Source organism: Thioclava sp. PTB-PU3-1, assembly GCF_055666785.1.
Genome location: NZ_JBVNVL010000007.1, coordinates 112154 through 168028 on the forward strand (window position 1 = coordinate 112154; position 55875 = coordinate 168028).

Sequence of the window (55875 nt, forward strand, 5' to 3'; positions counted from 1 at the left end):
GGAGAAGGTCACTTTCGAGCAATCGGCGGCCTGTGCGGGCGCGGTGCCTGCCAGTCCGAGCGAGAGCGCAGCCCCCATTGCGAGGAGCGTGGAACGAAGTTTCATGCTTTTTTCTCCCTGTGCAGCGTTAAGAAAAACCGCGGGATGCGGTTGTTGATTGACGAGTCAATAAACATGTTCTAGCTCGACATGCAAGCAAGCCACCCGGAAGGAGGCCGAACATGCCGAAGCTTGGAGCAGAGCCTATACGGCGCGCTGCCTTGGTCAAAGCGACTATTGAGACAGTGGGCGAGGCGGGATCGCTCGATGTGACGGTCGCGCAGATCGCCCGGCGTGCGGGTATGTCCTCGGCGCTGGCGCACCATTATTTTGGGTCGAAAGACCGGATTTTCCTCGCCGCGATGCGGTCGATTCTGTCGATCTACGGCGCGGAAGTGCGCGGTGCGATGGCGATGGCACAGACCCCGCATGAGCGAGTTCGCGCAGTTGTGATGGGTTCTTTCGCGGCTGGCTCGTTCCGGCACGAGGCGATTGCCGCGTGGCTGAACTTCTACGTTCTCGCGCAGTCGAGCGCCGAAGCGCGGCGCCTGCTGCATATCTATCAGCGCCGTCTGCGCTCCAACCTCATGCACGGGCTGCGGCCGCTGGTCGGGGACCGTGCGGGCTCCGTGGCCGAGGGTTTGGGCGCGATGATCGACGGCGTCTACATCCGCGCGGCGCTTGTCGCGGGCGAACCCGACCGCGAGGCCGCCTGTGAACTGGTGCTGGCGCATCTGGAAAAGGAATTGGAGGTCCACCAATGAGGGCACAGCCGAAAGCAAGCCATTTCGTCAATGGCGACTGGATGGAAGACACGGACGGCGACGAGCTGATCGTCACCTATCCCGGCACCGGCGAGGTGATCGCCAAGCTGCACGCCGCGACGCCTGCGGTGATCGACGCCGCGATTTCCGGCGCGGTTAAAGCGCAGAAGGACTGGGCCGCACTGCGCCCAGTCGAGCGCGGCCGCATCCTGACCCGCGCCGTCGCGATCATCCGTGAGCGTGGTGAGGAGCTGGCGCTGCTGGAAACCCTCGACACCGGCAAGCCGATTCAGGAAACCCGCGAGGCAGACTGGCCCTCGGGCGCCGAGGCGCTGGAATATTTCGGAGGTCTCGCGCCGACGCTGACCGGCGAGACGATGCCGCTGGGCGGAGATTTCGCCTACACGATCCGCGAGCCGCTGGGCGTCTGCGCAGGGATCGGCGCGTGGAACTATCCCAGCCAGATTGCCTGCTGGAAATCGGCGCCCGCGCTGTCGACCGGCAATGCGATGGTGTTCAAACCCTCCGAGATGACGCCGCTGGGCGCGCTGAAGCTGGCCGAGATCTTCATCGAAGCCGGGATGCCTGCGGGTATCTTCAACGTGGTGCAGGGCTTCGGTCCGGTGGGGGCGGCGCTCTCGACCGATCCGCGTATCGCGAAGGTCTCGCTGACGGGTTCGGTGCCGACGGGTGCGAAGGTCTATCAGGCGGCCTCGGCAGGCATGAAACACGTCACGATGGAGTTGGGCGGCAAATCCCCGATGATCGTGTTCGACGATGCCGATATCGAAAGCGCGATCGGCGCGGCGATGCTGGGGAATTTCTATTCCTCTGGTCAGATCTGTTCCAACGGGACGCGGGTCTTCGTGCAGAAGGGCATCAAGGAAAAATTCCTCGCCCGCCTGAAAGAGCGCACGGAGACCATCGTCGCGGGCGATCCGCTGGATGAGGCGACGCAATTCGGTCCGCTGATCTCGCAGGCGCAGTTCGACAAGGTGATGTCCTATGTCGAGAGCGCGAAATCCGAGGGCGCGCGGCTGGTCTGCGGTGGGTCTGCGGGCAACGAGGGGCCGCTCTTCGTGCAGCCCACGGTCTTCGCCGATGTCACCGACGACATGACCATCGCGCGCGAGGAGATTTTCGGCCCGGTCATGTCGGTGCTGGATTTCGAAACCGAGGAAGAGGCGATCGCGCGGGCCAATGACACGCAGTTCGGCCTCGCCGCGGGTGTGTTCACCGGCGATCTGGCGCGCGGGCATCGTGTGGTCGGCCAGCTGCAGGCGGGCACGACCTGGATCAACGCCTATAACCTGACGCCGGTGGAGATGCCCTTCGGCGCGGTGAAGCAATCGGGCTTCGGGCGCGAGAATTCGCGCGCGGCGGTGGAGCATTATACGCAGCTCAAATCCGTCTATGTCGGCATGGGACCGGTCGATAGCCCTTACTGAGTTCGAATTTGACGAGGCTTGGGGGCGCTGCCCGTCGCCGTTTGGTCCTCGGGCCGATGGCGCACCAAACGGCGACACCCGGGATATTTCCGCCAAGGGGAAGATATGAGTGTTTCGGCAGAATTTGTGATCGTAGGCGCGGGCTCGGGTGGCTCGGCGCTGGCGTATCGGCTCGTGGAAGCGGGTCGCGACGTCGTGGTAATCGAGCATGGCGGCTCGGATGCGGGGCCGTTCATCCAGATGCCCGGCGCGCTGAGCTATCCGATGAATATGGGGATCTACGACTGGGGCTTTCAGTCGGAACCCGAAGAGCATCTGGGCGGGCGGCGTCTGGCGACCCCGCGCGGCAAGGTGCTGGGCGGCTCGTCGAGCATCAACGGCATGGTCTATGTCCGGGGCCACGCGCGCGATTTCGACCATTGGGAAGAGAGCGGCGCAACCGGCTGGGGCTATGCTGATGTGCTGCCCTACTACAAGCGGATGGAGCATTGGCATGGCGGTGAAGAGACAGAATGGCGCGGCCGTTCGGGGCCGCTGCATGTGACCCGCGGGCCGCGCGCCAACCCGCTGTTCGACGCGTTCGTCGCGGCGGGCAAGGCGGCGGGCTATCCGGTGACCGAAGATTACAACGGCCAGCAGCAGGAAGGCTTCGGGCCGATGGAGGCCACGATCTACAAGGGGCGTCGTTGGTCGGCAGCCAACGCCTATCTGCGCCCGGCGCTCAAGACCGGCAAGCTGCGGATCGTGCGCGGTCTGGCGCGGCGCGTGGTCTTCGAAGGCAAGAAGGCCGTCGGCGTCGAGATCAAGCGCAAGGGCCAGATCGAGGTGGTCCGCGCGAGCTCCGAGGTCGTGCTGGCGGCCAGCTCTATCAACACGCCGAAGCTGTTGATGCTGTCGGGCGTTGGCCCGGCTGAGCATCTGCGCGAGCATGGTGTCGAGGTGCTGGCGGATCGCCCGGGTGTGGGCGGCAATCTGCAGGATCACCTTGAGATTTATATGCAATTCGCGGCCAAGCAGCCGGTGACGCTGTTCAAATACTGGAACCTCTACGGCAAGGCCCGGGTGGGGGCGCAGTGGCTCTTCACCAAGGGCGGGCTCGGCGCGTCGAACCAGTTCGAGAGCTGCGCCTTCATCCGCTCGGATGCCGGGATCGACTACCCGGATATCCAGTATCACTTCCTGCCGATCGCGGTGCGCTATGACGGCAAGGCCGCCGCCGAGGGGCACGGTTTCCAGGCGCATGTCGGGCCGATGCGCTCGAAATCGCGCGGGCATGTGCGGCTCAGCTCAGGCGATCCCGAAGCCAAGCCGGAGATCAAGTTCAATTACATGAGCCACCCCGACGACTGGGCCGAGTTCCGCAAATGCGTTCGCCTAACGCGGGAGATCTTTGCACAAGGACCGATGGCCGCGCATGTGAAGCACGAAATCCAGCCGGGAGCTGCGGTCGAGACGGATGAGCAAATCGACGCGTTCATCCGCGAGCATGCCGAGAGCGCCTATCACCCCTGCGGCACCGCGAAGATGGGGGCGGCGGACGATCCGAGTGCGGTCGTCGATCCGGAAGGGCGCGTGATCGGGGTGGAGGGGCTGCGGGTCGCCGACAGCTCGGTCTTCCCGCGGATCACCAATGGCAACCTCAACGCGCCCTCGATCATGGTGGGCGAGAAGATGGCCGATCACCTGCTGGGCCGCACGCCGCTCGCGCGCGAGAATCTCGAGCCATGGGTGGCGCCGAACTGGCAAGTGGCGCAGCGCTGATCTAACCGTTCTTGCGGCGCGGGAGGTTGAGGGCATAGCGCCCCGGCCCTTGCGCCGCGAGGATCAAAAGTCCGCCCGCGATCGCCCAGTTTTTCACGAAGATCGTCACCTGCCACGGGTCGGCGCGCAGCTGCCAGTGAAACCAGCTCGTGAAGATGCAATACGCGGCGAGGATGAGGGCCCAAGCCCGCACCTTCGGGCCGAAGATCAGACCGAGCGCCGCGATTAGATTGAACAGCGCCACGGGCCAGACCAGCCAGCCGGGCAGGCCGAGCCAGCCGATCATCTCCTCCACCATCTGCGGATCGCTGACTTTCTGCACCGCGCCGCCGAAGAACAGCAGAGCGATCAGGATGCGGCCGATCAGGTTGAGCGCGTCGGACATGTGGGGCTCCCAAGTTTCGAGTTTACCATTCAGCTACGAAATCTGTTGCGTGCGAGATCAGTTCCGCCGATATCTGGGGCATGTTAAGGATTTGTTCACTCCTCGTTCTTCTGGCAGTGCCCGCCGCCTCGCAGCTCTCGGCGGCGACCGTGAGCGGCCTGCCGCGCGTCGTCGATGGCGATACGCTGGTGGTCGCGAATACTAGGGTGCGGCTTTTTGGGATCGACGCGCCGGAGGCGAAGCAGAGCTGCAAGACGGCGCAAGGCGTGCGCTGGGCCTGCGGTCGGGCGGCCACGGCGGAGCTGCAGCGGCTCGCGGGGCAGGGGGTGCGCTGCTCGGGCGATGAGGAAGATCGCTACGGGCGGCTGATCGCGGTCTGCCGGGCAGGCGGGCGCGACCTGAATGCCGAGATGGTCGCGCGCGGGGCGGCCTTCGCCTATCGGAAATATTCGCGCGATTACGTGTCGCAGGAGGAGCGGGCGCGGCGCGCGGGCCTCGGTGTCTGGCAGGGCGCGGCGCAGCGCCCCGCAGAGGTGCGGGCAGCGGCCAAAGTTCAGAATCCGCCGGGAAATTGCGCGATCAAAGGCAATATTTCCGGGCGCGGACGGCTCTATCATCTGCCGGGCACGCGCGCTTATGCCGCCACGCGGATCAACGAGGCCAAGGGCGAGCGGTGGTTCTGCTCGGAAGCCGATGCAAAATCGGCCGGATGGCGTCGCGCGGGCGGCTGATTTGATGCGCATCAAGGTGGGACGAGTCGCGCTGGCCTAATGTCGACCCGACAGCAAGGAAAGGGAGCGACATGGCCAATACGCCGCACACGCTGCAAGAAGAATTCCCGACGAAACTCGATCGGATTCACGAGTTGAAAATCTCCAACGCGCATTTTGCAAAATTGTTGGACGATTACGACGCGCTCAACGATCGCGTGCACCGGGCCGAGACGAATGTGGAGCCGATGGACAGCTTGGCCGAGACCGACCTGCGCAAGCAACGCGCCGCAGTGAAGGACGAGATCGCGCGGATGCTGGGCACCGCCGACGCCTGAGTTGTAGGGTAACGAGTGATTTTGGTGGGACGCCTCGAGGCTTCGGCCCCGGGGCGTTTTTCTATGCGATGTTTTTCTATGCGATGTCGTAGGGCAGAAGGCCGCGATGGTCGGGATCGACATGCAGCCGGCGTTCCAGCGGCGGAACCGAGCGCTGGTGGCAGTCCTTGCGCTCGCAGATTCGGCAGGAGATCCCGATCGGCTGGTAGGCCTTGGGATTGCCGAGCTCCATATCGTCGGCATAAACGAGCCCCTTCGCGTGGCTCACCTCACACCCAAGACAGATCGCGTAACGACGCACGGGCGCAGTGAAGCTGCCGCCCGATTTCGAGACGTCGCGCGCGAGGCAGAGATAGCGCACGCCATCGGGGGTCTCGGCGAGTTGCCGCAGGAATTTTGTCGGTGTTTCAAAGGCTTGGTGGACGTTCCAGAGCGGGCAGGCGCCGCCGAACCGGGCGAATTGCAGCCGGGTCGCGGAGTGGCGCTTGGTGATCGTGCCGGCCTGATCGACGCGGACGAAGAAGAAGGGGATGCCCTTCGCGCCGGGCCGTTGCAGGGTCGAGAGGCGGTGGGCGACCTGCTCGGTCGAGGCGGTGAAAATGTCGCAGAGCCGCTCCAGATCGTGGCGCGTGTCCTGCGCCGCCTCCAGAAAGGGGCGGTAGGGTAGAAGCGCGGCGCCCGCAAAGTAGTTGGCCAGACCGATCTTGGCGATCGCGCGGGCGGTGTCGGACTGGAAGCGCGCGAGGTCGAGCGTGGCCTCCAGCAGGTCGTTCTGGGTCATCAGCGCGACCTGATGGAGCAGTTGGAAGGCCTGCGTCGGGCGGCCCGCATGGGCGTTGATCAGAAGGCGATTGCCATCGCGCTCGCGCAGCTGCGAAATGTCGGAAAACTGCACGTCGATGCCCCGCTTCGCGAGGGTGTCGATCGCATGAGGAATGGGCTCCAACCTATTGCCATCGCGGCAGGAATAGCGCTCGGCCGCGCGGTCGACGGCATCGATGTAATTGTCGCAATAGTGGAAGAAGTCGCGGACCTCCTCCCAAGGGGAGACCACCGTTTGCGCGCCCTCGCGGCCCAGGGCTTCGTCGAGCGAGGCGAGGCGTTCATGGGTCTGGCGATAGGCGCGATGTAGCTCAAGGAAAGACCGCGCCAGCGCCGGGGCATTGGACGCCGCGAGCCGCAGATCTGCCAAGGGCGGCGCGCCATCGGAGAAGATCGGGTCGGCCAGCGCCTCGCGCATGTCCGAGACCAGCCGCTCCGCATCGCCTGCCGAGAGCTCGGTCACGTCGAGCCCGAATTCGCTAGCCAGCGCCAGCACGACCTGCGCCGAGACCGGGCGGTGGTTGTTCTCCATCTGGTTGAGATAGGGCAGCGACACGCCGAGCCGCTCGGCGAAGGCTTTCTGGGTCAGGCCGAGCCGCGTGCGGGTCTCGCGCAGTTTCACACCGGCATAGAGTTTCTGAGTCGCCATCTGCCCCTCCCTTTGCAAATGAATTTGTAGCTTTGCAAACATTCGGCGTCAAACTTTCCCGAGTCTGAGGCGGCGTCGCGGGATCAATCGGAGATACGCTGCGAGTGGCAACTGGCTTCGCAGTTATGCAATTCGCTATCCGTTGCTTGCCAATTATTTGCAAATTTTCTCGAATCCCCTTTGTAAGATTGTTGCGTTCGGAATAGTGTGCCGGGAAATTATGCGGAGGACCCTCATGAGAGACATCCTGAAGGAGCTGGAGCATCGGCGCGACGAAGCCCGCCTTGGTGGCGGCGAGAAACGCATCGAGGCGCAGCACAAGAAGGGCAAGCTGACCGCGCGCGAGCGGATCGAATTGCTGCTCGACGAGGGCTCTTTCGAAGAGTTCGACATGTTCAAAACCCATCGCTGCACCGATTTCGGGATGGAAGAGAGCAAGCCCTATGGCGACGGCGTCGTCACCGGTTGGGGCACCGTGAACGGGCGCATGGTCTATGTGTTCAGCCAGGACTTCACGGTCTTCGGCGGCTCGCTGTCGGAAACCCATGCCGAGAAAATCTGCAAGATCATGGATATGGCGGTCCAGAACGGCGCGCCGGTGATCGGCATCAACGATTCGGGCGGTGCGCGGATTCAGGAAGGCGTGGCCTCGCTTGCGGGCTACGCGGACGTGTTCCAGCGCAACATCATGGCCTCGGGCGTGGTGCCGCAGATCAGCCTCATCATGGGCCCCTGTGCCGGCGGTGCGGTCTATTCGCCCGCGATGACGGACTTTATCTTCATGGTGAAGGACACGTCTTACATGTTCGTCACCGGCCCCGACGTGGTGAAGACGGTCACGAACGAGCATGTGACGGCCGAGGAACTGGGCGGCGCGACCACGCACACCAAGAAAAGCTCGGTCGCCGATGGTGCCTATGAGAACGATGTCGAGGCGCTGTTCGAGACTCGCCGCCTGATCGACTTCCTGCCGCTGTCGAACCGCGAGAAGGCGCCCGTGCGGCCCTTCTTCGACGAGGTGGACCGGATCGAGGCCTCGCTCGACACGCTGGTGCCGTCGAACGCGAATACCCCCTACGATATGAAGGAACTGATCCTGAAGATCGCGGATGAGGGGGATTTCTTCGAGATCCAGAAGGATTTCGCAGGCAACATCATCACCGGGTTCATCCGTCTCGAAGGTCAGACGGTCGGCGTGGTCGCGAACCAGCCGATGGTGCTGGCGGGCTGTCTGGACATCGATTCCAGCCGCAAGGCCGCGCGCTTCGTGCGCTTCTGCGACGCGTTTGAAATTCCGATCCTGACGCTTGTCGACGTGCCGGGCTTCCTGCCGGGCACCAGCCAGGAATATAACGGCGTCATCAAGCACGGCGCGAAGCTGCTGTTCGCCTATGGCGAAGCGACCGTGCCGAAGGTCACCGTCATCACCCGCAAAGCCTATGGCGGGGCCTATGACGTTATGTCCTCCAAGCACCTGCGCGGCGATTTCAACTACGCCTGGCCGACTGCGGAAATCGCGGTGATGGGGGCCAAGGGCGCGGTCGAAATTCTCTATCGCTCGGAGCTGGGCGAGCCTGAGAAGATCGCCAAGCGCACCGCCGATTACGAGGACCGGTTCGCGAACCCGTTCGTGGCGGCCGAGAAGGGCTTCATCGACGAGGTGATCCAGCCGCGCTCGACGCGTCGCCGGGTGGCCCGTGCCTTTGCGGCGCTGCGCTCGAAGAAGCTGTCCAACCCGTGGAAGAAGCACGACAACATCCCGCTCTGAGGAGGCGCATGACGGGCAGGCCGAGGATCACGACGCTCTTGCCCGGCGCTCTCGCCGGGCTGGTGCTGGCATTGCCCGCATCGGCTCAGGAGCTGCGGGAGGTGACGCCGGTGCCCGATTACGGTGCGGTGATGCATCCGGGCAATCTGGGGGCGGATCTGGGGCCGGGCGATGGGCCGAAGGGGACCAAGGGCGATGCGATCCCGGTCCCGTCGGGACAGAAGGTCTGGTGGATCGACGTGATCCATAACGAGGCCGGGCCGGACGGGCTGACCTATCGCTTTCGCTTCCTTGCGCCGCAGATCGGAGGGCGCAGTCCGCTGTCCTCCGATATCGCGCTGAAGGATATCGAGGCGCTGTGCAACGGGTGGGTGGTGCCGCGCCTGCCGCAGCCCGGTCCGGAGCCCGCGCAGGTGATGGTGAGCCTGTCGGACCAGATCGTGCCGTTCGGCGATGCCGCCCCCGAGGTGGTGCAATATTTCGACAGCTTTTCCGTCGAGGACGGAAACTGCGTTTGGGAGTTTTTCTGATGGCTTTGGCCGGATCCGCAGATCACAGCTTGGAGGGCATGATGCCGGGGCGCGCATACGCGCAGCCGCTCACGGCGAAATCGCGCTTTCGTGAGCAGGATTTGCAGGCTAACCTGCCCTTGGGGAAAGCAATTTCGGTCCCCGTATTGAAACGGGTCGTGCCGAACCTCGCCGAGATCGGGGCGGGCGCCCCCTTGGACAGGAGAACGACATGTCGAAAGCTCTCATCGCGCTTGGCCTCGTGGCCTTCGTCGCAGCCTGCGCACCCAAGCCTGAGCCCGCGCCGGTTGCCGTCACCACCGAGCCGACCTACACCGGCAAGTACAAATAATCTGCGTGCGGGGCGGGGCGGCAGCCGTCGCCTTGCCCCCGCGATCCCTGCGGGGGCCGTGGCGTTGTGTGATACGCCATACGGTTACCTAGCGGCAATTATCCTTCCAGAGTACGCTCTTAGCCATTCCAACAATGAATGGGGGAGAGTGAGATGGTCCGAATTTCTCTGGGCGCGGTTGCCTGCGCGGCCCTGCTTGTGGGCTGTGCGCCCAAGCCGGAGCCTGCACCTGTCACCGTGGAGCCGGTCTATACCGGCAAATATGGCGGCCCCGTCGCCAGTGGCGGCTCCTGCCGACCGACTGGACGGCTCGTCGACTCGCAATACCCGGCGTCCGTGCCCGATTGTCCGCTCGAGTGCGGACCGCTCGAGACTGCCACGGCGGCAACAGCGCAGCGACCGGCCGAATGCGTGCCCGAGCCGCGTGGCGGATCGACGCGTCAGCCGACGGGAACGCCTCGCTCGACAACTCCGAACGACCCGACGCGCGGGTAACAGTGTTGCACCGCTAACGCTCAGCACGCGCCGTCCCAGCAACTTCAAAGGGGAGGGCGCGTCATGCTGAAGCATCGCGGTTTCCCGTCGCGGTTACCCTCGACGGATTATCAATTCACCATTCGCCGTGCCAACAAGAAGGGCGCGACGAAACTCATCCGGCGTGAACGCTACGCCGATCGCGGTCATGGCGATCGCAAGGCCGATGCGGGCTTCATGGCCGCGCTTTGGGCGCAGTTCGGCGAAGAGCCGTTCGAGCGCGGTAATCTCGATGCGGGCCGGTTGAGCTGGCTCTTCGGGCGCGAGGTGGTGGCCGCCGAGGATCCGTTCGATCCCGAAAGCTACGAGGCGCTTCTCAAAATCGACGTGAAACGCGCGGAAGCCTCCTTCCCGGAGGTCTTCGCCGATCCCGACGCCTTCACCTTCGATGATGACGAGGATGAGGATTGGGCATGATTTCGCTGATGTCCTGCGCGAAATGGCGGCATGCCGCCGAACCTCATGGTTGCAGGGATTTCGCCTTTGCAATCGCCGGTGCGCGCGGTCACATTGAGCGGGCAAGCCGTACTGTCCCCAACACCCGCGGCTTGTTTAATATCCCTACCCCTTCCCTATTCCTGCGGCCTGATCTTATGGTCGGGCCGCAGCTTTTTTCTTTCGGGGGGCAAGGGGGGCTCCGCCAAGATGTGAAGGGGAGCGGCGATAGCTCGCCGATGGGGCTTCAGCTCGCGTTTTCGCCGTTGGCTTTTCACGGCGCCGCGATAAACTCGCGTCCAATCATAACCGCTATTGGAGGCAGTTTCCCATGCGTAAAACCCCGATCCTTCTTGTCCTTGCCGGTCTCGCTCTCGCAGGCTGCATGCAAACCGACGGCCAGCGCGCCCTCGCCGGCGCGGCCGGCGGCGCGATCATCGCGGATGCGACCGACAACAACGCGCTCACCGGCGCGGCTCTCGGCGCGCTCGCGGGCACGTATTGCGACGACGCAGGCGTCTGCCAGCGCTCGTACTAAGCACATCTGCGCGGCTCTGACCGCGTCCGATCGCTATTCGACCGCCATCGGGGCTGCACGCCCCGGTGGCGGTTTTTCGTTTGTCTCACATCATGAACACGACACGCGGGGCGGGGGGATGCCCCTCCCGCGCCGGAAGGGAAGGGCCTGACATGTTCAAGAAAATCCTGATCGCCAACCGTGGCGAGATCGCTTGCCGCGTCATCAAGTCGGCGCAGAAGATGGGGATCAAGACGGTCGCCGTCTATTCCGATGCCGATGCGCAGGCGCTGCATGTCCAGATGGCCGACGAGGCGATCCATATCGGCCCGCCGCCCGCGAACCAGTCCTATATCGTGATCGACAAGATCATGGATGCGATCCGACAGTCGGGCGCCGAGGCGGTTCACCCGGGCTACGGCTTCCTGTCGGAAAACAAGAAATTCGCCGAGGCGCTCGAGAAAGAGGGCGTCGCCTTCATCGGTCCGCCCTCGGGTGCGATCGAGGCGATGGGCGACAAGATCACCTCGAAGAAGCTCGCGAAAGAGGCGGGCGTGTCGACCGTGCCCGGCTACATGGGGCTGATCGCGGATGCCGACGAGGCGGTGAAGATCTCCGACGAGATCGGCTACCCGGTGATGATCAAGGCTTCCGCAGGTGGTGGCGGCAAGGGGATGCGTATCGCGTGGAATGCCGAAGAGGCGCGCGAGGGCTTCCAGTCGTCGAAGAACGAGGCCGCGAACAGCTTCGGCGACGACCGTATCTTCATCGAGAAATTCGTGACGCAACCGCGCCACATAGAGATTCAGGTGCTCGCCGACAAACACGGCAACTGCGTCTATCTGAACGAGCGTGAATGCTCGATCCAGCGCCGCAACCAGAAGGTCATCGAAGAGGCGCCGTCGCCCTTCCTCGACCCCGAGACGCGCAAGGCGATGGGCGAGCAGGCCGTGGCCCTGTCGAAAGCGGTGGATTACTGCAGCGCGGGCACGGTGGAATTCATCGTCGATGGCGAGAAGAACTTCTACTTCCTCGAGATGAACACCCGCCTTCAGGTGGAGCACCCGGTCACCGAGCTGATCACCGGCATCGACCTCGTCGAGCAGATGATCCGCGTGGCCGATGGCGAGAAACTCCCGATGAAACAGGAAGATATCGGCATCAACGGCTGGGCCATCGAGAGCCGCCTCTATGCCGAAGATCCCTATCGCAACTTCCTGCCCTCAATCGGGCGTCTGACCCGCTACCGTCCGCCGGTGGAAGGTAAGACCGCTTCGGGCGGCATCGTGCGCAACGATACCGGCGTCTTCGAGGGCGGCGAGATTTCGATGTTCTACGACCCGATGATCGCCAAGCTCTGCACCTGGGCGCCGAGCCGTGGCGAGGCCATCGAAGAGATGCGTCTTGCGCTCGATATGTTCGAGGTCGAGGGCATCGGGCACAACCTGCCGTTCTGTGCGGCTGTGATGGATCACGAGCGTTTCGTGACCGGCAACATCACCACCGCCTTCATCGAAGAGGAATATCCTGAAGGGTTCAACGGCGTGACGCTGGACGAGGGGATGCTGCGCAAGGTCGCGGCGGCCACGGCGGCGATGGAGCGCGTGGCCGAGATCCGGCGCACGAAGATCTCCGGCACGCTCGGCAACCACGAGCGCAAGGTCGGCGTGGATTGGGCGGTCTCGCTGCAGGATGAGGATTTCAAGCTCAAGGTGAACGCGGATCGCCATGGTTCGACCATCATCTTCGAGGATGGCGAGGAGATGCGGGTCGAGAGCGACTGGACCCCGGGCGACCCGCTGGCCGAGCTGAGCGTGAACGGTGCGCCCCTGGTGCTGAAAGTCGGCAAGATCCCGATGGGCTTCCGCATCCGGGTGCGTGGCGCCGATCTGAAGGTGCATGTCCGCACGCCGCGCCAGTTCGAGCTCGCGCAGCTGATGCCGGTGAAACTGCCGCCGGACACCTCGAAATTCCTGCTCTGCCCGATGCCGGGTCTCGTCGTGAAGATCTCGGTCGAGGAAGGTGCGGAAGTGCAGGAGGGTCAGCCGCTGGCCACCGTCGAGGCGATGAAGATGGAGAACATCCTGCGCGCCGAGAAGAAGGGCACCGTGAAGAAGATCAATGCAGAGGCGGGCGCGAGCCTTGCCGTCGACGACATCATCATGGAGTTCGAATAAGTGACGCCCGCGCCGTGGCATAGGGAGGCCGGGCGACCGGCTCACCCCGCCACGGCGGGGCGCGATCTAGTGGCGCGCCGTGTTGTGCGGGGATGTGCTCAGAAGCCGCGCTCTTCGCGGATCTCGTCGCGCCGGATCGGCATCTTGTCGATCGAGCGGACGATCTCGCGCGCGTCCCACGGGGCGGGCTTGCGCAGGTTCACCGTGCCGTCCTTGGCGATGATGACGAGGGAGAACCCGCGCGGGCGCAGCGTGCGCCGCACGTCGCTGGCCGGATCGGGCGTGGTGTCGGTGATGACGACGACGTCGCGCCGGGCCAGTTCCGCCCAATGGTCCTTCAGATACCGGATCTGCTCCTTGAAGGCCGGGTCGAGCGGGCTGTCGGCGAAGACGACGATGGGTCGTTTCTGCCAGACGAACGCATCCAGATCCGCATCCGCCCCATCGACCGGTGCGAAGGGGGGCGTGACCTCGGGCTCTTCCACGGCGAGATCGACGGTGCTCTCTTGGGCTGCGGCCGCGAAGGGCGTCAGCGCAAGAAATGCAGCGAGTCCAAGGGATAATAGACGGGTCATGGGCTCCTCTCTCGTTCCTGATATATGCGCGCGAGCCCCCTCGCACCATGCCGGACCGTGCGAATTTTCGCCAAATGCGGCCTTTAAGCGCCCCGCAAGGACTCGCGGTGCAGACTGGCGCCGGGTTTTCGGGGCTGCGGCGGGGTGCCGCTTGGACCCGGGGCCGTGGGGGCCGGGCATGGATGTCATTCTGCATATCGGGGCGCATCGCACCGCGACGACGACGTTTCAGGCGTGGATGCTGCAAAACGCCGACGCGCTGGCCGCAGGCGGGATCGCCTATTGGGGGCCGGACCGGACACGGGCGGGGCTGTTCTCGGGGTTGGTGAAGCGCCCCGATCTGGTGACGCCGGAGGATGGGACGGCGCTGTCGCGGCTGCGAACCGCGCTGGCGTTCGAGCTGGATCGGCTCGCCGATCAGGGGATGCGCCATCTGGTGATCTCTGAGGAAAATCTGCTGGGCGCGATGCCGCAATGCGTGGACATGCTGACGCTCTACCCGGATGCGGCGGGGCGGCTGGAGCGTGTGCGGCAGGTGCTGGGCGGGCATCTGACGGGCGTGGCGCTGTCGATGCGGCGCTATGATATGTGGTGGTCCTCGGTGCTGTCGGTGATGGCGGGGCGGGGCGCTGGCCTGCCCGATGCGCGCGGACTTGCGCGGCTTGCCGATCATCCGCGCGGCTGGCCGGAGGTGATCGCGCAGGCGCAGACAGCGCTTGGCGCCCCCGTCACGGTGTGGAGCCATGAGGCGCTGGGGGCGGAGCCCCAGGCCCAGCTTCAGGCGCTTGTGCCGGGCGAAGGCCTGCCTGCCGGGCTGTTCGATGCCCGCAAACGGCGTAACGCGGCTCCGGGGCGCGCGGCGCTGCGCGAGGGGCTGATCCGCGCCGGGCACCGCGTCGCGGCGGGGCCGGGGCGCTGGATGCCTTTCGATCAGGCGCAGCGCGCGCAGATGACCGCCCGCTATCTGGAGGATCTGAACTGGTTGCGCCGCGCGCGGCCGGGACTGAATTTTGTGGAAATGACGGCCGAAGACGCGGGGAAGACACCCGCCGCGGCGACAGTGGAAGAAGGATTTGGCCATGACGGACAAGAAAGAGGACTGGCGTAACCTCGCCGAGAAGGAACTGCGTGGCAGGCCGTTCGAGGACCTGACCTGGAACACGCTCGAAGGGATCGCGGTCAAGCCGCTTTACACCGAAGAGGACGTGGAGGGGCTCGACCATCTGGGCACCATGCCGGGCCTGTCGCCCTTCACGCGCGGGCCGCGGGCTACGATGTATGCGGGCCGTCCGTGGACGATCCGGCAATATGCGGGTTTCTCGACCGCCGAGGAGTCGAACGCCTTCTACCGCAAGGCGCTCGCCGCCGGGCAGCAGGGCGTGTCGGTGGCCTTCGACCTCGCCACCCACCGCGGCTATGACAGTGACCATCCGCGCGTCGAGGGCGATGTCGGCAAGGCGGGTGTGGCGATCGATAGCGTCGAGGACATGAAAATCCTGTTCGACGGCATTCCGCTCGATCAGATTTCGGTCTCGATGACGATGAACGGCGCGGTGATCCCGATCCTCGCCAACTTCATCGTCACCGGCGAAGAGCAGGGCCATGACCGCAGCGTTCTGTCGGGCACGATCCAGAACGACATCCTCAAGGAGTTCATGGTCCGCAACACCTATATCTATCCGCCCGAGCCTTCGATGCGGATCATCGCGGATATCATCGAATACACCTCGAACGAGATGCCGCGCTTCAACTCGATCTCGATCTCGGGCTACCACATGCAGGAGGCCGGCGCGAACCTCGTGCAGGAGCTGGCCTACACGCTGGCGGACGGGCGCGAATACGTGCGCACCGCGATCAAGGCGGGGATGGATGTCGACAAGTTCGCGGGCCGTCTGAGCTTCTTCTTCGCGATCGGGATGAACTTCTTCATGGAGGCCGCCAAGCTGCGCGCGGCGCGCCTGCTGTGGAGCCGGATCATGGAAGAGTTCGAGCCGAAGAAGCCGCAAAGCTCGATGCTGCGCACCCACTGCCAGACCTCGGGCGTCTCGCTGGCCGAGCAGGACCCCTATAACAACGTGATCCGCACGGCGTACGAGGCGATGTCGGCGGCGCTTGGCGGTACGCAGTCGCTGCACACCAACGCGCTGGACGAGGCGATCGCGCTGCCCACCGAGTTCTCGGCCCGGATCGCGCGCAACACGCAGCTCATCCTGCAGGAAGAGACCGGGATCACCAACGTGGTCGATCCGCTCGCGGGCTCCTACTACGTCGAAAGCCTCACGGCGGAACTGGCCGAGAAGGCCTGGGAGCTGATCGAGGAAGTCGAGGAGATGGGCGGCATGACGAAGGCCGTGGCCTCGGGCATGCCCAAGCTGCGCATCGAGGAGACGGCCGCCCGGCGTCAGGCGCTGATCGACCGGGGCGAGGATGTCGTGGTCGGGGTGAACAAGTATCGCCGCGAGACCGAGGACGAGCTGGATATTCTCGATATCGACAATGCGAAGGTGCGCGACAACCAGATCGCGCGGCTCGAGAAGATGCGGGCCAGCCGCGACGAGGCGGCCTGCGAGGCGGCGCTGACGGAACTGACGCGCCGCGCCTCCGAGGGTGGCAACCTGCTCGAAGCGGCGGTGGAAGCTGCACGCGCCCGGGCCTCTGTGGGAGAGATTTCTATGGCGATGGAAAAGGTGTTCGGACGTCACCGCGCCGAGGTGAAGACTTTGGCTGGTGTTTATGGCGCGGCCTATGACGGCGATGAGGGCTTCGCGCAGATCCAGAAGGACGTCGAGACCTTCGCCGAGGAAGAGGGCCGCCGCCCGCGGATGCTGGTGGTGAAGATGGGGCAGGACGGCCATGACCGCGGCGCCAAGGTGATCGCGACCGCCTTTGCCGATATCGGCTTCGACGTCGATGTGGGCCCGCTGTTCCAGACGCCGGAAGAAGCCGCGCAGGACGCGATCGACAATGACGTGCATGTGGTCGGGATTTCGTCGCAGGCGGCGGGTCACAAGACGCTGGCACCCAAGCTGATCGAGGCGCTCAAGGAGAAGGGCGCCGAGGATATCATCGTGATCTGCGGCGGCGTGATCCCGCAGCAGGATTACGACTACCTCAAGAAGGCGGGCGTGAAGGCCATCTTCGGGCCGGGGACGAACATCCCGTTGGCCGCGCGCGAGATCCTCGACATCGTGCGTCAGGCGCGGGCCTGAGGGCGCTGAGGGGGCTCTGCCCCCGCGCTAACGCGCCCCCCGGGATATTTTGACCAAGGCGAAGTTCGGGCTTTGCTTTGAATTTGGGCGGCGCGCGGGGGAACTCTGCGCGCCGCCAGTCATTTCAAAACATTACAACGATTTAATCACAGGGCGGATTTGCGCGGGTGCATTTCCGCCGCAGCGCGGCTAGACTTGAACCATGGACAAGCCCATCTCCCTTTGGTCGCGTATCGCGCAGGCGCTCTCCGCTCTCGGGCGGGGTGAGGCGCTGTCGACCGTTTTCGACAATCTGCGCCAGCCGCCGGAACGCTCGGTTGCTTTCACCATCGCGGTGATTGCGCTCGGGGCGAAAATGGCGAAGGCCGACGGGCAGGTCACGCGCGACGAGGTGGCGGCGTTCCGGCGCATCTTCCAGATCCCGCCGGAAGAGGAAGCCAATGCCGCGCGCGTCTTCAACATGGCGCGCACCGATGTGGCGGGCTTCGACGCCTATGCCCGCAAGATCGCCAATATGTTCGGTCCCGGCGCGGACGTGCTGAAAGACGTCCTCGAAGGTCTGTTCTTCATCGCGCTGGCCGATGGCGATTACCACGAGGGCGAGGATGCCTTCCTGCTGGAGGTCGCGCGGATCTTCGGGCTCGAGGAATGCTGTTTCCGCGCGATGCGTTCGGCCTTCGTGGAGGATGCCGATCCCGATCCGTGGACCGTGCTGGAGGTCGAGCCCGGCACACCGCTTCCCGAGGTGCGCAAGGTCTGGCGCAACAAGGTGCGCGAGGCGCATCCCGACCGGGCGATTGCCCGTGGTCTGCCTGAGGAGGCTGTGCAGCTCTCCGAGGCGCGGGTGATCGCGCTCAACAAGGCCTGGGAGGAAATCCGCGCCAGCCATGCGGAGGCGTGATGCGGATCGCCACTTGGAATATCGAGTGGTTCAACAGCCTTTTCGCGCGTAACGGGACGCTTCTCGACGATAGTGAATGGTCGGCGCGCTACAACGTGACGCGCAGCCAGCAGACCGGGGCGATCGCGATCGTGATGAGCGCGCTGGAGGCCGATGTGCTTCTGGTTGTCGAGGCGCCCGACGACAATCATCGCCACAAGACGGTGGATATGCTCGAAGGCTTCGCGGAGCGGTTCGGGCTGCGCCAGCGTCGCGCGCTTCTGGGCTTTTCCAACGATACGCAGCAGGAACTGGCGCTGCTTTATGATCCCGATGTCGTGACGGCGCGGCATGATCCGCAAAGTTCGGAGGCGTGGCCGCGCTTCGATGGCAGCCTGCGGATCGACCTCGATATCGATGCGCGGATGGATACGGTCACCTTTTCCAAGCCGCCCCTCGAAGTCGCGCTGGGAACGCAGAGCGGGGAAGTGCTTCGGCTGATCGGCGTGCATGTGAAGTCGAAAGCCCCGCATGGCGCGACGAGCCTCGAGACAGCCACCCGCATGGCGATCGAGAACCGGCGCAAGCAATTGGCGCAGTCGATCTGGATCCGGGGCCGCGTGGAGGAGCATCTCGCGGCGGGAGACAGTCTGATCGTGCTGGGCGATTTCAACGACGGTCCGGGGCTTGATGAATACGAGAAGCTGTTCGGACGCTCGGGCGTGGAGATCGTCGCGGGCGAGGGTGGCCCGGAAGCGGAACGGCTGCACGATCCCCATGCGCGGCTGTCGAAAGCGCATCATACGGCCGCAGCCCCCAGTTCCGCGCGGTTCTACCTCGTCGATCAGAAGCAGTATTTCTCGGCCATGCTGGATTATGTGATGCTCTCGCCCGATCTGGCAGCCCGGGCGAGGAAGTGGCGTATCTGGCACCCGTTCGACGATCCGCATATCTACCGCGTGCCCGAATTGCGCGAGGCGCTTTTGCAGGCCTCGGATCATTTTCCCGTCTCGGTCGATATCGATTGATCGGGGGCGTGATTTTCGCGCCGCTTCAGCGTAGGATCGGAGCTATGAAACAGCCGCTTGTCCTCGCTTTGTCGCTCGCCCTTCTGGCAACGCCCGTCTCCGCGCAGGAGGAGGGCGGCGACGCTGGCGGCGATGTCGATCGCGGATTCTCCTTGCTGCAGGAGGGCGCGCAGTCGCTGTTTCGGGGGCTCATGGGCGAGATGAAGCCGCAACTCGACGAGATGCAGAAAGGCTTGGGGGAGGCCGCGGCCCAGTTGGGGCCGAAGCTGCGCCAATTCCTCGCGCTGGTCGACGACATGTCGAATTACGGCGCGCCCGAGCGGCTGCCCAATGGCGATATCATCATGCGGCGCAACGCGGACGCGCCGCCGCCGCCGCCCCTAATGACCGAGCCGCCCGAGGATGCGCCGCAGAAAGACGGCCCGAACCAAGGCGGGCCGATCGAGATCCCGGAGGGCGGGATCGAGCTTTAATCGGTGATGATCGGCTCGGCCTTCAGCGCATTCGCGAGCGAGCGGAAGCGCGACTCGGCGACCTCGCCCATCAGCGCCTTGCCGCGCTTGGTCAGCTTCAGTTCCAGCTCGCCCTTCTTGGCCGAATATTTCAGCTCGCCCGCATCGGCGGGGCTGTGGGTCGCGAACATCGAGCCGAAGCGCATCGCTTTGCCCAGAACCTCGGCCTCCTGAATCTGCTCTTCCGTCAGCAGCGGCAGGAACGGTTCCAGCCGCGAGCCGCCGCGCGAGTTCTTGTAGCGATGCAGCAGCGCCACGCCGAGCCAGATCCGCTCGGGGTGGGACATGGCGGAATAGTTCGCGCGGGTGACGTTCTCGAAACAGGCCTCGGCGCGGTAATCGGGATGGGTGCGCCATGTCGTGTCATGCAGCAGACAGGCCGCGCGCACGAGACGGAATTTCTCGGGCGGGAGCGGCCCGAAGATCGGCTCGATGAAGGCGTGGAGCTTCTTGCCGAAACCGGGCATCCGGCTCATCACGCGCTCGGTATGGCGCGCGGCTTCCACCAGCGGATCGCGGCGGCGCAGCCGTTCGGGCATCTGTTCGTAAAGCAGCCCTTCGCGGATCCCGTAGGCAGAGACGTCGATCTCCTTGGGCTCGAAGGTGGCGATCAACTCGCGCAGCACCTGGCTTGCCAGCGGGACGAGTTCCATCCGCGCCGAGGAGGTGCCGGTCTTCGCACGCAGCTTCTCCATGTCCGATTTGCCGATCCACTCGATCGTCTCGCCCAGCTCGTCGGGTTTCATCCGGTATTCGTGCTGCACGAGGAGGGGATAGTCGCGCCGCTCCATGTCGAGACGTGCGATGGCGCGCCACGAGCCGCCGACGAGGTAGATGCGTTCGTGCTCGGTGCCGACCTTCTCGGCCAGCTCCTGCATCGTCGCCTGAATATGGGCGGTGATCGCTTTCTTGCCGCCCGGGATCTGCTGCAGGCGGAAAGGGCCGAGCTGCGAGGTCGCGCGACGCCAGACCTTGCCGCCGCGAATCTCGGCCAATTCCATGGAGTTGCCGCCGATATCGCAGACGAGACCCTCGGCCTCGGGCCAGCCCAGAAGCACCCCTTGTGCCGAGAGGCGCGCCTCTTCAAGCCCGTCGACGATATGGACCTTGAGGCCGGTCTCTTTCTCGATCTTGCGGTGAAACTCGGGGCCGTCCTCGGCATCGCGCATCGCGGCGGTGGCGACGCAGGTGAGCGGGCCGATGTCCATCCCCTCGGCGAGCGCGGCGAAGCGTTTGAGCGCGGTCAGCCCGCGTTCGCGCCCCTCGGGATTGAGTCTGCCGGTTTCCGCCAGACCTTGGCCGAGACCCGCCATGACCTTCTCGTTGAAGAAATAGGCGGGACTGCGCGCCGCGCCGTCGAAGACGACCATCCGGATCGAGTTGGAGCCGATATCGACGACGCCGACGCGCGAGAGCGCGCGCACGGATGGGTCATCGAAGAGAGGCTGGCCGAACGGATCCCAATCGTCGCTGTCATCAACTGCCGGCGCCGCTTTGTCTTTGCTCATCTGCCCGTCCGTTCGAGTCGTTCGCACCAAAAGCTAGGGCTAGTCGAAGCTATGGGCAAGTTCGGGAACGTCGCTTGCCCCAGCGGAACCCCGGCCCGAGAGCGAGGGGTATTCCATGAAGAACCGGTGGCAGGAGAACAGGTCCTCGCGGTCGTCGGGCAGGTGACGGATGAACTTGCCGTCGGGCTGCAAAATCCAGCTCTGCGCCTCGTCGGCCATGTTCGCCGCCATGATCTGGCTGACGATCTGCGCCTTCACCGTGGGGTTCTTGGCCTCCACCAGCGTCTCGACCCGGCGGTTGAGGTTGCGCCCCATCCAGTCGGCGGAGGAGAAGAACACCCGCGCGTCGTTGGACGGCAGGGCGTGGCCATTGCCGAAGCACACGATGCGCGAATGCTCGAGGAACCGTCCGACGATGGATTTGACGCGGATATTCTCGGACAGGCCCTTGATGCCGGGGCGGATGCCGCAGATGCCGCGGATCACGAGCGAGATTTTCACCCCCGCCTGCGACGCGCGGTAGAGCGCGTCGATCACGTCGGATTCGATCAGCGAATTCATCTTCGCCCAGATCGCCGCGGGTTTGCCCGCCTTGGCGTGTTCGATCTCCCGGTCGATCAGGTCGAGCAGGCGCGGCTTCAGCGTGATCGGCGAGATGGCGAGGTTCTCCAGACCCTCGGGCTGCACATAGCCCGAGAGGTAGTTGAAGACCTTCGTCGCATCGCGCCCCAGTGCCGCGTCGCAGGTGAAGAAGCTCAGATCGGTATAAATCTTCGCGGTGATCGGGTGGTAATTGCCGGTGCCGTAATGGGTATAGGTCACGAGATGATCGCCCTCGCGGCGCACGACGGTCGAGATCTTGGCGTGGGTCTTGTAGTTGATGAACCCGTAGACGACATGGGCGCCCGCGCGCTCCAGACGGCGCGACTGGCGGATATTTGCGGCCTCGTCGAACCGCGCTTTCAGCTCGACCAGAGCGGTCACCGACTTGCCGTTCTCCGCCGCCTCACACAGCGAGGACACGACGGGGCTGTCTTTCGACGTCCGATAGAGCGTCTGCTTGATCGCCAGCACGTTGGGATCGTTCGCCGCCTGATCGATGAAGCGCACCACCAGATCGAAGGTCTCGTAGGGATGGTGCAGCAGAATGTCCTTCTGCTTGATCGCGGCGAACATGTCGCCCTCGTGGTCCTGCACGCGTTCGGGCACGCGCGGGGTGAAGGTCGGCCAGAGCAGATCGGGCCGCTCGTTCAGGATCAGTTCCTTCACATCGGCAATGCCGACCAGCCCCTTTTCCTCGACGACCTCGTCGGGATCGACATGCAGTTCTCGCATTACCAGCGCCTGCAGGTCCTCGGGTGCGCCGGGCGAGACCGACATGCGGATGACCTGCCCGCGGCGCCGACGCTTCAGCGCGGTCTCGAATTCGCGCACGAGGTCTTCGGCCTCGTCCTCGACTTCCAGATCGCTGTCGCGCAGCACCCGGAACGAGCACGAGCCGACATCCTTGTAGCCCGGGAAGAGCGAGCTCAGATGCAGCATCAGAAGCTGTTCGAGCGGCAGGAACCGCGCCTCGCCCGGAAGGCGCACGAAACGGTCGATCTGCGCCGGGATCGGCAAGAGCGCCTGCAACCGGCGCTGGTCGCTTTCGCGTTCCAGCTCCAGCGCGAGGCAGAAGCCGGTATTCGGGATGAAGGGGAAGGGGTGCGCGGGGTCGATCGCCAGCGGCGAGAGCACCGGGAAGACGTTGTTGAGGAAGTGATCCGAGAGGAAATCGAGATCGCGCTTGGTCAGCCGCGAGCGGCTCACGACATGGATGCCCTCGCGCTCCATCTCGCGCTTGAGCGCCGACCACGTCGCCTGCTGGGTGTCCATCAGCCGCCGGGCGTTGGCGTTGATCTTTTCCAGCTGCTCGGCCGGAGTCAGCCCGTCATCGGAGGCGTTCACGTTGCTTTCGCGCACAAGCTCCATCAGGCCCGCCACGCGCACGGTGTAGAATTCGTCGAGATTGGTGGCCGAGATCGACAGGAAGCGCACGCGTTCCAACAGCGGCACACGCGGATTGCGCGACTCTTCCAGCACCCGCCAGTTGAAGGCCAGCCAGCTCAATTCCCGGTTGAAGAACCGACCGGGGCCGCTGATCTCCGCCTCGGGCAACGTGATCGGCGTGGGGAAGGGGGTCTTGAGGAAATCTGCTTGGGTCATGGCGCGCTTATCGTTGGATTTTGTAATGGCTCCGTGACAGTTTGCGCGGCTCAGTCGAGACTGTCCAGAACCTCCGCCGCCAGTCTTTGGGTGATCGCACGGCGTTGTGCGAGCGCCTGCCGATCGAGCGCCGCGACCAGTTTGCGCGCGGTCGCTAGAGAGCGGTCCATCCGCGTGACCAGCCAGCCGATCAGGTTCGGCGGCACGGTCAATTGCCGGTCCGAGAACAGCTTCACCAGAACGGCCGCCAGCAGCGCGTCATCGGGGGGCGTGATCCGCACAGTCGCGGTCGCCTCCATCCGGCTGATCAGATCGGGCAGGGTCATCCCCCAGTCGCGCGGCGGCGTGCGCGCGGTCAGCAAAAGCCGCCCGCCCTCGGCCTGCATCAGGTTGTGAAGGTGAAACAGCGCGCGCTGGCCCGCCTCATCCGCGCCGATCCTCTCGGCGCGTTCGATCACGGCGGCCCCTTTCGCGACGAGGGCAGGGGCCATCTCTTCGGTCAGATCGCGCGCGGGCAGGATGTCGGCACCCTGTTCATCGGCCCAGATCGTCGCGAGATGCGTCTTGCCCGCGCCTTCCGGCCCGATCAGGATCATCCGGCCCAGCGGCCATGTTTCGGGCGCATCGAGGGTCGTCACCGCCAGCGCATTGGCTGGCGAGATGAAGAAGTCTTCACGCCCCTGCGCGGAACGCAGGTGCAGCGGGAAGGTCAACTGCTCGGCCATTCTCAGCTCTCGTGTTCGGTCGTCTCGGTCGCGCCCGTCACTTCCCCGGTCTCCTCGTTGATGAGAGAGATCGGCGAATGGGCTGTCGGCTCGCGCTCCGTTTGCCCTCGGTAAAGCGCCCCTTGCAGATATTGGTCGATGAAGAAGCGCGCAACCACTCCGATCACCGCAGCGACGGGAACGGCGACCAACATACCAACAAAACCGAACAAAGTGCCGAAAGCGGACAGCGCGAAGATCAGCCAGAGCGGATGCAGCCCGACCGAATCGCCCACCAGTTTCGGGGTGACGAAATTGCCTTCGAGAAATTGACCGAGCACGAAGATGCCCGCGACGATGCCGATATTGAACCACTCGCCCCAGAACTGGAACAGCGCGAGGCCGATGGCGAGCGCGCCGCCGATGATCGCCCCGATATAGGGGATGAAGGTCAGCGCGCCTGCGACCGAGCCCACCAGCAGCCCGAAATCGAGCCCCGCTGCCATCAGCGCGATCGCGTAGAAGCCGCCGAGCACGAGGCAGACCGTGACTTGACCGCGCACGAAGCCCGAGAGCACCCGGTCGATATCGCGGGCGATCGTGCGGATCGTGTGGAAGTGATCGCGCGGCAGCCAGCCGTCGACCTTCGCCACCATCCGATCCCAGTCGAGCAGCATGTAGAAGGCCACGACCGGCACCACGACGATGAAGACGATGACGTTCACCAGCGTCATCGCCGAACTCAGCAGGGTCGCGGCCAATTCACCGCCCCGCGCCTTGATCGCGGTGCCGAGCGTATTGAGCGTGTCGTTCACGACCGAGTTTTGCAGGAGATTGGGGAAACGCTCGTTCAGGAAGGCCTGCAACGAGGATAGCAGATCGGGGGCGAGGGCGACGAGCTGTCCCAACTGCCGTGCCAGCATCGGCACCACGGCCAGCGCAAGGATCACGAAAATCAGCACCGTCGCCAGCCCGATGATCGCGGTAGAGACCGCGCGGCTCAGCCCCAGCTTTTCCAGCCGGTCTGCAAGCGGGTCGAGGAAATAGGCGATCGCGCCACCCATGATGAAGGGCAGGATGACATTGCCCAGCCACCACAGCGACAAGATCAGCACCAGAGCGGCGACGGACCAATAGGTGACTTGCTGGCGGGCAGGCAGAGCCATGCGCGGTCCTTTGTCAGTGATGCGTTCGCTCTAACGTGGCGAAATGCGGTGGGAAATCAAGTGCGGGCGCACGCGCCCCTTCCTCTTGGCGGAAATATCCCGGGGGAGGCGCGGATGCGCCGGGGGCGGAGCCCCCCTCATAGGCGACAGTCGCAACCTGCGCCACCATCTTGCCCAACGCCCCCGTTTCCTCTAGGCCGAACGCAACGTCTGACACCAACCCTCGAAGGACCGCTCATGCGCCTGTCCCGCTATTTTCTTCCCGTTCTCAAGGAAACCCCCGCCGAGGCGCAGATCGCCTCGCATCGGCTGATGCTGCGTGCAGGTATGATCAAGCAGCAGCAGGCCGGGATCTATTCCTGGCTGCCGATGGGCTTCAAGGTGCTGCGCCGGATCGAGCAGATCGTGCATGAAGAGCAGGCGCGCGCCGGCCATCTCGCGATCCAGATGCCGACGCTGCAATCTGCCGATTTGTGGCGCGAGTCGGGCCGCTATGACGGCTATGGCGAAGAGATGCTGCGCATCACCGACCGTCAGGGGCGCGATATGCTCTACTCGCCCACGGCCGAGGAAATGGTCACCGACATCTTCCGCGCGCATGTGTCGAGCTACAAGCAGCTGCCGCTGACGCTCTATCAGATCCAGTGGAAATTCCGCGACGAGATCCGCCCGCGCTTCGGCGTGATGCGCGGCCGCGAATTCCTGATGAAGGACGGCTACAACTTCGATCTGTCGAAGGAAGACGCGCTGCACGCCTATAACCGCCATCTCGTCAGCTATCTGCGCACCTATGAGCGCATGGGCCTGCAGGCGATCCCGATGCGCGCCGATAGCGGCCCGATCGGCGGCGACTACACCCATGAATTCCTCGTGCTGGCCGAGACGGGCGAGTCGGAAGTGTTCTACGACAGCGAGATCACCGATCTCACCTTCGGCGACCGTGAGATCGATTACGACGACGTGGCGCAGTGCCAGAGCGTGCTGGAGGAATTCACCTCGCGCTATGCCCGCACCGACGAGACCCATGACGAGGCGGCCTTCAACGAGGTCCCGGAAGAGCGTCGCCGCGTCGCGCGCGGCATCGAGGTCGGTCAGATCTTCTATTTCGGCACGCAATATTCCGAGGCACTGGGGGCAAGTGTCCAGACCCCGGACGGCTCGAAAGTCCCGGTCCATATGGGCTCGCACGGGATCGGCGTGAGCCGCCTCGTCGGCGCGCTGATCGAGGCGAACCACGACGACAAGGGTATCATCTGGCCCGAGGGCGTGACGCCGTTCCATGTAGGTATCGTCAATCTCAAGCAGGGCGATGTCAGCTGCGACAGCGCCTGCGAAGCGCTCTACCGGGCGTTCCTCGATCACGGGCTCGACCCGCTCTATGACGACCGCGAAGAGCGCGCAGGCGCGAAATTCGCCACCATGGACCTGATCGGTCTGCCGTGGCGCATCACCGTCGGTCCGCGCGGGATCGCGGCCAACAAGGTGGAACTGACCTGCCGCCGCACCGGCGAGAGCGAGGAGATGCCGGCGGAAGAGGCGGTCGAGAAGATCGTGGGCATCTATGCGGGGCTTTGATCTGATCGTTGCTGCGGTCGCGGCGGGCCTGCTCGCCGGGCCCGCTTTGGCCGAAGGCTCGGGGCAGGGCGCCCGGCAGGGCCTCGTGGCGTGGTCGAGCGACGCGCTCGGCATCTCGGCGAAAGTGCCGCAGGGCTGGACGTCGGACGAGATGCCGGGGGGCGGGATCCTGTTCTCCGCCCCCGATATCGATCCGCACAAGACCGCCCATGTCGCGCTGCGCGCCCATGCCGATCAGGGGTCTGATCTGGCGGCTGCGCATGATCAACTGCTGCACACGATCCTGCTCGATGGCGATACCGTGCTGTCGGACGATGTGACCGAGGACGGGTTCGCAATCCGCTCCAAGGACACGTTCGGCAAGGTGACGCTGCGCAAGACCGAGCGGCTCGATTGCGCGGGTGGGGCGGTGCTCGCCTCCGTCCAGACCGATTACCCCGCCGATCTGGCCGAGGGCATGGCGCCGCTTCTGGCGGATGTGCCCGGCACGTTGGGCTGCAAATAGGGGGCTCTGCCCCCGCCCGTTCCGGGCTCCCCCGGGATATTTCGACCAAGCCGAAACAGGCGCGCTCTCGCCGCTATGACCGGGCGCAGGCTTGACCTTTCGACCCCGCCGCGCCAGCTTGCGCCGAATTTTCGTGGATGGAGCCGATGGCCGCACGCACTGCCCCGTTTTCCCGTTTCGAGTTCATGATCGCATGGCGCTATCTTCGCGCGCGCCGCGCCGAAGGTGGCGTCTCGGTCATGACATGGATTTCCCTGATCGGCATCGCGCTTGGCGTGGCCGCCCTGATCGCGACGCTTGCCGTACGCGCGGGCTTCCGCGCCGAGTTTGTCTCGACCATCGTCGGCTCGAACCCGCAGATCACCGTCTATTCCGCGCCGATGGAAGTGGCCGAGGGCTCGGGCGTCTATTCCAAGCTGATCCGCGACTATGCCGAGCGCACCGAGCGGATCAAGGCGATCCCCGGCGTGGTCAGCGCCGCGCCGGCGGTGCGCGGACAGGCGATGGTCAGCTTCGGCGACCGCTCCAACGTGGCGGATGTCTACGGGCTGGCGCTGTCGGACCTGAAGAACATCCCCAATATCGCGCATTCCGACGACGCGCAGGGCGATATCGACAATTACGGTGAAGGCATCGCGATCGGCATCGGGATGGCGCGCGATCTGGGCGTGACGGTGGGCGACACGGTCAAGGTGATCTCGCCCAACGGGGCCAAGACGCCGTCGGGCACGAGCCCGCGCGTGAACGCCTACAAGATCTCGTATGTGTTCTCGGCCGGGCGCTACGACATCGACCAGACGCGGCTTTATATGCCGTTCAAGGAGGCGCAGGGCTTCTTCAACCGCGAAGGCGGGGTGGATGAGATCGACGTCGACGTGGCCGATCCCGAAGGTATCGCCGAATGGGAGCCCGCGATCATGGATGCCAGTGGCAAGGGCACGCTCTTGTGGACGTGGAAGGACGCGTCCTCGAGTTTCCTGCGCGCGCTCTCGGTCGAGGATAACGTGATGTTCATCATCCTCTCGATCCTCGTGCTGATCGCTTCGATGAATATCACCTCGGGGCTGATCATGCTGGTGAAGAACAAGGGCCGCGACATCGGCATCCTGCGCACGATGGGGCTTAGCGAGGGCTCGATCCTGCGGGTCTTCTTCCTGTGTGGCGCGTTTACCGGGGTGATCGGGACGCTGGCCGGTCTGGGGATCGGGGTGCTGTTCTCGGTGAATATCGACCATGTCATGGGCTTCGTGAACTGGCTCAATGGTGGCGATGCCTGGGACCCGTCGATCCGCGGCATCTATCATCTGCCCGCGAAGCTGCAGCCCTGGGACGTGACCAAGGCGGTGGCGCTGTCGCTGACGCTGAGCTTCATCGTGACCATCTTCCCGGCGCGCCGTGCTGCGCGCATGAACCCGGTGGAGGCGCTGCGCTATGAATGACGTGCTGATCTGCGAACAGTTGGAAAAGTGCTACAACCGGGGCAAGCCGAACGAGATCACGGTGCTCAAAGGTCTCGATCTGACCATTCCGAAAGGGCAGGTCGTGGCGCTGGTCGCGCCTTCGGGGGCGGGGAAATCGACGCTTCTGCATATCGCGGGGCTGTTGGATACACCCGATTCCGGTCGGGTTCTGATCGACGGCGAGGACCTCACCGGTGCGCGCGATGGCAAGCGCACGGCGGCCCGGCGCGAGAAGTTGGGCTTCGTCTACCAGTTTCACCACCTGCTGCCGGAGTTCTCGGCGGTCGAGAATATCGTGCTGCCGCAGCTCGCCAATGGCGTCAGCCGCAAGGCGGCGGAAGAGCGGGCCAAGGACCTCTTGAGCCGCGTTGGTATGGCGGGCCGGATGGATCACCGCCCCTCGGCGCTGTCGGGTGGCGAGCAGCAGCGTGTGGCGTTCTGCCGGGCGCTCGCGAACGGGCCGAGCCTGCTCTTGGCCGACGAGCCCACCGGCAATCTCGATCCGGCCACCTCGGATACGGTGTTCGACGTTCTGATGGGGCTGGTGCGGGAGACGGGCCTGTCGGCGCTGATCGCGACGCATAACATGGAACTCGCCGCCAAGATGGACCGCGTGTTGCATCTGGATAACGGCGCGCTGGAGGAGGGGATATGATCGTTTACGGGATTTCGACCTGCGACACGGTGCGCAAGGCGCGCAAAGCGCTGGAGGCGGCCGGGCGCGACGTGGAGTTTCGCGACGTGCGGGCCGAGCCTTTGACCGGGGCCGAGGTCGCGGAGTTCGAGGCGGCTTTCGGCGACAAGATCGTCAACCGCGCCTCCACGACGTGGCGCAACCTGCCCGAGGGTGAACGCGAAAAGCCTGTTGCCGATCTGCTGGGCGAACATCCCGCGCTGATGAAGCGCCCGGTGATCCGCGAAGGCGACAAGCTGACGCTGGGCTGGACGAAGGCCACACAGGCCGAGTGGCTCTGACCGGACACCCCTTCGTCATAGGCTGAGACAGAAAAACGGCGCGCATCCCGCGATGCGCGCCGTTTCAAATCCTTACCGTCCGATCCTAAGATCAGAGCAGGACCAGATCCGATGCCGAGGAGCGGCCGTCGCGACCCGACTGCAGCTCATATTGGATCTTCTGATTGTCATCGAGCCCCTTGAGACCCGCACGCTCGACAGCAGAGATGTGCACGAACACGTCCTTGCCGCCTTCGTCGGGCGCGATGAAGCCGTAACCCTTGGTAGAATTGAACCATTTCACGGTGCCAGTGGCCATTACCGTCTTCTCCTTCGTAGTCTCCCGGCGCGATATTGCGTCCGGGCCGTGCAGCCAGTCTCTTTCGGGTCTTCCGGCTGCCTTTTTCAGAAGCGAGGCGGTAGGAAAGTCTGTAACACACGCATATTCAAGTCTCTCCGAGAATTGCAAAAATGCAATGACATTCCGTGAGGGGCGCAAGCCCCTCACAGGTCTGTGAAAATTCCGGATCAGCCTGAATTTGCGGCAATTATCCGCGCAAATCGGGCGGCGTCGATTCGGTGATCAACTGCTCGACGATCTCGTCGATTGCCACCGTGGAGGTGCGGGTGTCGCCGAGTTTGCGGACAGACACGGTGCGTTCCTCGACCTCTTTCATCCCGATCGCGAAGATATAGGGGACCTTGCCGAGCGAGTGCTCGCGGACCTTGTAGTTGATCTTCTCGTTGCGGGTGTCGGCCTCGGCGCGGATACCGGCGGCGCGAAGCTTCGACGTCACTTCCAGCACGTAGTCGTCGGCATCCGAGACGATCGAGGCCACGACCACCTGACGCGGCGCGAGCCAGAGCGGCATCTTGCCGGCGAAGTTCTCGATCAGCATGCCGATGAAGCGCTCGAACGAGCCCAGCACCGCGCGGTGCAGCATCACGGGACGGTGGCGTTCGCCATCCGAGCCCACGAATTCCGCATCCAGCCGCTCGGGCAGGTTGGTGTCGACCTGCAGCGTGCCGCATTGCCAGTCGCGCCCGATCGCGTCGGTCAGCACGAATTCCAGCTTCGGCCCGTAGAACGCGCCTTCGCCTTCGAAGATCTCGTAGTCGTAGCCAGCGGCCTTGCAGGCATTGCCGAGCGCGGCTTCGGTGTAATCCCAGCTCTCATCGCTACCGATGCGCTTCTCGGGACGCGTCGACAGCTTGATGCGCCAATCGGTGAAACCGAGATCGTCATAAATCCCCGAGAGGAACTTGATGAACTTCTCGGTTTCCGCCTCGATCTGATCCTCGGTGCAGAAGATATGCGCATCGTCCTGCGTGAAGCCGCGCACGCGCATGATCCCGTGCAGCGCGCCCGAGGGCTCGTAACGCGCGCAGGAGCCGAACTCGGCCATGCGGAGCGGCAGGTCGCGATAGGATTTGACGCCCTGATTGAAGATCTGCACGTGGCAGGGGCAGTTCATCGGCTTGAGCGCGTTGACCGTCTTTTCGCGCGCATGATCCTCGTCGACTTCGACGATGAACATGTTCTCCTGATAGTTCTCCCAGTGGCCCGAGGCTTCCCAGAGCTTGCGGTTCACCACCTGCGGCGTGTTCACCTCGACATAGCCGTCATCGCGCTGCTTGCGGCGCATGTAGTCCTGCAGCGCGGTGTAGATGGTCCAGCCGTTCGGGTGCCAGAAGATCTGGCCCGGCGCCTCTTCCTGCATGTGGAACAGGTCCATCTCGCGGCCGAGCTTGCGGTGGTCGCGCTTGGCGGCCTCCTCCATCATCGTGACCCAGGCGTTGAGGTCCTTCTTGGTCTTGAAGGCCACGCCATAGATGCGCTGCAGCATCGGACGGCTGGAATCGCCCAGCCAATAGGCGCCCGCGACATGGGTCAGCTTGAACGCATCCGCCGGAACCTGACCGGTATGCTGCAGGTGCGGGCCGCGGCAGAGATCCTGCCAGTTGCCGTGCCAATACATCCGGATGTCCTCGCCTTGCGGGATCCGGTTGATCAGCTCGACCTTGTAGGGCTCTTCCGTCGCCAGATAGTGGTCGATCGCGTGTTTGCGGCTCCAGACCTCGGTCTTGATGGCGTCGCGCGCGTTGATGATTTCGCGCATCTTCTTCTCGATCGCGCCGAGGTCTTCGGGCGTGAAGGGCTCTTCGCGGTCGAAGTCGTAGAACCAGCCATTGTCGCGGACCGGGCCGATCGTGACCTTCACGCCGGGATAGAGCTCCTGCACGGCGCGGGCCATGATATGGGCGAGGTCGTGGCGGATCAGCTCCAGCGCGGGGCCGTCATCCTGCATCGTGTTGATGGCGACCTGCGCGTCTTCCTGGATCGGCCATTGCAGATCCCAATGCGCGCCATTGACCTGCGCGGAGATCGCTTTCTTCGCCAGCGACGGTGCGATCGAGGCGGCCACTTCGGCCGGCGTCACGCCCGCGTCGTAGTCGCGCGAATTGCCATCGGGAAAGGTGAGGGAGATCTGGGACATGTCGTCCTCCTCGTCGGTTTGGCGCCCACGGAACGCCCGGTTGCGGGATATATGCTTCCCGAGCCTTTTGCGCGGCTCGCGCGCGGCTGTCAATGGGGCGGGGCAGGGGGAGATGTCGCAGGGGGGCGCTGCCCCCGCGCTGACGCGCTCCCCCGGGATATTTCGGCCAAGCCGAAGCTGAAAGCCTCGTGCGCGTTCGTGTTGGCGAAAATATCCCGGGGGTGAGGTGGGCAGCACCGAGGGGGCAGCGCCCCCTTGGCTTGTGGCCAAGAAAAAGGCGCCGCGCGGGCGCCTCTCACTTACATCTTGTTGAGCTTGCTCTGCAGATCGGCGAGCTGTTTCTTGATCGAGTCCAACTCGCCGCGATCATCGCCGTCATCGGGCGCGGGGCCGGACGAGCCTGCCGTGCCCCAGCCGGCCATCATGTTCTGCAAGAAGGCCTGTTGCTGCGCCTGCAGCGCCTCGAAGCCCGGCATCGAGGCCATGGGATTCGGCATCTTGTTCATATTCTCGAGCATATGCGAGTGCCCCTCGCGCAGCATCTCGAAGCTGGCTGCGAGGAATTGCGGCACCACCGATTGCGCCGCCCCCGTATAGGAGCGCACCAGATCGGTCAGCACATCGACCGGCAGGACATTCTCGCCGCGGCTTTCGTGCTCGGCCACGATCTGCAGCAGATATTGCCGCGTCAGGTCGTCGCCCGATTTCAGATCGACAATCTGCACCTCGCGCCCGTCGCGGATGAATTTCGCGATGTCTTCGAGCGTCACGTAATCGCTGGTCTCGGTGTTGTAGAGACGGCGGCTGGCGTAACGCTTGATCAGCAAGGGCTTTTCGTCTTCGGCCATGTGATGCGATCCTCCCCGGATTGTGCTTGTGCAGCGATTGTGAGACGCCGCGCTGCCAAAAGCAATAAAAGAAAAAGGGCGCGCCACGAGGGCGCGCCCGAGATACGCGAGGCCGACTGGGAGGAGGAAGCCGGTGCCCGCGGTGAATTCTTACTTCGCAGCCGCCGTGGCTTTCTTCGTCGCAGCGGTCATGTCGGCGGTCGCCTTCTTGACGTTTGCGGAGGCTTCTTCCGACATGTCCTTGCCGGCAGCCATCATCAGTTCGACGGTGTCCATCTGAACCTTTTTCGCGATTTCAGCGAAAGCGGCCATGTTTTCGGCAGCCATCTCGGCCGAAGCCGACGCGAAGTCGCTCATCGCCTTGGCGTAATCGGCGGGCTCTTCCTTGGTTTTGGTCAGGTCGCCCATCTTGTCGATGGTGCCCTTGGTCCATTTGGTCGAGATTTCGGTCGACTTGCCGGCAGCTTCAAGCGCCACCTGCGACATCTTCTCGCCCAGAGCCGCTTGCGATTTGAAAGCGTCTTGGAATTTCGAGGTGTCGACGGGGAAGGACGCCATCATGTCCTGCATGATCTTGGTGTAGTCTTGGGTCTTAGCCATGTGAGTGCTCCGTTGGGTTGGGGCCCGTGGTCTGGAACGTTGGCGGGGCCCTTTGGGTTACGCAACGTATATACATGCTGCGGCGCAGCATTTCAAGAGAAGAATTGCTGCGCCGCAGAAATTTTCAACCCAAGCGGGAAAGTTATATCTTAACTATTTCTTTGACATAAGTGCCGGGCGCATCAGCCAAAACCGGGTGATCTGCATCGCCGGGCTGGCGTGCGGGCACCATCGCGCCGGACTTCTTGGCCAGCCATTCGCCCCAGCGCGGCCACCAGCTTCCCTCGTGGAACTCCGCCTGCGCTTTCCACTCGTTGGGATTCGCGACCGGCGCCTCAGAGGTGTAGTGGCCATATTTCTTCTTGCTGGGCGGGTTCACGATCCCGGCGATATGGCCCGATTGCGACAGGATGAAGGTCTTGTCCTTCGATCCCATCTTCGCGACCCCGTTGAACGAGGCGACCCAGGGCGCGATGTGGTCGGTCTCGCAGGCGATCGCCATCAGCGGCACGTTCACGTCCGAGACCTTGACCGTCTCGCCCAGCACCTCGAAGCCGTCGCGCGCGAAGCGGTCCTTCTGGCAGAGCCCGCGCAGATACTCGACCGCCATCTTGCCCGGCAGGTTCGTCGAGTCGCCGTTCCAGAACAGCAGGTCGAAGGCGGGCGGGGATTCCCCCATCATGTAGCTGCGGATTGCGGGCCGATAGATCAGGTCGTTCGAGCGCAGGTAGGAGAAGGTGCGCGACATGAAGTAGCTGTCGAGCACCCCGTCGGCCTTGCATTGCCGCTCGATCCCGTCAACGAAATCGTCCTGCAGGAAAACCGCGAATTCGCCCTGATCCGAGAAGTCGGTGAGCGTGGTGAAAAAGGTGGCCGAGTTGATCGACTTGTCCTTGCGCTTGTTCAGCAGGCCCAGCGTCAGCGACAGCGTGGTGCCCGCGATGCAGTAGCCGACCGCGTTGACCTTCTTCTCGCCGGTGATCTTCTTCACCTCGTCGATCGCGGTCAGATAGCCTTCCTGCACGTAGTCATCCATACCGACATCGGCATAGCTCTGGTCGGGGTTCTTCCAGCTCACCACGAAGAGGGTGAAGCCCTGATCGACGATCCAGCGGATCAGCGAGTTCTGCGGCTTCAGGTCCATGATGTAGAAGCGATTGATCCAGGGCGGGAAGATCACGAGCGGGGTCTTGTGAACCTTTTCGGTGGTCGGCGTGTACTGGATCAGCTCGAACAGGCGGTTGCGATAGACCACCGCGCCCTCGGCGGTGCCGATATTCTCGCCCACGGTAAAGGCGTCCTTGTCGGCCAGTGTCACCAGCAGATCGCCGCGGTTCGCTTCAATGTCGCGCACGAGGTTCTCGAGCCCTTTCACGAGGCTCTCGCCCTCGGTCTCGATCGCCTTCTCCAGCGCGTCGGGGTTGGTGGCGAGGAAATTCGTGGGCGCCATCAGGTCGATGATCTGGCGCGAGAAGTAGTTCAGTCGCTGACGGTCCACCGGGTCGAGATCGTCGAGCTTGTCGACCGCCTCTTTCACGCCTTTGGCCGCGATCAGATACTGCTGTTTGATGTAGTTGAAATAGGGGTGGCTGTCCCAGAGCGGATTGACAAAGCGCGGGTCGGACGGGCCGGGATCTTCCGGCGGGCGGAACGCGCCCTTGGCGAGCGCCTCCTGCGCTTCGAGGTAATGCTTCATCGCCTGACCCCAGTAATTCACCTGGGCTTCGAGGATTTTCGAGGGCTTTTCGAGCCACTCATTCATCATGGCTGCAGAGGACGTCATGTAGAGATCGGCGCCGGGGCCTTCGAGGGCCGGGTTCATCGGTCGCTTATGGGCGATCGCATCGACCATGCGCTCGGTCAGCTCTTCGATGCGCGCCAGATTGTCTTGCATCTTCTGCGATGCAGCAATTTTGTCCGTCTCCTCGGTTGTCATAAATGATATTCCTCCCTATCCTCTGCACCAGCATAATATCGCCGCAGTCTTGGGGTAAAGCGGCGTTTCCATTGCCGAGTGAGTGCGTGGCCCGCCCCGAGGAGTTGTATATGAAAACGATCATGTCCTACGACCTGATGGAGACCTTCAGGAACACGAACGAGTGGATGGGCGCCTCGGCGCGCGCCATGGCTTCCTACCCGGTCTGGGGGCTCGCCCCGCATCCGATGTTCAAGATCATGTCGGCCTGGGGCCGGGTGACGGAGCGTTCGTTCGCACGGATGGTGATCAAGCCCGATTGGGGCATCCATTCGATCGCGGCCGAGGACGGGCGCGATCACCTCGTCGAGGTCGAGACCGTGCTCGACAAGCCCTTCGGCAGCCTCGTGCATTTCAACGTCCACGGCCGCGAGCCGATGGAACGGCGCATTCTGCTGGTGGCGCCGATGTCGGGCCATTACGCGACGCTGCTGCGCTCGACCGTGGCCTCGCTGCTGCCCGATGCGGACGTGTGGGTGACCGATTGGCATAATGCGCGCGATATCCCCGTTTCCGAAGGCAAGTTCGATATCGAGGACTACACCCTCTACCTTGTCGATTTCATGAAGAAGATGGGCCCTGACTGCAACGTGATCGCCGTGTGTCAGCCGGCACCGCTCGCGCTGGCCGCCACTGCCTATCTGGCCGCTGAAGACCCGGCTGCGCAGCCGCGCACGCTGACCCTGATCGGCGGGCCGATCGATCCCGACGCGAAAGCGACCGAGGTCACCGATTTCGGGCGCCGCGTCACGATGGGCCAGCTCGAGCAGATGGTGATCCAGCGCGTCGGCTTCAAATACAAGGGCGCGGGCCGTCTGGTCTATCCGGGCCTGATGCAGCTCGCCTCGTTCATCTCGATGAACATGGATAAGCACGCGCAGGCCTTCCAGGAGAAGATCTGGAGCGAGGCGCAGGGCGAAGGCTCCGAGCATGACAAGCATTACCGCTTCTACGACGAGTATCTCGCGGTGATGGATATGACGGCGGAGTTCTATCTCTCGACGGTGGAGCGCATCTTCAAGGGCCTCGAGATCGCCCAGAACCGCTTCGAGGTCGGCGGCAAGATGGTCGATATCTCGAAAATCACCAAGGTCGCGGTGAAGACCGTAGAAGGCGAGAAGGACGACATCTCCGCGCCCGGCCAATGCGTCGCCGCGCTCGACCTGTGCTCGGGCGTGCCGGATTCGATGAAGCAACAACACCTCGAACCCGGCGCAGGCCATTACGGCATCTTCGCAGGGTCGCACTGGCGCAACAACATCCGCCCGCTGGTCCTCGATTTCATCGATGAGAACGCCGACAACCCGGCGCCCGGTAAAGGGAAGCCCGCGACGGTCACGCCGATCCGCAAGAAGAAGATGAAGACGGCCGAGGCGGGGTGATCCCACTCCACGCGAGAGTTTCAGAAAGCGCTGCTTCGGCAGCGCTTTTTTATTCGTGGTATCGCCATCGTTTTGACGGGTTTCGGCGCATGATCGGAAAATCACTTGGATTTTTTGAGACCGAGATTATGGACGCATTGTTTTTCCCCGTTGTACTGCTTCTCCTCCTCTTAGTTGCGATCGTAAAATCCCCCCGTTTCAAGGGGTTCATCGGAGAGGTTTACGTCAGCAAAGGACTTAAGAAACTAGCTGAAGAGAGGGGCATGCATCTCTTCGATGATGTGACCCTGCCCGTGAAGGACGGGACAACGCAAATCGATCATGTCCTCATTTCGCGGAGCGGCGTGTTCGTGATCGAGACCAAGAACATGAGCGGTTGGATATTCGGTGCCGAGAGGCAATCTCAGTGGACGCAGGTTCTCTATAAGAAAAAGACCAAGTTTCAGAATCCACTGCGGCAAAACTACAAGCACATCAAAGCGATCGAAGAGTGTCTTGGTGTAGATGGCAGCAAGGTTCAGGGGGTTATCGTCTTCGTTGGTGGGGCTGTCCCGAAAGCCGAGTTTCCTTCCAGCGTTCACTGGCGGCGGAACTCGATGCTCCACTTTCTGAAGTCTCCGCACCAAGTGATGCTCACGGAGAGTGAGGTTGAGGCGCTATGTCAGGCGTTGGAAAATCGGCGGTTCGAGCGCGGGTTGAGGACCACGCAGCAGCACATCAAGAACGTCAGGACGCGAGTGGAAGCGCAGGCTTCGACAGATGCGTGCCCGCGATGCGGATCCGCGATGGTCGAGCGTCGTAGCAAGAAGACGAATGACGTCTTCATGGGCTGTACGAATTTCCCCAAATGCCGTGGGACCCGGAAAGTCGAAGCCCCGAAGGTTGTTGCGTTCTCACGCCAACAATAACGGTGCCTCCAGCCAGTCGCGCAGGTTCTGGGTGATCTTCTCGGGTTGCTCCAGCGGGCTGAGGTGGCCTGCGCCGAGGATCAGGCGGAATTCGGCATGCGGCATCAGCTCGGCGAGGAATTCGTGGCGGCGCGGTGGGCAGATCTTGTCGTATTCGCCGCACATCAGCAGCGCGCGGGTTTTCGTGGCGCGCAGCGTGCGTTGCAAGTCGGGGCGGCGCATCAGGGCGCGCGATTGCGCTTCGAACGTGTCGGCGCCCAAGCCCGCCGCCATCTCCAGCATCATTGCCTGAATTTCTGCACGGCCGGGATCGGGGGCGAGGCTGTCGGCGGGGATTTCTTCCAGCATCATCTCGTCGAGCCGCCCGGTGAGCGCCTTCACGATCCGGGTTTCGCGCGCGGCGGCGATCTGCGGCATCTCGGGTAGGGGGGAGACGTCGAGCAGCGCGACCTGGCTCACCCGGTCGGGGGCGCGGCGCAGGATCTCGATCGCGACTACCGCGCCCAGCCAATGCCCGACCAGCGCGAATTGCGGCGGGGCCTCGTCGAGCACGGTCTGCGCCATCTCCTCGATCGTCGCGCCACGCAGCCGCGCCACCATTACCGAGCGCTCGGAGGACAGCTCCTGCAGCGGGTGCCAGAACAGCCGTGCGTCGCACATGAATCCGGGTAGAAAGACCAGCGGGTCGCTTGTCATCGCTCGAAACCTCAATCGCGGCGCGTTTTCGCGCTTCTCGCGTCGAGTGTGCCGCAAGGGCCGAGGTCAAGCAAATCGAAATGCCCGCCAGCAGCGGATCACAGCCGGGCGAGTACCTCCGCCAGCGCGGTCTCGATCAGCGCGAGGCAATCGGGGTCCGAGAAGCGGTGATCGGCGCCCTTCACAAGTGTCAGGCGCATATCCTCGCCCTCGGCATGCTCCAGCAGCCGGATCGCGGTCTCGGTGCTGACGGCCTCGTCGGCGGTGCCCTGCAGGAAGCGCGTGGGGAAGGGCAGCGCCAGCGGGCTGCGCAGCACCAGCCGCTCGCGGCCCTCGTTGATTAGGCGGCGCGTGATGACATAGGGCTCGCCGTAATCCGACGGAATGGCGATGGAGCCTTCGCTCTCCAGCTTGTGCCGGGTTTCCTTGTCGAAGCTCGCCCAATAGCCGTCTTCGGTGAAATCGGGGGCGGCGGCGATGGTGACGAGGCCTGCGACTTTCTCGGGGTGTTCGCGCGACATCAGGAGCGAGATCCAGCCGCCCATCGAGGAGCCCACGAGGATCTGCGGGCCTTCGGTCTTGGCCATGATCACGTCGCGCGCATCCTCGAACCAGTCGCCGATTGCGCCGTCCTCGAATGCGCCGTCCGAGACGCCGTGGCCCGAGTAGTCGAAGCGCAGGAAGGCGCGGCCTTCGCGCTTCGCCCAGTCCTCGAGCGCCAGCGCCTTCGTGCCTTCCATGTCGGATTTGAACCCGCCGAGGAACACCACGCCCGGCCCTTCGCCCGGCGTCAGGTTATAGGCGATGCGGCGGCCTTCTTGGGTCTCGAAATACTCGGTCATCTGCGCTCCGTGAAATCTGTTCGCGCCCAGCCTATCGGGCGGCGCGGGTGGCCTCAACCTGTCCGCTTGCGCTCAGTGCGCGGGCTTTTCCTTGCCGGTGACGGCGCGGTAGATCGGCTGGATGATCCGGGTGACGACGGGGATCAGGACCAGACCGTAGATCAACCCGAAGATGCCGTCGAAGAACGCGGTGACGGCCCAGCTGACGAAGCCTTCCGCCGTGCCTGCCGCATGGGCTGCGGCCTCGGCCTGATGGTGGATCCAGTCGTAGGGCGCGTGCCAGCCAAGCTCTGCCAGACCGTGCAGCACGATATTGCCGCCGACCCAGATCATCGCGGCGGTGCCGACGATCATCAGCAATTGCATCAATCTGGGCATCACATGCACGATGCCACGCCCGAGTGCGCGCGTAGGTCCGAGCTTGCCATTCTCGGCCAGCCAGAGCCCCGCATCATCGGCTTTCACGATCAGCGCGACCGAGCCATAGACCACGACCGTCACGCCGATCCCGATGATCGCGAGTGCGATCGCCTCCATCCAGATCGGCTGGCCCGAGGGCAGGGCGGCGAGGCCGATCGTCATGATCTCGGCGGAGAGGATGAAATCGGTCTTCACCGCGGCTTTGACGCGCTTTTCCTCGAGATGGTCGGCGGTCTCTGCCGCGACATGGCCCTCGGCATCTGGCTCATGGGGTTTGAAAAGGTGATAGACCTTCTCCGCGCCTTCGAAACATAGGTAGGATCCGCCCAGCATCAGCAAGGGTGTGATCAGCCACGGCGCGAAGGCAGAGAGCAGCAGCGCCGCTGGCAGCAGGAAGATCAGCTTGTTCTTGATCGAGCCGAGCGCGATTTTCCCGACGATCGGCAATTCGCGGGCGGGCTTGAAGCCGTGGACATATTTCGGCGTGACCGCGGCATCGTCGATCAGCGCGCCAGCGGCTTTCGAGCCTGCCTTGGCCGCCTGACCTGCCGCATCGTCGATCGAGGTCGCCGCCACTTTGGCGATCCCCGCCACGTCATCCAGCAATGCCAGCAAGCCACTCATCGCAAACCCTTTCCCAATCACGCCCGCGTGAGCCTAGGGCGCGTCTTCCCAAGCCACAAGCGCGAAGACTTGTTCCCTAATTCTTTCCGTCCCGACATGAAAAAGGCGCCCGAAGGCGCCTTGATCGGAAGCGTTCGCGTGGTTCACAGCCCCAGCTTCTGCGCGACGATCTGGTTGACCGCCTTGGGGTTGGCCTTGCCGCCCGAGGCCTTGATGACCTGACCGACGAACCAGCCAGCCAGCTTGGGGTTGGCCTTGGCCTTCTCGACCTGATCGGGGTTCGCGGCGATCACCTCGTCCACGGCGGCCTCGATGGCGCCGGTATCGGTGACCTGAATCATGCCGCGCTCTTCCACGATCTTCTCGGGGTCGCCGCCTTCGGTATAGACGATCTCGAAGAGGTCCTTCGCGATCTTGCCCGAGATCTTGTCCGACTTGATGAGCCGGATGATCGCGCCAAGCTGCGCGGCATCGACCGGGCTCGACGAGATGTCGTGATCTTCCTTCTTCAGGCGACCGAACAGCTCGTTGATGACCCAGTTCGCGGCGAGCTTGCCGTCACCGGCCTCGGCCACCACGGCCTCGAAGTAATCCGCGTTCTCGACCTCTGCGGTCAGCACCGAGGCGTCATATTCCGACAGGCCCAGCTCCTTGACGAAGCGCGCCTTCTTCTCGTCGGGCAGTTCGGGCATCGAGGCGCCGATATCGTCGACCCAGGCCTGCTCGATTTCCAGCGGCAGCAGGTCGGGGCAGGGGAAGTAGCGGTAATCATGCGCCTCTTCCTTCGAACGCATCGAGCGCGTCTCGCCCTTGTCCGGATCGTAGAGGCGGGTCTCCTGCACCACTTCGCCGCCGTCCTCGACGATGGCGATCTGGCGACGGGCCTCGTATTCGATGGCCTGTTGGATGAAGCGCATCGAGTTCATGTTCTTGATCTCGCAGCGCGTGCCGAGATGGCTGAAATCCTGCGTTTCCTGATATTTCTCGTAAGCGCCCGGTTTGCAGATCGAGACGTTCACGTCGGCGCGCAGGTTGCCGTTCTGCATGTTGCCGTCGCAGGTGCCCAGATAGCGCAGGATCTGGCGCAGCTTGCCGACATAGGCGGCCGCTTCCTCGGGGCCGCGAATGTCGGGGCGCGAGACGATTTCCATCAGCGCGACGCCGGTGCGGTTGAGGTCCACGAAGGACATATGCGGGTCCATGTCGTGGATAGACTTGCCCGCGTCCTGCTCGAGGTGGATGCGCTCGATCCGGACCTTGCGGGCGACGCCCGGGCCCATATCGACGATGATTTCGCCCTCGCCCACGATGGGGTGGTATAGCTGCGAAATCTGGTAGCCTTGCGGCAGGTCCGGGTAGAAATAGTTCTTCCGGTCGAAGGCCGAGCGCAGGTTGATATCGGCTTTGAGGCCGAGCCCGGTGCGCACGGCTTGCGCCACGCAGAACTCGTTGATCACCGGCAGCATGCCGGGCATCGCCGCGTCGACGAAGGCCACGTTGGAGTTCGGCTCTGCGCCGAACTTCGTCGAGGCGCCCGAGAACAGCTTGGCTTTCGAGGCCACCTGCGCGTGGACTTCAAGCCCGATCACCAGCTCCCAATCCGATTTGGCACCGGCAATGACCTTGGGTTCGGGGGCTTGGAATTCGAGATGGTCGAGCATGTCCACATCCTGTCAGTAAAGGCTTGGGCAAGCTTCTAGGACAGGGCAGGGGCGGGAGCAAGAGGGCGACCGCCCCGGATTGGGGATCAGACCACCGGTACCCCATAGGATTCGAAAATCGCGCTGAGCCGGTCGAGCGGCGGCGTGGCCTCTCGTGGCAGGTAGGCGCGACGCCCGTCGCGCAGCGTGACCATGCATTCGTCGCCCGCAAGCTTGCGCCGCCGCAGCCGCGCCGAGTCGATCTGCGCAAGTGGGAACGTGCCCAGTTGCCGCCCGTTGCGATAGACTTCCATTCGCGCAGGCGTGATCCGCAGCAGCCCCGAGCGGTTGCGCATCAGCTTGTACAAAGTGAGGGCGAGATAGATCCACGCAGCGACATGAATCCATGTCGTCGCGGTCAGTTTCATTGCGCCGTAAAGCAGCGCCATCCCGAAGGCGAGGGCGAGATAGCCTCCCGCCCGTCGGGCCTGGTGTCGGTATTCAAATTCATTGTCGTCCATGGTCGAGCCCATCCGCGAAATTGCGTAACGCCCGCAAGGCGCAGGCGTCCGCGTTTCGTAGCTCGCGAACCCGGCACGGATGGGCCGAAAATACGGCCAATCCGTGGTGAGATGGGTCGGCCCAAGGGCGCTGAGCGGAAATTAGCTCAACAGACGCTGCGTCATCTCCGACAGGTCGCGGCTGAGGCCCGGCTGGACGGCGATCCGTTCCAGCTCGCCGCGCATCTCCTCGCGCCGACCTTCGTCATAGCGCGTCCACGTCTCGAAAGCGGTGGACATGCGGGCGGCGACCTGCGGATTGACCGGATCGAGCTTCAGGAGCCAGTCGGCATAGAAGCGATAGCTCGCCCCGTCCGCGCGGTGGAAGCCCGCGTGATTGCCCGACAGCCCAGCCATCAGCGCGCGGAAGCGGTTCGGCGTCTTCCATGTGAAGAGCGGATCGCCGGTCAGCGCCTCGGCGCGCTCCAGCGCCGTCTCTGGCGGGCAATTGGCAAGCTGGACGAGGAACCACTTGTCCATCACCAGCCGGTCGCCCTGCCAGCGCTCGCGGAATTCGGCCATGGCGGCGGCGTCCTGCCCGGTCTGCACCAGAGCTGCGAGTGCGCCGAGGCTTTCGGTCATGTTCTCGGCCGAGGCGAAAAGCGCCCCCGCCCGTGCCCCGCCGTCGATGCGGTTCAGAAGCCGCAGGACCGCAAGGCGCAGCGCCCGCGGACCGGCCTGCTCGGGATCGGAGCTATAGGGGCCTGTCGCTTCGGTGCTGGTGAAGATTTCGGCCAGAAGCGTCTTATGCGCAGTCGCCAGATCGCGGGCGAGCCCTTCACGCGCCGCGTAGATCGCCGCCGGATCGGGCGTCTCTCCTTGATCGTAGAGCGCCTGCGCGATGCTGTCCTCGGACGGCAGGTTCAGGCACAGCGCACGGAAAGCCGGATCGGCGGTCTCGTCGCGCAGCAGCGCCCCGATCGCATCGGAGAAGGACGCGTCGGTTTCCTGTCCCAGCACCCGCCCGATCAGCACTTTCTGGGCCAGCGCGCGGCCTGCCTCCCAGCGGTTGAACGGGTCGCGGTCGTGGGTCAGCAGGAAGGCCAGCTCGGACGTGTCGGCGTCGCGCTCCAGCCGCACGGGGGCGGAAAAGTCGCGCAGGATCGAGGGCACCGGGCGCGTCGCGAGCCCGTCGAAGGTGAAGCTTTGTTTCGCCTCGGTCATCTCCAGAACGGTGGAGGACACGACCTCGTCGCCATTCTCGGACAGAAGGCCGACTTCAATCGGAATGTGGCGCGGAAGCTTCTCCGACTGGCCGGGCGTGGGGCGCGTTTCCTGTTCGAATTCAAGCGTGTATGTGCCGTCCTTGAAGCTGTCGCGCACCCGCAGGGTCGGCGTGCCCGCATCGGTATACCAGCGCTTGAACTGGCTCAGATCGCGGCCCGAGCTGTCCTCGAAGACCTTCAGCCAGTCTTCGATCGTGCAGGCCTGCCCGTCATGGCGCTCGAAATAGAGATCCAGCGCGGCGCGGTAGCCCTCTGCGCCCAGCAAGCGGTGCAGCATGCCCACGATCTCGGCGCCCTTCTCATAGACGGTCGCGGTGTAGAAGTTGTTGATCTCGCGGTAATGATCGGGGCGCGGTGGGTGCGAGAGCGGGCCGCGATCCTCGCGGAACTGTCGTCCGCGCAGCGAGAGGACATCGTCGATCCGCTTCGTCGCATGGCCGCGCATGTCGCCGGTGAACTGCTGGTCGCGATAGACTGTCAGCCCCTCTTTCAGGCACAACTGGAACCAGTCGCGGCAGGTGATCCGGTTGCCGGTCCAGTTGTGGAAATATTCATGCGCGATGATGCCCTCGATGCGTTCGTAATCGGCATCGGTCGCGGTCTTGGGCGAGGCCAGAACCCATTTGGAGTTGAAAATGTTCAACCCCTTGTTCTCCATCGCGCCCATGTTGAAGTCATCGACGGCAACGATGTTGAAAATGTCCAAGTCGTATTCGCGCCCATAGGCCTCTTCGTCCCAGCGCATCGAGCGGTGGAGCGCCTGCAGGGCGAAGTCGCAGCGGTCCTCGTCGCCCGGACGGACCCAGATATTCGTCGCGACCTTGCGGCCCGACATCGTGGTGAATGTGCCCGAATGCGCGCGCAGGTCGCCCGCGACCAGCGCGAAGAGATAGGCGGGCTTGGGCCACGGATCGACCCATTCGGCATAGCCCTCGCGGCTCTCGACGAGATCGCCATTCGCCAGCAGCACCGGCTGGTCGCCGGTGATCGTGACGTGGAAGCGCGCCATCACATCGGGGCGGTCCGGGTAGTAGGTGATCTTGCGGAAGCCCTCGGCCTCGCATTGCGTGCAATACATGCCGTTGGACATATAAAGCCCTTCGAGCGCGGTATTCTTCGACGGTGCGATCCGCGTGACGGTTTCCAGCGTGAAGGGCTGCGAGGGCAGAACGTTCGCCGGGATCGTCAGGCCTGTCTTTGTCAGTTCATAGTCGTCCGGCGTCAGCGCCCGCCCGTCCACTGCAACCGAGACAAGCTCCAGATCTTCGCCATCGAGTTCCAGCGCGGCCGCCTCCTGCCGGGGCGAAAAGGTGAGGCGCGCGCGCACTTCGGTCGCGTCCGGGTCGAGCGTGAAATCAAGCCGCACGGTCTCGAGGGTGAAGGGGTAGGGGCGGTAGTCGCTCAGGCGCTTGGCAGGGGCGTCGGCAGCCGTCAGTTCAGCGGACATTCTAACGATATTCCTAATTAACTTCGGGTTATGTCAGGTGGCGCGCGCCCGTGCGAAAGCAAGTTCGCCTTTGCGTGAGCAGCACCTCTGATGTTCGGCGGGCGCGACCCGGTCTTGGCGTCGCTGTCCCGCAGCTGGCGGAACAGTATCTGCCCCGCTCGGGGTTTTCAAAGCGGTTTCGCGGACTGCTCTGAGAGACGCGTGGCAGGCCGGGCGAACCTGAAGCGGGTGGGTTGCGTTACCTGAGGTGAAGGGGGCCTGTCCACCACGCAAGCGCCCGAGACGACTGGTGTCGGCAATGTTGAAAGCAATGGCGACGCGACGCAGGCCGACCCGATCCAGCAGTGAGCTCGGACGGGTCGCGCGCGGCTGCATCGCTCCCGCTTCCGTGAGCCGCTGGCCTTTTGACGCCCTTTCACCGTCTTAGCGTCTTCCCGCGCGCTGGCGGCAATCCGCTGGACATTCACGCTCAGCGGTTTCATCTAGTACGCGTCTAAGAAAACCGGGAGGGCACAATGGCACAGCGGGTCGCACGAAACGAACTGCAGGTGGCGGTCGAACTGGCCGCCTTCATCGAGGATCAGGCTTTGCCGGGAACTGGCGTCGCGCCGGAGCGCTTCTGGGAGGGGCTGTCGGACCTGCTGCATACGCAGGGGCAGAAGAACCGCGCGCTGCTGGAGGCGCGCGAGGCGATCCAGTCCAAGCTCGACGACTGGCACGCGCATCACCGCGCCGAAGGCTTTGATTTCGAAGACTATAAATCCTTCCTGAAAGAGATCGGCTACCTCCTGCCCGAAGGCGACGACTTCAAGATCGAGACGCCGGAAACCGATCCCGAATTCGCCACCGTCTGCGGTCCGCAGCTCGTCGTGCCGATCACCAATGCGCGCTATGCGCTCAATGCCGCGAATGCGCGCTGGGGCAGCCTTTACGATGCGCTTTACGGCACGGATGCGCTTGGCGATCTGCCGCAGGGCAAGGGCTATGACCCCGAACGTGGCGCCCGCGTGATCGAGCGTGCGAAGGCATTTCTCGACGAGGCAGTGCCGCTTGCAGGCGGCAGCTGGACCGGTGTGACCGCGCTGCGCGTAGAGAACGGCGTCTTCTTCGTCGAGAACGCGGTGGGCGAAACGGGGCTGGCCGATCCGGCGCAGTTCCTCGGGTTCAACATTTCCGACGAGGGCGCGCTGTCGGAGGTTCTGCTGGAAAATAACGGGCTGCATCTCGTGATCGAGATCGACCCGACCACCGAGGTCGGTCAGGCCGATCCTGCCGATATCGCCGATGTCATCCTCGAGGCCGCGATCAGCACGATCATGGATTGCGAGGACTCGGTTGCCTGTGTCGATGCCGAGGACAAGGTTCAGGCCTATGGTAACTGGCTGGGTCTGATGAAGGGCGATCTGCGCGAAAACGTCGTGAAGAACGGCGAGAAGACGGTCCGGCGGCTTGAAGGCGATTACCAGTTCACCGGCGGCGGTGGCGAGAAGATCACGCTGAAGGGCCGTTCGCTGATGTTGGTGCGCAATGTCGGCCACCTGATGACCACGCCCGCGATCCTGACCCGCGACGGCGAAGAGGCCTTCGAGGGGCTGATGGACGCGATGGTCACCACGCTTTGTGCGATGCATGACCTGAAGAAGACCGAAGGTCCGCGCAACTCGGTTACCGGCTCAGTCTATGTGGTGAAGCCGAAGATGCACGGCCCCGAAGAGGTCGCCTTCGCGACCGAGATCTTCGACAAGGTCGAAGAGGTTCTGGGCCTGCCGCGTTACACGGTGAAGCTGGGCATCATGGACGAGGAGCGCCGCACCTCGGTCAATCTCAAGGAATGCATCCGCGCCGCGAAGAACCGCGTGGCCTTCATCAACACGGGCTTCCTCGACCGCACGGGCGACGAGATCTACACCTCGATGCAGGCCGGTCCGATGCTCGCCAAGGGCGAGATGAAGGGCCAGCCGTGGATCGAAGCCTATGAGGATCGCAACGTCGATATCGGGCTGGCCTGCGGGCTGGCGGGCAAGGCGCAGATCGGCAAAGGCATGTGGGCGATGCCCGACCGGATGGCCGATATGCTCGAGGCCAAGGTCAACCATCCGCTGGCGGGCGCGAACTGCGCCTGGGTGCCGTCGCCGACGGCGGCCACGCTGCATGCCACGCATTACCACAAGGTCGATGTGAAGCGCCGCCAGCAGGAGATCGCCGCGATGAACCGCCCGGCGCGGCTCGACGATCTGCTGACGATCCCGCTCGCACGGGGCAAGAACTACTCGGAAGAGGAAATCCGCACCGAGATCGAGAACAACGCGCAGGGCATCCTCGGCTATGTCGTGCGCTGGGTCGATCAGGGTGTCGGCTGCTCGAAGGTGCCCGACATCCACGACGTGGGCCTGATGGAAGACCGCGCGACCTGCCGGATTTCCAGCCAGGCGATCGCGAACTGGCTCGAACATGGGCTGGTCAGCGAGGGTCAGGTGATGGAGGCGCTGCGCAAAATGGCCAAGGTCGTCGACCGCCAGAACGAGGGCGACCCGAACTACCGCCCGATGGCGCCTGGCTATGACGGCTTCGCCTTCCAGGCGGCGTGCGATCTGTGCTTCCTGGGCACGGTCCAGCCCTCGGGATATACGGAACCGGTGCTGCATCAGCGCCGCCTGCAAGTGAAGGAGGAACGCGCATGATCACCCTGGAACAAGCGCAGAAGATGATCGACACCGCGCTCGCGCAAGGTGTGGAAGACGAACTGAAACCGCTCTCGGCGATCGTGCTGGATGCGGGCGGTCACCCGCTGGCTTTCGCGCGCGCCGACGGCGCCGCGCCGGGTCGGTTCGAGATCGCGCGCGCCAAGGCTTACGGCGCGGTGATGCTGGGCATGGGCGGCAAGGCGCAGATGGCGCGGGCCGAAGCGCAGGCCTATTTCATGGCCGCGGTGAACGGCATCTATGACGGCAAGACCTGCCCGGTGCCCGGCGGCGTGCTGATCCGCGACGAGAGCGGGGCGGTGATCGGTGCGATGGGCGTCACCGGCGACACCTCGGACAATGACGCCAAGGTGGCTGTCGCCGGGATCGAGGCTGCGGGCTTTACTGCCGAGGACTGATCCTCTCGCAAGGTCCGATTTCGGGCGGTCCGGCAGGCGATGCCGGGCCGCCCGCGTCGTCTCTGCCTACCGCGGCCCCCGCTCGGGCCATTGACGCGCCCGGCGCGCTCTGGCAGGGGAGAGCGCAAATAAGGACAATGAGAATGCACCTGTTTTCCGACATCCGCGCCGCGGTGATTGCGGCACTCGATCAGATGGTTTCCGAGGGCGCGCTGCCCGAGGGGCTGGACTACGCAAACGTCGCGGTGGAGCCGCCGCGCGATCCGCTGCATGGCGACATGGCGACCAACGCCGCGATGGTGCTGGCCAAGCCCGCCAAATCGAAGCCGCGCGACATCGCCGAGACGCTGGCGGGCAAGCTGGCCGCAGATGACCGGATCGTCAGCGCCGATGTGGCCGGTCCCGGCTTCATCAACCTGCGCCTCGATCCGAAAGTTTGGGCGGATGTGACCCACTCCGTGCTCAAAGAGGGCGCGGATTACGGGCGTTCCGATCTGGGCAAGGGTGTGAAGGTCAACGTGGAATATGTCTCCGCGAACCCCACGGGCCCGATGCATGTCGGCCATACGCGCGGCGCCGTGTTCGGCGATGCGCTCGCGAGCCTGCTGGACTTCGCGGGCTATGACGTCACGCGGGAATATTACATCAACGATGGTGGCGCGCAGGTCGATGTGCTCGCCCGTTCGGCTTATGAGCGTTATCGCGAAGCCTGTGGCCTCGAGCCGGAAATCCGCGAGGGGCTTTACCCGGGCGATTACCTGATCCCGGTCGGCGAGGCGATCAAGGCGAAGTATGGCGAGAGCCTGCTCGACAAGCCCGAGGAAGACTGGCTCGAAGATATCCGCGAATTCGCGACCGAGCAGATGATGGAGATGATCCGCGGGGATCTCGCCTGTCTCGGCGTGAAGATGGATGTGTTCTCCTCCGAGAAGTCGCTCTACGGCACCGGCCAGATCGAAGCGGCGCTGAAGCGGCTCGAGGATCTGGGGCTGATCTACGAAGGCGTGCTCGACCCGCCGAAGGGCAAGCTGCCCGAGGATTGGGAGGAGCGCGAGCAGACGCTGTTCCGCTCGACCGATTATGGCGATGACGTGGACCGTCCGGTGAAGAAGTCGGATGGCTCGTGGACCTATTTCGCCCCGGATATCGCCTATCACTGGACCAAGATCGACCGCGGTTACGACCTGCTGATCGACGTCTTCGGCGCCGACCATGGCGGCTATGTGAAGCGGATGAAGGCAGCGGTGGCCGCTCTGTCGGATCGCAAGGTGACGCTCGACATCAAGCTGATCCAGCTGGTGAAGCTGTTCAAGAATGGCGAGCCCTTCAAGATGTCGAAGCGCGCGGGCACGTTTGTCACGCTGCGCGACGTGGTGGAGCAGGCGGGCGCGGATGTAACCCGTTTCCACATGCTCACTCGCAAGAACGACGCGCCGCTGGATTTCGATTTCGACAAGGTGCTGGAGCAGTCCAAGGACAACCCGGTCTTCTACGTGCAATATGCGCATGCCCGGGTCTGCTCGGTGCTGCGCAAGGCGGCGGAAGCGGGCTGGGATATGTCCGACGCACGTCTGGCCGAGGTCGATCTGTCCGGCGAGTGGCATCCGTCCGAGCTGGAACTGGTCAAGAAGATCGCCGAATGGCCGCGTCTTCTGGAGATAGCGGCGCGCGCGAACGAGCCGCACCGGGTGGCGTTCTACCTCTACGATCTTGCCTCGGACCTGCACAGCCTGTGGAACCGTGGTAATGACGAGCCGGCCCTGCGCTTCCTGCAGGATGGCAATGAGGCCGCATCGGCGGCGAAAATCGCCCTTGCCCGTGCCAGCGCCGTTGTCATTTCCGCCGGTCTTGGTATTCTTGGCGTGACCCCGGCTGAAGAGATGCGATAAACGCACGCCGCCGGGAACAGGCAAATTCCGGGTCAACCGGGCAAGGCCGGGCAACCGGCGGCGAGGCGACGAGCATGACGACCTACGACTACCGCGAGAGTGGGGGTTACGGGCATGAACACCCGCAGCCCCATTACGCGCATCCCGAAGATCCCGCTCCTGAACGTGCGCCACGCGTCGTATCGCGATGGGTCAATGTGGCCGGCGCGCTGACATCGGTCGCGATGATCGCGGGTCTGGTGGTCTGGGGCTACAAGCTGGCGATGCGCGACCTCAACGGCGTGCCGGTGATCCGCGCGATGGACGGGCCCGCCCGGATCGCGCCCGAGGATCCGGGTGGCGAACTTGCGCGCCATACCGGTCTTGCCGTGAACGACGTCGCTGGCACGGGGCAGGCGGCGCCTGCGCCCGAGAAAGTGACGCTCGCGCCCAGCCCCGAAGGCTTCACCGACGACGACAAGCCGATGGGCGAGCTGGCGGCAGAGGCCAAGGTGGCAGGCGATGAGGCCAACCCGGCGGCCAATCCGGCCGTAGAGGCCGCGATCGCCGCGCTCGAGCCTGCCGCGCTCAATGCCGATCCGTCGCAGGTCCAGGACGCGCCCGACATTCCCGTTAAGCCCGCGCTGATGAGCCCGGCCATGCCCGAGACGCGCCCCGACGCGGTCGCGCAGGAGGCAACACCCGAGAGCGACGTCGTCAGTGGCGTAATCCCGGCCTCAGTGCCGGGCGTCTCGCGCTCGCCGCGGCCGCAGACCAAGCCGATGCGCGATCAGCTTCTGGCGGCGGCGCTGGAGCAGGCGGTGACGAAGCAAATGTCGGCGGGACAGGCCGAGAAAGGTGTCGTCGATCTCGATCCGTCGGAACTGTCCGCAGGCACGCGCCTCGTGCAGCTTGGCGCCTTCGACACTGAGGCCGCGGCCAAGGGCGAATGGGACCGCATCGCCAAGCGCTTCGACGCGCTGATGTCCGGCAAGAAGCGCGTGGTTCAGAAGGCCAGCTCCGGCGGGCGCGATTTCTATCGCCTGCGCGTCGCTGGCTTTGACGACGTGACCGAAGCGCGCCAGTTCTGCGCCGCCCTCGTGGCCGAGCGGCAGAACTGCATCCCGACGCAGGCGCGCTGATGGGCGTCGCCGCGATCTTCGGCTGCGAGGGGACCGAGCTCTCCGCGCGCGAACGCGATTTCTTCCGCGAGGCCGACCCGTGGGGCTTCATCCTGTTCTCGCGCAATATCGACACACCCGAGCAGGTCGCCCGGCTGACCGATGCGCTGCGGGGGGCGGTGGGCCGCGATGCGCCGGTGCTGATCGATCAGGAAGGCGGGCGGGTGCAGCGGATGCGCGGTCCGCAATGGCGCGAATGGCTGCCGCCGCTGGAGCAGGCGAAGCGGGCAGGGGATGCGGCGCCGCGCTCGTTCTGGCTGCGCTCGCGGATCATGGCCGAGGAACTGCGTGCGGTCGGCATCGACGTGAACTGCGCGCCCACCTGCGATATCGCGGGGCTTCTGACCCATCCGTTCCTGCAAAACCGCTGTCTGGGCAAGGATGCGGCCACCGTGATCGCCAATGCGCGCGCCACGGCCGACGGGCTGCTGGCGGGCGGCGTGCTGCCGGTGATCAAGCATATCCCCGGCCACGGCCGGGCGATCTCCGACAGCCACAAGGACCTGCCCGTGGTCGAGGCCTCCAAGGCCGATCTGATCGCGAGCGATTTCGCTCCCTTCAAGGCGCTGAACGATTTGCCGCTGGGCATGACCGCACATATCCGTTTCACCGCGCTCGACGCGGCCCCCGCGACGCAAAGCGCGAAGATCATCAAGATGATCCGCGAGGAGATCGGCTTCGACGGGCTGCTGATGAGCGACGATATCGGGATGGAGGCGCTCGCGGGTGGCTTCGGAACACGCACGGCTGCCGCGCTGGCGGCTGGCTGCGATCTGGTGCTCCATTGCAAGGGCGACATGCCCGCGATGGAAGAGGTGGCGATGGCGGCTCCGGCGATGAGCGAGGCGGCAAAGGCCCGCGCCGAGGCCGCGCTGGACCGGCGCTTGCCGCCCGAGACAGTTGACATGGCCGCGCTCGATGCCGAACTTGAGGCACTCTTGAGCGGCGGCATGGATGAGTGACACCGAAAATCTGTTCGACTCGCAAACGGTAGCGGATCGGCTTCAGGCCGAGGCGCTGATCGTCGATGTCGACGGGTTCGAAGGCCCGCTCGACCTTTTGCTGACGCTCTCGCGCAGCCAGAAAGTCGATCTGCGCAAGATCTCCGTGCTGCAACTGGCCGAGCAATATCTGGCCTTCGTCGACCGCGCCAAAGCGCTGCGGATCGAGTTGGCCGCCGATTACCTCGTGATGGCGGCGTGGCTCGCCTTCCTGAAATCGCGGCTTCTGCTGCCGCCCGATCCGGAGGCCGAAGGCCCCTCAGCGGAAGATCTGGCCGAACATCTGGCTTTCCAGCTGGAACGCCTGCAGGCGATGCGCGAGGCGGCGGCGCAGCTGATGGCGCGCGACCGGCTGGGGCGCGACACCTTCGCGCGCGGTATCTCGGAAGAGGTCGAGCGCGTCCGCAAGGTCACCTATTCGGCCTCGCTGATGGACCTGATGCAGGCCTATGCGCGCATCCGCACGCGCGACGAATTCCGCCCCTACGCGTTCGATCGGACCAATGTCTTCACGATGGAGGAGGCGCTGGACCGGATGCGCGGGCTGATCGGTTTCGCGGGCGGCTGGTCGGAGCTGACCACCTTCCTGCCCGACGGCTGGACCGCCGATCCCAAACGCCGACGCTCGGCCACCGCCGCGACCTTCGCGGCCTCGTTGGAAATGGCCAAGCAAGGCCAGATCGAGCTGCGCCAGAGCGATACGTTCCAACCCATTTCGATCCGGAAGAAGACATGAACGACGAACCGGAACAGACTGAAGAAAAAGAAGAAACCCTTTTCGCGGCGCCGCCCATCGCCGAGCAGGAGCGGATGGTCGAAGCGATCCTCTTCGCCTCTGCCGAACCCGTCCGCATCCGCGAGATGGAAGAGCGGATGCCGCATGGCTGCGACCCCGCCGAGGCGCTCGTGCATCTGCGCAAGCGCTACGAAGGGCGCGGCGTGCGCGTGGTGAAGGTGGGTGACGCCTGGGCGGTGCGCACTGCGCCCGATCTCGCCTTCCTGATGCAGAAGGAGACGGTGGAGGAGCGCAAGCTGTCCCGCGCCGCCGTCGAAACGCTCGCGATTATCGCCTATCACCAGCCGGTCACCCGCGCCGAGATCGAGGAGATCCGCGGCGTCGCCGTCTCGCGCGGCACGATCGACCAGTTGCTGGAGATGGAATGGATCCGCTTCGGCCGCCGCCGGATGACGCCGGGCCGCCCCGTCACCTTCGTCGTGACGCAGGAATTCCTAGACCAGTTCAGCCTCGAGAGCGCCCGCGATCTGCCGGGCCTCAAGGAGCTGCGCGCCGCCGGTCTGCTGGACTCGCGCCCCCTGCCGGGTGCAGGCTCGGATGACGACGAGGAGGGCGAGGAGGACGAGGCCCAGACCGGCCAGTCCGAATTGTTCGAGGATTGACAGGGGGATATCTGATGAACTTCAACCAGATCATCAACATGGTCATCCGGATGTTCCTGCGCCGCGGGATCAACTGGGGGATCAACAAGGGCGTCGGCATGGCCTCTAAGCGCGGCGGCAAGGGCAAAGCTCAGGGCCCGATGACGGCGCAGGAGCGCAAGCAGGCCCAGACCGCGCGCGACGCGGTGAAGCGGGCAAGGAAGGCGGCGCGGATCACGCGGCGCATGTGAGGGGCTCCGGCAGCTCGCGACGCGGCAGCTTTGCGGACAAAGTTGCCATTCGCTGCGACGGCCGAACCTCCCGAAGAGGTCCGGCAAAGGGCTACCGCTCAAAGGAAATGTGAGATCAGGACGGCGCTTTCTCCAAGGTAAGATGGGGTGTGCCATCCGACGTTCTGCTGTGGCTGCACCCATCTTCGCGCAGCGTGCCACAAATGCGGGACCGCCAATTCGAGAAGCTGTCGAACCGCACCGTGTCGATCGGCTTTTCCAGCGCGATTTCGACCCGGCGATGCGCGGCGGGACCCGAAAGGGCGACGATCTTTCCGCTAAAGGCTTGTCCGAGGTAGTGTCCGGTCACCCGGTCGCCCAGGGCAAGTTCCGGTGGCGCATTGCGTTGACTGAGACGGGCGTGAAGCGTGTTCCAGTCCCGCGCCCCATGTTGCCGGGCGACGAGTTCGAGAGCCTGGGCATGACTGACGGTCATACCCTGGGCCTGCAAGGCCTGACGCAGTGCCTTGGCCTGCGTCTTGACGGTGTCGAGGGATGCTTGTGTCATGCGGCTTCCTTCGCGTGCGGCGTTGCGGAGATGGGCGCAGTGAGGCGGTTACGGACGACAAGGATCAAGGCCAGCGCAAACAGCGCAGCATCAGCGATGGGGAAGGCGAACCACAGGCCGTCGATCCCCGCCACTGCGTTCAGGACAAGCAGCAGCGCGGGCGTCAGCAGCCACGGCTTGGTCAGGGTGAGTGCCGCAGTCCGGAGCGGATACCCCATCGCTTGAAAATGCAGGGCGAGGACGAGGATGGGGCCGGTGACGACGTAGAGGGCCGTCATCGGCCTCAGGATCGCGGCAACTGCCGAGACGACCTCCCGGTCGTTCGAGAACATCGCGCCCAAGGGCTCGCCCAGAAAGGCTCCGGTGAGCGTCACACCAAGGCACCACAGGAACGCGCTTCCCATGGCAAGCCGCAAGGCTGCGCCGGCCCGATCCAGCCGGCCCGCGCCCGCGTTGTTGCCGGTGATGCTCTGGGTGCTCAGCGCGATCGCCATCTGTGGCAGGAAGGCCAGTCCGAGAATGCGTGTCACCACGCCGTAGGCCGCGATAAAGGTTGCATGGTTCGTGGCGGCGGTGCCGACGGCGAGGAGAACCACGCTTGAAACCAAGGCCATCCCAATGAAGGTCAGGCACAAAGGGAGCCCGAGCGAGAAGATCTGCAGCCACCCCGACAGCCAACTGTGGCGGCGGAGTGCCCCAAGGGGCAACAGGTCGCGATCGCGTTCCCGCAGGACCAGCAGCAGCGCGAGGCCGAGAGACTGCGCGCCCACGGTGCCGATCGCAGAGCCCGCCACCCCCAATCCAAACAGCACGATCGCGATGTAGTTCGCGCCGATGTTCAGCAGATTCACGAGCACCGAGAGCATGGCGATCTGCCCTGCACGTCCCTCGTTGCGCAGGGCATCGGCGTGCAGACCCAAAGCGAACTGGATTGGCGCGCCGAGTATCAGGATCAGAAGGTAGCTCTGCGCCCCACCTGCGACCGCCGCGTTTCCGGCTGCGAGTGCGGAAATGATGACAGGCCCCACCGACAAAGCGCCTGCGATCAGCGCCGCGCTGATGGCCAGGGCCAACCCGTGGGCACCTGCGAAGACGGCTCCAGCCTGTGTGCGAGCACCTGCACCCAGATGGCGGGCGAGCAAGCTCGACATGCCGCCACCGGCCAAAGTCGTCAGTGCCGTGAGCAGCATGACGACCGGAAAGGCCAGGCTGACCGACGCCAGGGCCTGGGCGCCGACGAAGCGCCCGACGAAGATCCCGTCTACGACGTTAAGCAGCCCACCCATCGACATGACCACCGCCATGGGCAGGGTATTCGACACGAACAATCGTCCGACGGGCTGTGTCAGGAGACGGTTTTCAATTGCAGTAGATGCAGGTCCAGCGGACATGGCT

52 protein-coding genes (1 of these 52 running past the window's edge) are annotated in these 55875 nt (G+C 64.3%); 31 read left to right on the forward strand and 21 right to left on the reverse strand.

The features are described from left to right. Window positions 1–105: the beginning of a choline ABC transporter substrate-binding protein gene (locus ACZ7GB_RS17050; protein WP_472159667.1), read on the reverse strand. 840 nt of this gene lie to the left of the window's left edge; 105 of the gene's 945 nt are visible here — the first part of the coding sequence; its start codon is at window positions 103–105; its stop codon lies beyond the left edge, outside the window. Between the two features lie 116 nt (window positions 106–221). Between ACZ7GB_RS17050 and betI the strand changes: the two genes are divergently transcribed. From betI to betA, 3 genes are all read left to right on the forward strand, one after another. After that, window positions 222–803, forward strand: a complete 582-nt coding sequence (gene betI, locus ACZ7GB_RS17055) for a choline-binding transcriptional repressor BetI (protein ID WP_078542703.1) — start codon at window positions 222–224, stop codon at window positions 801–803. Next, window positions 800–2251 carry a betaine-aldehyde dehydrogenase gene (gene betB / locus ACZ7GB_RS17060; protein WP_472159669.1) on the forward strand — a complete coding sequence of 484 codons (1452 nt, stop codon included), beginning with the start codon at window positions 800–802 and terminating at the stop codon, window positions 2249–2251. The genes betI and betB overlap by 4 nt, the downstream gene beginning before the upstream one ends. Window positions 2252–2356: 105 nt before the next feature. Beyond that, window positions 2357–4012, forward strand: coding sequence for a choline dehydrogenase (gene betA / locus ACZ7GB_RS17065; RefSeq protein ID WP_472159671.1), 1656 nt, complete (start codon window positions 2357–2359; stop codon window positions 4010–4012). A 1-nt stretch (window position 4013) separates the two neighbouring features. Here betA and ACZ7GB_RS17070 read toward each other — a convergent pair whose 3' ends face one another. After that, a complete protein-coding gene (locus tag ACZ7GB_RS17070; RefSeq protein WP_083078883.1) occupies window positions 4014–4397 on the reverse strand; it encodes a DoxX family protein in 384 nt (127 codons plus the stop codon). Window positions 4398–4477: 80 nt separating this feature from the next. Between ACZ7GB_RS17070 and ACZ7GB_RS17075 the strand changes: the two genes are divergently transcribed. Then, window positions 4478–5128: a thermonuclease family protein gene (locus tag ACZ7GB_RS17075; RefSeq protein WP_472159673.1), complete on the forward strand. Its 651-nt coding sequence runs from the start codon at window positions 4478–4480 to the stop codon at window positions 5126–5128. 71 nt (window positions 5129–5199) lie between these two features. Continuing rightward, on the forward strand, window positions 5200–5445 hold the full coding sequence (locus ACZ7GB_RS17080; protein WP_078542708.1) for a YdcH family protein: 246 nt from the start codon (window positions 5200–5202) through the stop codon (window positions 5443–5445). A 76-nt stretch (window positions 5446–5521) separates the two neighbouring features. On the opposite strand, the gene ACZ7GB_RS17085 is transcribed toward ACZ7GB_RS17080, so the two are convergent. After that, window positions 5522–6916 (reverse strand): helix-turn-helix domain-containing protein, encoded by a 1395-nt coding sequence (locus tag ACZ7GB_RS17085; RefSeq protein ID WP_078522857.1) that lies wholly within the window; start codon window positions 6914–6916, stop codon window positions 5522–5524. A gap of 235 nt (window positions 6917–7151) precedes the next feature. Between ACZ7GB_RS17085 and ACZ7GB_RS17090 the strand changes: the two genes are divergently transcribed. From ACZ7GB_RS17090 to ACZ7GB_RS17115, 6 genes are all read left to right on the forward strand, one after another. Continuing rightward, window positions 7152–8684, forward strand: a complete 1533-nt coding sequence (locus tag ACZ7GB_RS17090; protein ID WP_083078881.1) for an acyl-CoA carboxylase subunit beta — start codon at window positions 7152–7154, stop codon at window positions 8682–8684. Window positions 8685–8692: 8 nt separating this feature from the next. Next, on the forward strand, window positions 8693–9214 hold the full coding sequence (locus ACZ7GB_RS17095) for a DUF6497 family protein (protein WP_472159675.1): 522 nt from the start codon (window positions 8693–8695) through the stop codon (window positions 9212–9214). Between the two features lie 484 nt (window positions 9215–9698). Continuing rightward, entirely contained in the window at window positions 9699–10040 is a 342-nt protein-coding gene (locus ACZ7GB_RS17100; protein WP_472159677.1) for a hypothetical protein, read from the forward strand. A 63-nt stretch (window positions 10041–10103) separates the two neighbouring features. After that, entirely contained in the window at window positions 10104–10496 is a 393-nt protein-coding gene (locus tag ACZ7GB_RS17105; protein ID WP_078522855.1) for a hypothetical protein, read from the forward strand. Window positions 10497–10845: 349 nt separating this feature from the next. Continuing rightward, window positions 10846–11052, forward strand: a complete 207-nt coding sequence (locus ACZ7GB_RS17110; protein ID WP_078571734.1) for a hypothetical protein — start codon at window positions 10846–10848, stop codon at window positions 11050–11052. Between the two features lie 152 nt (window positions 11053–11204). Then, window positions 11205–13208 carry an acetyl-CoA carboxylase biotin carboxylase subunit gene (locus ACZ7GB_RS17115; RefSeq protein WP_078547480.1) on the forward strand — a complete coding sequence of 668 codons (2004 nt, stop codon included), beginning with the start codon at window positions 11205–11207 and terminating at the stop codon, window positions 13206–13208. A gap of 98 nt (window positions 13209–13306) precedes the next feature. Here the strand turns inward: ACZ7GB_RS17115 and ACZ7GB_RS17120 are convergent, their stop codons facing one another. Beyond that, entirely contained in the window at window positions 13307–13783 is a 477-nt protein-coding gene (locus ACZ7GB_RS17120; protein WP_472159679.1) for a DUF4174 domain-containing protein, read from the reverse strand. 178 nt (window positions 13784–13961) lie between these two features. Here ACZ7GB_RS17120 and ACZ7GB_RS17125 point away from each other — a divergent pair, with 178 nt between their 5' ends. The 5 genes from ACZ7GB_RS17125 to ACZ7GB_RS17145 all read left to right on the forward strand — a co-directional run bounded on the left by ACZ7GB_RS17125 (window position 13962) and on the right by ACZ7GB_RS17145 (window position 19373). Then, window positions 13962–14891 (forward strand): hypothetical protein, encoded by a 930-nt coding sequence (locus tag ACZ7GB_RS17125; protein WP_472159681.1) that lies wholly within the window; start codon window positions 13962–13964, stop codon window positions 14889–14891. Further along, a complete protein-coding gene (gene scpA / locus ACZ7GB_RS17130) occupies window positions 14863–16992 on the forward strand; it encodes a methylmalonyl-CoA mutase (RefSeq protein WP_078606120.1) in 2130 nt (709 codons plus the stop codon). The genes ACZ7GB_RS17125 and scpA overlap by 29 nt, the downstream gene beginning before the upstream one ends. 214 nt (window positions 16993–17206) lie before the next feature. Further along, a complete protein-coding gene (locus ACZ7GB_RS17135; RefSeq protein ID WP_078606297.1) occupies window positions 17207–17893 on the forward strand; it encodes a tellurite resistance TerB family protein in 687 nt (228 codons plus the stop codon). After that, entirely contained in the window at window positions 17893–18900 is a 1008-nt protein-coding gene (locus ACZ7GB_RS17140; RefSeq protein WP_347430898.1) for an endonuclease/exonuclease/phosphatase family protein, read from the forward strand. The genes ACZ7GB_RS17135 and ACZ7GB_RS17140 overlap by 1 nt, the downstream gene beginning before the upstream one ends. 44 nt (window positions 18901–18944) lie before the next feature. Then, window positions 18945–19373: a hypothetical protein gene (locus ACZ7GB_RS17145; RefSeq protein WP_078571740.1), complete on the forward strand. Its 429-nt coding sequence runs from the start codon at window positions 18945–18947 to the stop codon at window positions 19371–19373. Here ACZ7GB_RS17145 and ACZ7GB_RS17150 read toward each other — a convergent pair. The 4 genes from ACZ7GB_RS17150 to ACZ7GB_RS17165 are packed head-to-tail and all read right to left on the reverse strand — an operon-like array spanning window position 19370 to window position 24995. Next, on the reverse strand, window positions 19370–20920 hold the full coding sequence (locus ACZ7GB_RS17150) for a Ppx/GppA family phosphatase (protein WP_078571741.1): 1551 nt from the start codon (window positions 20918–20920) through the stop codon (window positions 19370–19372). The genes ACZ7GB_RS17145 and ACZ7GB_RS17150 overlap by 4 nt on opposite strands. A gap of 39 nt (window positions 20921–20959) precedes the next feature. After that, a complete protein-coding gene (locus ACZ7GB_RS17155) occupies window positions 20960–23125 on the reverse strand; it encodes an RNA degradosome polyphosphate kinase (RefSeq protein WP_472159683.1) in 2166 nt (721 codons plus the stop codon). Window positions 23126–23175: 50 nt separating this feature from the next. Then, complete coding sequence (locus ACZ7GB_RS17160) at window positions 23176–23850, reverse strand: P-loop NTPase family protein (protein ID WP_078571742.1); 675 nt, start codon at window positions 23848–23850, stop codon at window positions 23176–23178. Window positions 23851–23852: 2 nt separating this feature from the next. Next, on the reverse strand, window positions 23853–24995 hold the full coding sequence (locus ACZ7GB_RS17165) for an AI-2E family transporter (RefSeq protein WP_472159685.1): 1143 nt from the start codon (window positions 24993–24995) through the stop codon (window positions 23853–23855). A gap of 237 nt (window positions 24996–25232) precedes the next feature. On the opposite strand from ACZ7GB_RS17165, the gene proS reads away from it, so the two are divergent. From proS to ACZ7GB_RS17190, 5 genes are all read left to right on the forward strand, one after another. After that, a complete protein-coding gene (proS, locus tag ACZ7GB_RS17170) occupies window positions 25233–26570 on the forward strand; it encodes a proline--tRNA ligase (RefSeq protein WP_078601836.1) in 1338 nt (445 codons plus the stop codon). Next, a complete protein-coding gene (locus tag ACZ7GB_RS17175; RefSeq protein WP_078542722.1) occupies window positions 26557–27075 on the forward strand; it encodes a hypothetical protein in 519 nt (172 codons plus the stop codon). Before proS ends, ACZ7GB_RS17175 begins: the two co-directional genes overlap by 14 nt. Window positions 27076–27221: 146 nt before the next feature. Continuing rightward, window positions 27222–28514: a lipoprotein-releasing ABC transporter permease subunit gene (locus ACZ7GB_RS17180; protein WP_472159687.1), complete on the forward strand. Its 1293-nt coding sequence runs from the start codon at window positions 27222–27224 to the stop codon at window positions 28512–28514. After that, window positions 28507–29190 (forward strand): ABC transporter ATP-binding protein, encoded by a 684-nt coding sequence (locus ACZ7GB_RS17185; protein WP_078606113.1) that lies wholly within the window; start codon window positions 28507–28509, stop codon window positions 29188–29190. The genes ACZ7GB_RS17180 and ACZ7GB_RS17185 overlap by 8 nt, the downstream gene beginning before the upstream one ends. Further along, entirely contained in the window at window positions 29187–29510 is a 324-nt protein-coding gene (locus ACZ7GB_RS17190; RefSeq protein ID WP_472159689.1) for an arsenate reductase family protein, read from the forward strand. Before ACZ7GB_RS17185 ends, ACZ7GB_RS17190 begins: the two co-directional genes overlap by 4 nt. A 91-nt stretch (window positions 29511–29601) precedes the next feature. Here the strand turns inward: ACZ7GB_RS17190 and ACZ7GB_RS17195 are convergent, their stop codons facing one another. The 5 genes from ACZ7GB_RS17195 to phaC all read right to left on the reverse strand — a co-directional run bounded on the left by ACZ7GB_RS17195 (window position 29602) and on the right by phaC (window position 35371). After that, complete coding sequence (locus tag ACZ7GB_RS17195; RefSeq protein ID WP_075775516.1) at window positions 29602–29808, reverse strand: cold-shock protein; 207 nt, start codon at window positions 29806–29808, stop codon at window positions 29602–29604. A 229-nt stretch (window positions 29809–30037) separates the two neighbouring features. After that, on the reverse strand, window positions 30038–31987 hold the full coding sequence (gene thrS, locus ACZ7GB_RS17200) for a threonine--tRNA ligase (protein ID WP_472159690.1): 1950 nt from the start codon (window positions 31985–31987) through the stop codon (window positions 30038–30040). Between the two features lie 299 nt (window positions 31988–32286). Further along, window positions 32287–32835 carry a polyhydroxyalkanoate synthesis repressor PhaR gene (phaR, locus tag ACZ7GB_RS17205; RefSeq protein ID WP_078522837.1) on the reverse strand — a complete coding sequence of 183 codons (549 nt, stop codon included), beginning with the start codon at window positions 32833–32835 and terminating at the stop codon, window positions 32287–32289. 150 nt (window positions 32836–32985) lie between these two features. Further along, window positions 32986–33435 carry a phasin, PhaP gene (locus tag ACZ7GB_RS17210; RefSeq protein WP_078542726.1) on the reverse strand — a complete coding sequence of 150 codons (450 nt, stop codon included), beginning with the start codon at window positions 33433–33435 and terminating at the stop codon, window positions 32986–32988. Between the two features lie 142 nt (window positions 33436–33577). Continuing rightward, window positions 33578–35371, reverse strand: coding sequence for a class I poly(R)-hydroxyalkanoic acid synthase (gene phaC, locus ACZ7GB_RS17215; protein ID WP_472159692.1), 1794 nt, complete (start codon window positions 35369–35371; stop codon window positions 33578–33580). A 110-nt stretch (window positions 35372–35481) separates the two neighbouring features. On the opposite strand from phaC, the gene phaZ reads away from it, so the two are divergent. Both phaZ and ACZ7GB_RS17225 read left to right on the forward strand, forming a co-directional pair. Next, on the forward strand, window positions 35482–36792 hold the full coding sequence (phaZ, locus tag ACZ7GB_RS17220; protein ID WP_472159694.1) for a polyhydroxyalkanoate depolymerase: 1311 nt from the start codon (window positions 35482–35484) through the stop codon (window positions 36790–36792). Beyond that, window positions 36789–37700, forward strand: a complete 912-nt coding sequence (locus tag ACZ7GB_RS17225) for an NERD domain-containing protein (RefSeq protein WP_472159696.1) — start codon at window positions 36789–36791, stop codon at window positions 37698–37700. The genes phaZ and ACZ7GB_RS17225 overlap by 4 nt, the downstream gene beginning before the upstream one ends. Here the strand turns inward: ACZ7GB_RS17225 and ACZ7GB_RS17230 are convergent. From ACZ7GB_RS17230 to pepN, 6 genes are all read right to left on the reverse strand, one after another. Then, window positions 37686–38396: an alpha/beta fold hydrolase gene (locus tag ACZ7GB_RS17230; RefSeq protein WP_472159697.1), complete on the reverse strand. Its 711-nt coding sequence runs from the start codon at window positions 38394–38396 to the stop codon at window positions 37686–37688. The genes ACZ7GB_RS17225 and ACZ7GB_RS17230 overlap by 15 nt on opposite strands. A gap of 98 nt (window positions 38397–38494) precedes the next feature. Continuing rightward, window positions 38495–39238, reverse strand: a complete 744-nt coding sequence (locus tag ACZ7GB_RS17235; RefSeq protein ID WP_472159699.1) for an alpha/beta hydrolase — start codon at window positions 39236–39238, stop codon at window positions 38495–38497. A gap of 72 nt (window positions 39239–39310) precedes the next feature. Then, entirely contained in the window at window positions 39311–40282 is a 972-nt protein-coding gene (locus ACZ7GB_RS17240; RefSeq protein ID WP_472159700.1) for a DUF808 domain-containing protein, read from the reverse strand. Window positions 40283–40425: 143 nt separating this feature from the next. After that, window positions 40426–41943 carry an Asp-tRNA(Asn)/Glu-tRNA(Gln) amidotransferase subunit GatB gene (gene gatB, locus ACZ7GB_RS17245; RefSeq protein WP_078571756.1) on the reverse strand — a complete coding sequence of 506 codons (1518 nt, stop codon included), beginning with the start codon at window positions 41941–41943 and terminating at the stop codon, window positions 40426–40428. Window positions 41944–42029: 86 nt separating this feature from the next. Then, on the reverse strand, window positions 42030–42443 hold the full coding sequence (locus ACZ7GB_RS17250; protein ID WP_078571758.1) for a hypothetical protein: 414 nt from the start codon (window positions 42441–42443) through the stop codon (window positions 42030–42032). A gap of 141 nt (window positions 42444–42584) precedes the next feature. Further along, window positions 42585–45155, reverse strand: a complete 2571-nt coding sequence (gene pepN / locus ACZ7GB_RS17255) for an aminopeptidase N (protein WP_472159702.1) — start codon at window positions 45153–45155, stop codon at window positions 42585–42587. Window positions 45156–45670: 515 nt separating this feature from the next. Between pepN and ACZ7GB_RS17260 the strand changes: the two genes are divergently transcribed. From ACZ7GB_RS17260 to ACZ7GB_RS17295, 8 genes are all read left to right on the forward strand, one after another. Then, entirely contained in the window at window positions 45671–47836 is a 2166-nt protein-coding gene (locus ACZ7GB_RS17260; protein ID WP_472159703.1) for a malate synthase G, read from the forward strand. Beyond that, window positions 47833–48255 (forward strand): GlcG/HbpS family heme-binding protein, encoded by a 423-nt coding sequence (locus ACZ7GB_RS17265; RefSeq protein WP_078547435.1) that lies wholly within the window; start codon window positions 47833–47835, stop codon window positions 48253–48255. The genes ACZ7GB_RS17260 and ACZ7GB_RS17265 overlap by 4 nt, the downstream gene beginning before the upstream one ends. Window positions 48256–48398: 143 nt before the next feature. Then, window positions 48399–50144 carry an arginine--tRNA ligase gene (gene argS, locus ACZ7GB_RS17270; protein WP_472159705.1) on the forward strand — a complete coding sequence of 582 codons (1746 nt, stop codon included), beginning with the start codon at window positions 48399–48401 and terminating at the stop codon, window positions 50142–50144. Window positions 50145–50218: 74 nt separating this feature from the next. Next, on the forward strand, window positions 50219–51265 hold the full coding sequence (locus tag ACZ7GB_RS17275; RefSeq protein ID WP_472159706.1) for an SPOR domain-containing protein: 1047 nt from the start codon (window positions 50219–50221) through the stop codon (window positions 51263–51265). Then, window positions 51265–52266, forward strand: a complete 1002-nt coding sequence (gene nagZ / locus ACZ7GB_RS17280) for a beta-N-acetylhexosaminidase (protein ID WP_472159708.1) — start codon at window positions 51265–51267, stop codon at window positions 52264–52266. Before ACZ7GB_RS17275 ends, nagZ begins: the two co-directional genes overlap by 1 nt. Beyond that, window positions 52259–53041, forward strand: coding sequence for a segregation and condensation protein A (locus tag ACZ7GB_RS17285; protein WP_078522820.1), 783 nt, complete (start codon window positions 52259–52261; stop codon window positions 53039–53041). The genes nagZ and ACZ7GB_RS17285 overlap by 8 nt, the downstream gene beginning before the upstream one ends. Beyond that, window positions 53038–53703, forward strand: coding sequence for an SMC-Scp complex subunit ScpB (gene scpB, locus ACZ7GB_RS17290; protein WP_078522819.1), 666 nt, complete (start codon window positions 53038–53040; stop codon window positions 53701–53703). Before ACZ7GB_RS17285 ends, scpB begins: the two co-directional genes overlap by 4 nt. 14 nt (window positions 53704–53717) lie before the next feature. Then, entirely contained in the window at window positions 53718–53933 is a 216-nt protein-coding gene (locus ACZ7GB_RS17295) for a hypothetical protein (RefSeq protein ID WP_472159709.1), read from the forward strand. Window positions 53934–54048: 115 nt separating this feature from the next. Here ACZ7GB_RS17295 and ACZ7GB_RS17300 read toward each other — a convergent pair whose 3' ends face one another. Both ACZ7GB_RS17300 and ACZ7GB_RS17305 read right to left on the reverse strand, forming a co-directional pair. Beyond that, the gene (locus tag ACZ7GB_RS17300; RefSeq protein WP_472159711.1) at window positions 54049–54480 is read right to left on the reverse strand and encodes a glyoxalase superfamily protein; all 432 of its coding nucleotides are present in this window, start codon (window positions 54478–54480) and stop codon (window positions 54049–54051) included. Then, window positions 54477–55802, reverse strand: a complete 1326-nt coding sequence (locus tag ACZ7GB_RS17305) for an MATE family efflux transporter (RefSeq protein ID WP_472159712.1) — start codon at window positions 55800–55802, stop codon at window positions 54477–54479. The genes ACZ7GB_RS17300 and ACZ7GB_RS17305 overlap by 4 nt, the downstream gene beginning before the upstream one ends. Window positions 55803–55875: the final 73 nt, after the last annotated feature.

Bases quoted from the DNA above. Each gene is read 5' to 3' on its own strand.
- betI (WP_078542703.1), top strand. From the start codon at position 222: ATGCCGAAGCTTGGAGCAGAGCCTATACGGCGCGCTGCCTTGGTCAAA.
- betB (WP_472159669.1), top strand. From the start codon at position 800: ATGAGGGCACAGCCGAAAGCAAGCCATTTCGTCAATGGCGACTGGATG.
- betA (WP_472159671.1), top strand. From the start codon at position 2,357: ATGAGTGTTTCGGCAGAATTTGTGATCGTAGGCGCGGGCTCGGGTGGC.
- ACZ7GB_RS17070 (WP_083078883.1), bottom strand. From the start codon at position 4,397: ATGTCCGACGCGCTCAACCTGATCGGCCGCATCCTGATCGCTCTGCTG.
- ACZ7GB_RS17075 (WP_472159673.1), top strand. From the start codon at position 4,478: ATGTTAAGGATTTGTTCACTCCTCGTTCTTCTGGCAGTGCCCGCCGCC.
- ACZ7GB_RS17080 (WP_078542708.1), top strand. From the start codon at position 5,200: ATGGCCAATACGCCGCACACGCTGCAAGAAGAATTCCCGACGAAACTC.
- ACZ7GB_RS17085 (WP_078522857.1), bottom strand. From the start codon at position 6,916: ATGGCGACTCAGAAACTCTATGCCGGTGTGAAACTGCGCGAGACCCGC.
- ACZ7GB_RS17090 (WP_083078881.1), top strand. From the start codon at position 7,152: ATGAGAGACATCCTGAAGGAGCTGGAGCATCGGCGCGACGAAGCCCGC.
- ACZ7GB_RS17095 (WP_472159675.1), top strand. From the start codon at position 8,693: ATGACGGGCAGGCCGAGGATCACGACGCTCTTGCCCGGCGCTCTCGCC.
- ACZ7GB_RS17100 (WP_472159677.1), top strand. From the start codon at position 9,699: ATGGTCCGAATTTCTCTGGGCGCGGTTGCCTGCGCGGCCCTGCTTGTG.
- ACZ7GB_RS17105 (WP_078522855.1), top strand. From the start codon at position 10,104: ATGCTGAAGCATCGCGGTTTCCCGTCGCGGTTACCCTCGACGGATTAT.
- ACZ7GB_RS17110 (WP_078571734.1), top strand. From the start codon at position 10,846: ATGCGTAAAACCCCGATCCTTCTTGTCCTTGCCGGTCTCGCTCTCGCA.
- ACZ7GB_RS17115 (WP_078547480.1), top strand. From the start codon at position 11,205: ATGTTCAAGAAAATCCTGATCGCCAACCGTGGCGAGATCGCTTGCCGC.
- ACZ7GB_RS17120 (WP_472159679.1), bottom strand. From the start codon at position 13,783: ATGACCCGTCTATTATCCCTTGGACTCGCTGCATTTCTTGCGCTGACG.
- ACZ7GB_RS17125 (WP_472159681.1), top strand. From the start codon at position 13,962: ATGGATGTCATTCTGCATATCGGGGCGCATCGCACCGCGACGACGACG.
- scpA (WP_078606120.1), top strand. From the start codon at position 14,863: ATGACGGACAAGAAAGAGGACTGGCGTAACCTCGCCGAGAAGGAACTG.
- ACZ7GB_RS17140 (WP_347430898.1), top strand. From the start codon at position 17,893: ATGCGGATCGCCACTTGGAATATCGAGTGGTTCAACAGCCTTTTCGCG.
- ACZ7GB_RS17145 (WP_078571740.1), top strand. From the start codon at position 18,945: ATGAAACAGCCGCTTGTCCTCGCTTTGTCGCTCGCCCTTCTGGCAACG.
- ACZ7GB_RS17150 (WP_078571741.1), bottom strand. From the start codon at position 20,920: ATGAGCAAAGACAAAGCGGCGCCGGCAGTTGATGACAGCGACGATTGG.
- ACZ7GB_RS17155 (WP_472159683.1), bottom strand. From the start codon at position 23,125: ATGACCCAAGCAGATTTCCTCAAGACCCCCTTCCCCACGCCGATCACG.
- ACZ7GB_RS17160 (WP_078571742.1), bottom strand. From the start codon at position 23,850: ATGGCCGAGCAGTTGACCTTCCCGCTGCACCTGCGTTCCGCGCAGGGG.
- ACZ7GB_RS17165 (WP_472159685.1), bottom strand. From the start codon at position 24,995: ATGGCTCTGCCTGCCCGCCAGCAAGTCACCTATTGGTCCGTCGCCGCT.
- proS (WP_078601836.1), top strand. From the start codon at position 25,233: ATGCGCCTGTCCCGCTATTTTCTTCCCGTTCTCAAGGAAACCCCCGCC.
- ACZ7GB_RS17175 (WP_078542722.1), top strand. From the start codon at position 26,557: ATGCGGGGCTTTGATCTGATCGTTGCTGCGGTCGCGGCGGGCCTGCTC.
- ACZ7GB_RS17180 (WP_472159687.1), top strand. From the start codon at position 27,222: ATGGCCGCACGCACTGCCCCGTTTTCCCGTTTCGAGTTCATGATCGCA.
- ACZ7GB_RS17185 (WP_078606113.1), top strand. From the start codon at position 28,507: ATGAATGACGTGCTGATCTGCGAACAGTTGGAAAAGTGCTACAACCGG.
- ACZ7GB_RS17190 (WP_472159689.1), top strand. From the start codon at position 29,187: ATGATCGTTTACGGGATTTCGACCTGCGACACGGTGCGCAAGGCGCGC.
- ACZ7GB_RS17195 (WP_075775516.1), bottom strand. From the start codon at position 29,808: ATGGCCACTGGCACCGTGAAATGGTTCAATTCTACCAAGGGTTACGGC.
- thrS (WP_472159690.1), bottom strand. From the start codon at position 31,987: ATGTCCCAGATCTCCCTCACCTTTCCCGATGGCAATTCGCGCGACTAC.
- phaR (WP_078522837.1), bottom strand. From the start codon at position 32,835: ATGGCCGAAGACGAAAAGCCCTTGCTGATCAAGCGTTACGCCAGCCGC.
- ACZ7GB_RS17210 (WP_078542726.1), bottom strand. From the start codon at position 33,435: ATGGCTAAGACCCAAGACTACACCAAGATCATGCAGGACATGATGGCG.
- phaC (WP_472159692.1), bottom strand. From the start codon at position 35,371: ATGACAACCGAGGAGACGGACAAAATTGCTGCATCGCAGAAGATGCAA.
- phaZ (WP_472159694.1), top strand. From the start codon at position 35,482: ATGAAAACGATCATGTCCTACGACCTGATGGAGACCTTCAGGAACACG.
- ACZ7GB_RS17230 (WP_472159697.1), bottom strand. From the start codon at position 38,396: ATGACAAGCGACCCGCTGGTCTTTCTACCCGGATTCATGTGCGACGCA.
- ACZ7GB_RS17235 (WP_472159699.1), bottom strand. From the start codon at position 39,238: ATGACCGAGTATTTCGAGACCCAAGAAGGCCGCCGCATCGCCTATAAC.
- ACZ7GB_RS17240 (WP_472159700.1), bottom strand. From the start codon at position 40,282: ATGAGTGGCTTGCTGGCATTGCTGGATGACGTGGCGGGGATCGCCAAA.
- gatB (WP_078571756.1), bottom strand. From the start codon at position 41,943: ATGCTCGACCATCTCGAATTCCAAGCCCCCGAACCCAAGGTCATTGCC.
- ACZ7GB_RS17250 (WP_078571758.1), bottom strand. From the start codon at position 42,443: ATGGACGACAATGAATTTGAATACCGACACCAGGCCCGACGGGCGGGA.
- pepN (WP_472159702.1), bottom strand. From the start codon at position 45,155: ATGTCCGCTGAACTGACGGCTGCCGACGCCCCTGCCAAGCGCCTGAGC.
- ACZ7GB_RS17260 (WP_472159703.1), top strand. From the start codon at position 45,671: ATGGCACAGCGGGTCGCACGAAACGAACTGCAGGTGGCGGTCGAACTG.
- ACZ7GB_RS17265 (WP_078547435.1), top strand. From the start codon at position 47,833: ATGATCACCCTGGAACAAGCGCAGAAGATGATCGACACCGCGCTCGCG.
- argS (WP_472159705.1), top strand. From the start codon at position 48,399: ATGCACCTGTTTTCCGACATCCGCGCCGCGGTGATTGCGGCACTCGAT.
- ACZ7GB_RS17275 (WP_472159706.1), top strand. From the start codon at position 50,219: ATGACGACCTACGACTACCGCGAGAGTGGGGGTTACGGGCATGAACAC.
- nagZ (WP_472159708.1), top strand. From the start codon at position 51,265: ATGGGCGTCGCCGCGATCTTCGGCTGCGAGGGGACCGAGCTCTCCGCG.
- ACZ7GB_RS17285 (WP_078522820.1), top strand. From the start codon at position 52,259: ATGAGTGACACCGAAAATCTGTTCGACTCGCAAACGGTAGCGGATCGG.
- scpB (WP_078522819.1), top strand. From the start codon at position 53,038: ATGAACGACGAACCGGAACAGACTGAAGAAAAAGAAGAAACCCTTTTC.
- ACZ7GB_RS17295 (WP_472159709.1), top strand. From the start codon at position 53,718: ATGAACTTCAACCAGATCATCAACATGGTCATCCGGATGTTCCTGCGC.
- ACZ7GB_RS17300 (WP_472159711.1), bottom strand. From the start codon at position 54,480: ATGACACAAGCATCCCTCGACACCGTCAAGACGCAGGCCAAGGCACTG.